Consider the following 57,671-nt stretch of genomic DNA (forward strand, 5'->3'; position numbering starts at 1 on the left):
CTACGTGCGCTGGGCTTTTGCCATGATGGCGGCCATGCTGGCCATTTTCGCCTACCTGAACCTGCCGCCCGGTCCCAACCAGCGCGTGGCCTACACCGCCGCGCTGGCCACGTTTCTTATCGGTATGGCCATGCAAAGCCAGGCGGTGCGCAAGCTGGCGCTGCTCTTCACCGGGGCCGCCTCGGTGCTCATTGGCCTCTACGAGCAGATGCTCTGGCTGAGCTTGCTCGGGGCCTTCGTAACGGCGGCCCCGTACACCTCGCACCGCTCGTATACCCACACCATCTGGGCCGCCGCGCTCTGGACCTACATCGGCCACCTGGCCAACAAGGACCTGGGCTGGCACGGGGTGGCCGCGTACGCCGGCGCGGGCTACCTGTCGCACCTGCTGGCCGACACGCTCACCAAGTCCGGGGTGCGCTACCTGCTGCCGCTTTCGGATAAAGCCCTGAAAGTGCCGCTGATTTCAACCGGCTCGACCACCGGCAACCTGCTGGAGCTGGGTATCTGCGCAGCCTACGCCCTGGTCGTGGCGCTGCTGTGGTGGCAGCGGTACAATTTGGGCTAAACTGGAATTTTTCCAAAAATGGGAATAACTCGGTAACAACCACCACGAAGGGGATAAGCATCAACAAATATTGGCCGACAGTGGTTGGGTATCGGCTGGGATTTGTAACATTGCAGCCTCAGACAAAACCATAAGGAGGGCCGCATCTCTGGCCATTACTGCTGCTACCGGGCGGCAGGCCACTGCTGCAACCTCACCCCTGAGTAGGGAGTCAGTAGCTGCAAAGGACACTAAACAGCTATTGTTTTTAGAACTATTTTAGGGTAAATTATGGTATTGTAATGAGAGTCTCTTGCACCCCTTACTCCATCCAAACTTCACTATGTCTTTGTACCTTTGGCACCTTCCGGCTACCGGGCCCGAAGCCTCCGCACCCTTCTCTTACCCTCTTGCACACCTCTCGCAATCATGAGTCACATCAATAGCCCGCTGATCCGGATAGGCGTCTTTTATGACGGCAACTATTTCCTCAAGATCAGTGATTACTACTACTTCCAGCATGATCGGAAAGCCCGTATCAGCCTGGAAGGCCTGCACGAGTTTATCCGCCATCAAGTGGCCGAAGACGAAGACGCCGACGTGCGCCTGTGCCAGATTACCGAACCCCACTTCTTCCGCGGCCGCCTCTCGGCCACCGAAGCCCGCGACAAGGACCGCCTGTTCCACGACCGGCTGCTCGACGATATTCTGATGAATATGTCGATTCAGACGCACTACATGCCCCTGAAGACGCGCGACGGCCGCCTGCAGGAAAAAGGCGTGGACGTGTGGCTGGCCCTCGAAGCGCTGGAACTCTCGATGACCAAGCACCTGGACGTGGTGGTGCTCATCGCCGGCGACTCCGACTACGTGCCGCTGATCAAGAAGCTCAACACCATCGGCACCCGCGTGATGCTGCTGAGCTGGGACTTCAAGTACACCGACTTTAAAGGCGAAAACCGCGTAACCCGCCCCTCGCAGCTGCTGCTCGAAACGGTGAACTACGCCGTGGCCATGAACGAGGTCATCGACAGCAACCGCGGCGGCGACCTGGTGGACAACCTGTTCGTGAGCCAGCCGGAGCCCTCGCCCTACCCCAACGTGGCCACGCCGAAGCCCTACGTGCCCTCGGCCGCCGGCCCGGAAGGCTCCATCGGCATCAGCACCATCAAGAACCTGAAGAACGGCTACGGCTTCGTGGTGATGCCGCCCAACAACCTGTTCTTCTCCTACGCTGATATGTCGGACGGGCAGGACTTCAACGAGCTGCACGAAGGCGACTGGGTGGAATTCACCGTTGGCCGCAACCACCGCAACGAAGACTGCGCCCGCAACGTGCGCAAAGTAGAGGCCCCCGCCGAAGGCGAGTACCAGCACGAGCCCGAAGGGGCCGAGTCGGAAAGCCTCTAGAATACCTGCATACCCTTACTTCGGCCCGGAGCCTTCCGCCGCCGGACCGGCCGCTTTCCTGCCGCAGGAAACGGCCGCGTCCGGCGGCGCTTCGTTTGGGGGCTATTCGTCGGCGGGCTTTTCCAGGCCGAGCTGCCCGGCCATGGCCTGCACAAACTCGCGCTTGGTGGCCGGGTAGCGGTTGAAGGTGCCCAGGCCGCGGGCCACCACCACGCCCCGCGCCGGGCACTCGATGCGGCCGCCCACCACCACCAGGCTTTTGCCGTGGTGCTCCACCTCGGCGTGGGCCACGAGGGCGTCGTGCAGGTACACGGGGTGCAGGAAGTTGAGCTTGAACTCGACGGTGGACACGAATTCCTGGTCGAGAAAGGCCTGGGTGAGGGCCGCCGCGCCGAGCACGGCGTCCATCAGGCCGGCAATGATGCCGCCGTGGGCGGTGCCGGGCGAGGAGAGGTGCTGCGCCTGCACCGTCATGGCGTAGCTGACGCGGCCGGGCGCGTGCACGCTGAGCTGCATGCCGTTGGCGCGGCCGTAGGCATTGATCTGGTCGTAGAGGGCCACCAGGGTGGCAACGTCGGGCAGGGCGGCCATAAGGCAGGTGGGGCTTAGGAACAGCCGAAAAGGTAGGTTTCTTTCCGCAGACCCCGCACCCGCGCCGCCGCTCGTTTGGGGGCTGGAGGCTTGCGCGGCGGCGCGCCGGTTTCGGCCGGGCCGCGGGCGGCTGCTAGCAACTCCAACGGCCAGGGCCGGCAAGCGTTTTGCGCCAATCGGCCGGCCGGACGCGGGCTAAAGCCCGCGCTACAGCGCCTTGCGCATCAGAAAGTGCGGAACGGAGCCGAAGAGCGTGTGCGACGGGGCCACCACAGCGTAGCCCAGCCGCTGGTAGAAGCCTACGGCCGCCTCGCGGGCGTGCAGCACGATTTCCGTCAGGCCCTGCTGACGGGCGGCGGCTTCGAGGTATTCCAGCAGCTGCCGCCCCACCTGGTGGCCCTGCCAGGCGGGGCTGACGGCCATGTAGCGCACCTGGCCCTGGCCGGGGGCGCTGGGGTGCAGGCGAGCCACGCCGGCCACCGTGCCATCGGGGGCGCGCCAGAGCACGTGGGTGGTGGTGGGCGCCTCGTCGTCGGGGGCGCGCTCCGAGCCCGGGGGCTGCTGCCAGGGCTGACGCAGCACCTGGTAGCGCAATTGGTAGTAGGCCGCCCAGTCGGCGGGGGTGCGGGGTGTATCGAGAGAGGCGCGCATGCGTAGAAGGCCGGAAGCGCGCCGGAGCGCGGGCAGTGACGAAGGGGCGAAGGTTGTGCTTCGGCCCAAATTAGCCAACTTTGGCGCCCCGAACGGCCCCGCGCCCCGCAGTATCCATCTCCCCTTTCGACCATGGCCTCCTTCGACATCGTCAGCAAAATCGATCCGCAAACCCTGGAAAATGCCGTCAACAACGCCAAAAAAGAGCTGCTGACGCGCTATGATTTCCGCGACACCAAGGGCGGCATCGAGCTGGACAAAGCCAACAACGTCATCACCGTGTCGTCGGAAAACTCCATGAAAGTCAAGTCCTTGGAGGATATTCTGATGACCCGCCTGGTGAAGCAGAACATCGACCCGACCAGCCTCGACTTCTCGGCCGAGGAAGAGCCCAGCGGGGCGCTGATCAAGAAAAAGCTGAAGGTGCGCGCCGGCATCGACAAGGACCTGAGCCGCAAGATCCAGAAGCTTATCAAGGACTCGAAGCTGAAGGTAGAGGCTCAGATTCAGGGCGAGCAGCTGCGCGTGACGGCCAAGAAAATCGACGAGCTGCAGGCCGTCATTGCCCTGCTGCGCCAGAACGCGGCCACCATCGGCCAGCCGCTGCAGTACGTGAACATGAAAAGCTAATTTAAATGTGGAAAATGTGGGGCAATGTGAATAAGGTGGAAATGGCTGCGGCTTTCCATTCTTCCTCATTTTCCACATTCCGCACATTCTGACACATTCCGCACATTCTCCTGTGTTCGACTTTTCCGTCTTTTCCTCCCCGCAGGCGTGGGTGAGCCTGCTGACCCTCACGTTCATGGAAATCGTGCTGGGCATCGACAACATCATCTTTATTTCCATCGTCGTCAACCGGCTCAACCCGGCGCAGCAGCAGCGGGGCCGCACCATCGGCCTGCTGCTGGCGCTGCTGATCCGCATCGGCCTGCTGATGAGCATTTCGTGGATTGTGGGGCTGAAAAACCCGCTGTTTCACGTGGATGTGCCCTGGGCTGAACACGATTTCGGCGTGACCGGGCGCGACATCATCCTCTTCATCGGCGGCCTGTTCCTGATCGGCAAGAGCACCACCGAAATCCACACCAAGCTGCAGGGCGAGGAAGACGCCGACGGCCCGGGCAAGACTTACAGCTCGATGGGGCGCATCATCATCCAGATCGTGCTCATCGACATCGTGTTCAGCTTCGACTCCATTCTGACGGCCGTGGGCCTGGTCGATAACGTGCTGATCATGATTCTGGCCGTGGTCCTGTCCATGGCCGTGATGCTGATTTTCTCGGGCGTGGTGGCCGGCTTCGTCAACCGCAACCCCACCATCAAGATGCTGGCCCTCTCGTTCCTGATTATGATCGGGGTGATGCTGGTGATGGAGTCTTTCCACAAGGAAATCGAGAAAGGCTACATCTACTTCGCCATGGCCTTCTCGCTGCTGGTGGAGCTGCTGAACATGCGCCTGCGCAAGCAGGCCGACCCGGTGCAGCTGCGCGACTCGCACTTCGACTAAGCGGCGCTGCCGCATCAAGCCCAACGCCCGGTTCTGCTGTCAGCGGAACCGGGCGTTGGGCTTTTTCAGGTCACGTTGAGCAGGTACACCACCACCAGGCTGGTCAGGGCGCTGGCAATGGCGAAGTCCACGGTTCGTTTGGCGGAATTGCGCGGCCAGACGCCCACCGCCGCGCAGGCACCCATGGCCAGCGGAAAGCAGAACAGCAGCCCGTAGGCCCGGCCCAGCGAATAATCGGTGAATGGCGCGTTGGTGCGGCTGCGGCGGTAGGCCCGCACCTGGTTGAACAGCCGGCTCTGCTGCACGTCGATGCGGGCCCCGGGTTCGTACCAGCCCTGAGCCCAGAAGCGGCTGTGCTGGGTGCGCACCAGGCTGGCCGCGTCCCCCGCGTTGCCCACGTGCATTTCCACCTCGGCCACCCGGGCCTCGGGGTGGGTGACGGTGAGGTTGCAGTCGAGCAGGAGAAGCAGGAAAAAGGCCAGCAACAGCCAGCAGCCAACCTGCGCCGCTCGGGCGTACCGCCCGTACAGCGCCGCGTAGGGCTGGGCGCGCCGGGGCGGGCGCTGCCCCCGCACGCGGGCGTCGTGGGGCTCCCGCAGGTGGGCGTCGCTGAGGGTCGCGTAGGCGTGCTCCAGGTGGCGGCGTTGCTGTTGCAGGGCCGGGTCGGCCGCGGGGCCCTGGCTCAGGTGCCGTCGCCAGTGCTGGTATGCCTGCTCAATCTGGGCCTCGGTGGCCGAGTAAGGCACGCGCAGCACCTGGTAGGCATTGCCGGCAAATGGCGCGGTGTAAGCGGGCCGGGCCGGTTGGCGCCGGGCCCGCAGCTGGGCGTCGTAGTGGGCGCGCAGGGCGGGCTGGCGCAGTGTGTCGTAGGCTTCGTTGATGAGCAGGTAGCGCCGGTGCGCGGCCGGGTCGGGCGTGCGGTCGGGGTGGGTGAGGCGCACCAGGCGCAGGTAGGCCCGGCGGACGTCGGCGGCGGTGGCCTGCTCGGGCAGTTCCAGAATCTGGTAATAGGTGGTCACGGGGCAGCTTCGGCGGCTAGGGCCACCACGGCCGGCACCTGCGTGGCTACGCGCTGCCGCAGCAGCTCCAGCAGGCGGCGGTTCACTTCGGCGCGGTGGTGGCGGTAGTACTCGTATTCGGGCATCGTCAGCAGGGCCGTGACCAAGCCCACGGCGGTGTGCTGCAGGCGCTGGTTGCGGCGCAGCAGCTCCTCGAGCAGGCGGGCCTGGTCGGCGGGGGCGGCGCCGGGCAGCGGCAGGCGGTAGTCGCGGGCAAAATCGGCCACCAGCCGCAGCAGGCGGGCGTTGTGCAGCTTCAGAATGGGACGCAGCGCCGCGTGCAGCAGGGTGTCGGCGGTCAGCTCGGGCGGGCTAGCGGGAGCAGCGTCCACGGCCGGGCGCAGGCCGCGCAGGGCCGCGTCGGCGGCGTCAGAATCGGGCGTAAGAAGCATAAGGCGGGGAATGTAAACAACAAACGCCCGGCCACCAGGGCCGGGCGTTTGCCTAACAGTACGGCGGGCCGATTAGTGGCGCACCACCAGCTTCTGGCTGGTGGTACCGGCCGAGCCGGTCAGGCGCACCACGTAGATGCCGGCGGGCAGCGCGGCCGTGCTCAGCTCCACACCTGCGCCCTGCAGCTGGGCGGCGGGCGCCGTCTGGCGCTGCACCACCTGGCCGAGGTTGTTGACCAGCTCCAGCTGCACCGGCCGCTGCGAGGCGGCGTACTGGCGCACCGTCACGCGGTCCTGGGCGGGGTTGGGGTACACGGCCAGGGTTTCGGCGGCCTTGGCGGCCTTGCTGGCCAGCACGCCGGCGGGCAGGTCGTAGGCGGCCGTCTGGTCGCTGATGTTGTTCGTGGAGCCCTGCACGGCGCTGGCGCCCATGCCGCGGCGGGCAAACACCTGCCAGATCAGGGCCGCGTTGGCCGCGCCGTTGTTGATGGAGTCGGCCTTCAGGATGCCGTTGCGGCCCGAGAGGAAGCCCGGGTTGCAGCCCTGGTACTTACAGCCGTCGATGACCAGCTTCAGGGCAATGTTGTTGCCGCCGGTGCTGCCGTAGAGGTCGGCGTTGTAGCCGTAGCGGTTGATCAGGGCCCAGTTCAGGTCCCAGAGGGCCGAGCACCAGATTTCCCCGTTGGCGTGCACGGCCGTGTAGGGCGACACGCCCAGGTTGGCGTAGGTCAGCGTGTTCACCGTCATGTCGGTGGAGTAGGGCTTGGTGCGGATGCCCCCGCCGGTAACCGGCTCGGAGGAGGCGTAGGTGCCGATGCCGCGCGGCGTGGTGCCCACGTCGGTCGGCTTGGTGGTCATCCACAGGGCGAAGAAGTCGCTCCAGCCTTCGCCCATCTGCTCCAGGTTGGTCAGGCAGCCCGCGCCGGTGCCGGTGAGGCGGTTGGTGATGCCGTGGCCGTATTCGTGGGCGATGATGCCGTTGTCGAGGTCCCCGTCGCGGTCGAGCACCGAGGCCGAGGCCGAAACGGTGCCCGCGGCCAGGGACTGCAGCAGCTGCTGGCCGTCGGCGCGGGTGATGAAGACGGCCGGGATGCGGATGCCGTTGGAATCAGGCGCGGCCCCGCTCATCGACACCAGCTGGGTGGTGTTCGGAATGCTGTCCATCACGATAACCAGGCGGGCGCCGGCCGCTTCGGCGGCTTTCACCTTGGCGGTGAAGTTGCAGCCGCCGCGCTTCATCAGCGCAATCTTGCCGCTCAGGGCCGCCGCGTTGGGCAGGGGCGTGGTGCAGCCCGGGCCGGCGTACACGACGGGCCCGTTCAGCGGCGACACCATGGCCAGGCGGCGGCCAAAGGCGGCCTGCGCGAAGGTGAACGGCCCGAGCGTGACGCCGCCCGGCAGCGCAAACGTGAGCGACTGTTGGGCGGTTTCCCACAGGTACATCTGCATGCGCGGCTGGTTGCCCTCGCGCGGGGCAGAGAAGTTGGCGTTGTTCAGCCCGCCGCCGTCCTGGGCTTCGGCCTGCACAAAGTCGTTGCCCAGGCCCACGCCCGAGTAGTTACGCAGCTGGAAGTTACGGGCGGCCTCGGTAAAGCCGTGGCGCTCCGTCACGTCGTGCATGATGTTGTTCCAGTAGAACAGGTTGGTGACGGCCGCGGCCTCGTTGGAGTTGGCCGAGCTGGTGGGCGTGTAGGGGAAGTCGAAGCTGAGCTGCGCGGTGCCGTCGGGGGTGAAGCCGGCCGTGTAGGTGTTCGACGTAACCGTGTTCAGCTTGCGGCGGTCCTCGTAGGCGTGGGTGTTGTTGCCGCGGGTGATGGTGTACTCGGCCCCGGTCACGCCGTTGGTGTCGTGCCAGCCGTAGGGCGAAGCCGTGGCGTTAGCCGGGTCCGTCACCAGCTGCCGGGCGCCGTGGTTGGGGCTTTCCACGGTCAGCGGCCACACGTTGTAGCTGTTGGGCACGTTGGTGCGGCCGGCCGTGGCGGGCGTGCTGGCGGCGGCGGCCGGGCGCTGCGCGGCGCTGGGCAGGGCCTGGCCCTGCCGGCGCCGTACCAGGGCCGCAAACGAAGCTTCCTCGCTTACCACGAAGTCGGTGCGGTCGAGCAGCGCGCCGGTGCTGGCGTCGATGCGGGCGTCCCAGTAGTGCTGAGCGTCGAGGGGGTAGAGCGTCACGTTCCACACCAGGGCCAGGCGGCCGTCGGGGCGCAGGGAGTACATGAGCTGCACCGGAATCTTCTCCAGCGAGATGCCGCCGGTCGAAAACGTCATGCCTTCCGCGGCGCTGCCTTCCTTTTCCAGGCGCAGGCCCTGCGGGGCGGGCATGTTCAGGGCGCGGGCCGCGGCGGCCACGGCCTGCACGGGCGAGAGGCCGGGCGTAGCCGCGTTGGCCACGGCGGCCGCGTTCGGCACAAACGAGTTGTGCGACTGCACCACCTTGCCGCCGCGGTCAAAGTGCACCTCAATGACGGCGCCGTACACCTCCACGCCCTGCACGCGCTGGCGCAGGTACAGGTGGGTCACGCCGTTGTCGGCGTCGGTGTATTCCGAGGCCACGGCCGGGTTGCGCAGGTCGGCTTCCGACAGGCCGAGCTTCACGCGGCGGGCATTGAGGTATTCCAGCCCGCGCGTGAGCGACGACGGGGCTGGTTGCTGCGCCTGGCTCAGGCCGGGCAAAGCCAGAAGGGAGGCCAGGGTCAGCACCCGGCCGTAGTGCGTAAACGTGTGTTTCATGCAGAGAAATGAAGGGTCAAGCGGGCCTCTTCTGCCCGGAGTCGGGGAAGAGGTCGTTAAAAATACAATTTTGCCGGGTGATTTTCGAATGAAGCGAGGATTAATCCGGCAAATCAGGGGGCCGACGTCGCGCCCCACTTCGTGAGCACGTCCCACACCAGCACCCCCACCGTCACCGACACGTTCAGGGAGTGTTTGGTGCCGAACTGCGGAATTTCCACCGCCGCGTCGCAGTGCGGCAAGACGGCGTCGTCCACGCCGAACACCTCGTTGCCGAACACCAGTGCCAGCGGGCGGTCGGGGGCGGGCTGAAACTGCGGCAGCGGCACCGAGCCGGTGGTCTGCTCCACGGCCACCACCTGCCAGCCCTCGGCCCGCAGCCGCGCTACCAGCGCGGGCACGTCGGGCGCGTGCTCCCAGGGCACCGACTCGTCCGAGCCCAGCGCGGTCTTGGTTATTTCGCGGTGCGGGGGGCGGCCGGTGATGCCGCCCAGCCACAGCTTGCTCACGGCAAAGGCGTCGCAGGTGCGGAAGGCTGCCCCCACGTTGTGCAGGCTGCGCACGTTGTCGAGCACCACGCACAAGGGGAATTTCTCCGTATTTTTGAAGTCCTCGACCGTGAGCCGGTTCAGCTCGTGGATGGTTAGTTTCCGCATAGAAGGGGGCATAAGCGCCGGCTGGTGCAGCCGACACAACAAGCCATCCGAACAAGCTGCTCACGAAACGCTTTGGCCCCGCTGCGCTGTTCAGATGAAGGCGCAAGCTACGGCCTCCCGCTCTTTTTTGCCCGATCCGCGGGCCGCCCGCCGGCCCGCTCCCTACCTATTGCCGCTCCGCTACTGTGAAGACAGCTACCGATAAGCCCGATAAGAAAGTCGTACGCACCCACGGCACCCTCGGCCCCGCCCCCGTGGCCGATACCCCGCTGATGAAGCAGTATCACCAGCTCAAGCAGCAGCACCCCGGCGCGCTGCTCTTGTTCCGGGTGGGCGACTTCTACGAAACCTTCGGCGAGGACGCCGTGACGGCCGCCCGCATCCTGGGCATCGTCGAAACCAAGCGCGGCGCGGGCACCTCCGCCGAAACCGCGCTGGCCGGCTTCCCCCACCACTCGCTCGATACCTACCTGCCCAAGCTGGTGCGCGCCGGCCAGCGCGTGGCCATCTGCGACCAGCTCGAAGACCCCAAGCAGGCCAAGGGCCTGGTCAAGCGCGGCATCACCGAGCTGGTCACGCCCGGCGTGAGCCTGCACGACAACGTGCTGGAGCGCCGCTCGAACAACTACCTGGCCGCCGTGCACTTCGGCCGCGGCCAGCAGGCCGGCATCAGCTTCCTCGACATCAGCACCGGCGAGTTTCTGGTGGCCCAGGGCGACCTGGGCTACCTCGGCAAGCTGCTGCAGAATTTCGCCCCCGCCGAGGTGCTGCTCTGCAAAAACAGCCGTCGCGACTTCGAAACCGCCTTCGGCCCCGATTTCTGCACCTACGCCCTGGACGAGTGGGTGTTCGGCAACGACTACGCCCACGAAACGCTGACGCGCCACTTCAAGACCACCAGCCTCAAGGGCTTCGGCGTCGATAACCTCACCGATGGCATCATCGCCGCCGGCTGCATCCTGCACTACCTGGCCGAAACCAAGCACAACGACATCGGCCACATCAACGGCATCGGGCGGCTGGAGGAGGACAAGTACGTGTGGCTGGACCGCTTCACCGTGCGCAACCTGGAGCTGCTGTCGGCCCAGCACGCTGGCGGCGTCCCGCTCATCGACGTACTCGACCAGACCCTCACGCCGATGGGCGCCCGCCTGCTGCGCAAGTGGGTGGTGCTGCCGCTGAAGGAGCCCGCCCAGATTCAGCGCCGCCTCGACACCGTGCAGGCCCTGCACGAGCAAGCCGACCTGCTGGAAGCCATCCGCGACCAGCTGCGCCAGATCAACGACCTGGAGCGCCTGATTTCCAAAGTCGCCGTGCGCCGCGTCAACCCGCGGGAGCTGCTGCAGCTCAGTCGCGCCCTCGAAGCCCTGGCCCCGATGCGCGAGCTGCTGCACGCCACTGACGTGCGCGCCCTGCAGAAGCTGGCCGACCAGCTCAACCCCTGCGACACCCTGCGCCGCGAAATCCAGAGCAAAATCCGCCCCGACGCCGGCGTGCTGACCAACCAGGGCAACCTGATCCTGGACGGCATCGATAAGGAGCTGGACGAGCTGCGCGCCATTGCCTACACCGGCAAGGATTACCTGCTGCAATTGCAGCAGCGGGAGCAGCGCAACACCGGCATTTCCTCACTGAAAGTGGCCTACAACAAGGTGTTTGGCTATTACCTCGAAGTCACCAACGCCCACAAGGACAAGGTGCCCACGGAGTGGATTCGCAAGCAGACGCTGGTAAATGCGGAGCGCTACATCACCGAGGAGCTGAAAACCTACGAGGAGAAAATCCTGCATGCCGAGGAGCGGCTGTTCGTCATCGAGCAGCGCATCTACGACGAGCTGGTGCTGACGGCCAACGAGTTCGTGAGTCAGGTGCAGCAGAACGCCCGCACCGTGGCCGTGCTCGACTGCCTCAGCTCCTTTGCCAGCACCGCCCGCCAGCACCGCTATGTACGCCCGACGGTGGACGACGGCAGCCTGCTCGACATCCGCCAGGGCCGCCACCCGGTCATCGAGCGGCAGCTGCCCCCCGGCGAGCAGTACATCCCCAACGACATCCGTCTCGACCGCGACGACCAGCAGATCGTCGTCATCACCGGTCCGAACATGGCCGGCAAATCGGCCCTGCTGCGCCAGACGGCCCTGATTGCCCTGCTGGCCCAGATCGGCTCCTTCGTGCCCGCCGAAGCCGCCCACGTCGGCGTCATCGACAAGATTTTCACCCGCGTCGGGGCCTCCGACAACCTCTCCAAGGGCGAGAGTACCTTCATGGTGGAAATGACCGAAACGGCCTCCATCCTGAACAACCTTTCCGACCGCAGCCTGGTGCTCATGGACGAAATCGGCCGCGGCACCAGCACCTACGACGGTATCAGCATTGCCTGGGCCATCGTGGAGCACCTGCATAACCACCCCAAGGCCCGGGCCAAGACGCTCTTCGCCACCCACTACCACGAGCTGAACGAGCTGGCCGAGCAGTGCCCGCGGGTGCGCAACTACAACGTGGCCGTGAAGGAAGCCGACGGCCGCATTCTGTTTCTGCGCAAGCTGCAGGAGGGCGGCTCGGAGCACTCGTTTGGCATCCACGTGGCCCGCATGGCCGGCATGCCGCCCGCCGTGGTGCTGCGCGCCAACGAAATCATGCACCACCTAGAGCAGGAGCGCACCAGCGTCGGCGCCGAAGATGGGACAGGGGAGGAGCTGGTAGAAACCGAAGCCACGCCGCAGTCAGCCACTAATGGTCAGGCCAAAGCCAAAACGGCTGCCCAACCCCACGCCCGTCCGGTAGCTACGGCCAGCGCCCCGCGCCCCACCCTGCAGCTCAGCATGTTCGAGCCCGCCGACCCAGTGTTGGAAAACATCCGCGACCTGCTGCAGCACCTCGATGTGAACACGCTCACGCCCATCGAGGCCCTGCTGAAACTGAACGAATTGAAGGTGGCCCTGAACCGCAAAAGCTGAGACTGGCCCGCGACGCTGCGCTTGCCCCAGTCAGCGGCTGACTGGGGCACTATTGTCAGCCGCTTGACTTTTAGGGCGGCTTCCATGCGGTTCAGCTTAAGGCAAATTCAGGCCGGTTTTGCGTGCTTCATCGAAAAAAAGTGCCTGAGAATGAAATGGAAGCGGTTTTGTAAGTGAAAAAATCAGCCCCGGCTCTTGACTTCAGAAATTCTTGCATTACCTTTGTGTCACCAATTCGCCAGTACGGCGAATGACCTCAAGCGAGAGTAGCTCAGTTGGTAGAGCGCGACCTTGCCAAGGTCGAGGTCGCGAGTTCGAACCTCGTCTCCCGCTCCAAAGAGGATGTTGCCCCGGCAGCATCCTCTTTTTCGTTTCCGGCCAGGCGGTGGCATAGATTTTTAGCCCGGCGCTTGACAACAAGAAAATTCTTGTTGTACCTTTGTGCCACCAAAAGCCACCCCGGTGGCCAAAACTCAAGCGAGAGTAGCTCAGTTGGTAGAGCGCGACCTTGCCAAGGTCGAGGTCGCGAGTTCGAACCTCGTCTCCCGCTCCAAGAAAGGATGCTGCTTCGGCAACATCCTTTTTTATTTTTGTGCAAGCTGATTGCACAGGCCAGAGTGGTGTAATGGTAGCCACGAGGGACTTAAAATCCCTTTTCCGCAAGGAAGTACGGGTTCGAGTCCCGTCTCTGGTACCAAACGGGCGAGGCCCTTCTGCCAGCAGCGGCAGAAGGGCCTCGCCCGTTTAGCTGGCTGCTCCTGCTGAAATGCAAGCCGGAGCAAGCCGCTAACAACTTAAGACTCGGTAACGGATGCCGGGCCGGGCTGGGCGTAGTGCCAGCGCAGCAGCGGCACCAAGGCAATGACGGGCAGCGGCGACACGATGAAGTCGATGAGGCGGCGGCCCAGCTGGTAGGCCCAGCGGACGTCGCCAGCGGCCTTGCCCCCGAGCAGCAGCAGCGCGCTCAGGGCAAAAACGCCGAGGTAAAGCCCGCCCGCGGTGCGCAGGGCCCGGCGCGGAATCAGCAGGGCCAGGATCAGCAGGCAGACGCCGGTGTAGGCGAGGCCGTAGGTGAGCATGGCCGGCAGGCTGCGGGTGGTGACGTCGCCGCTAATGCCCTGCTGAATGCGCTGGGCGAGGCCGCTCAGCCCCACCGCCGCCAGCAGGCGCTGCCAGCCGGCGGTCAGCCAGGCAAATACCGTGACGTCGTAGGTGCCGGCCCAGAACAGCAGGGCGGCCAGCAGAGCAGTCAGCGGCAGGCGCACGCGCCAGGGCAGGGCGCGGCGAGTGGGCTCAGGAGGCATGGGACAGCACGGCGTAGCGGCGCACCCACAGCATCCAGAGCAGGAAAATGCAGCCGTACACGACGAAGGTAAACGTGTAGTGGTGGTTGAAGTCGACGGTGCTGCGCGAGTACAGCTGATTCAGGGCCAGGGCCGCGACGCGCAGCACGTTGAGCAGGTAGATGACGCCGATGCCCAGGGCGATGTACAGTAGCTTGTGTCGCCAGTCGCCGCCCGGAAACGCCACGATAAACCCGGCAAACAGCGCGTAGAGCACCAGGCCGTTGCAGGCATCGAAGACCAGCACGGCGGGCTGGCTATCCACCGACACCAGGCGCCCGGCGGCGGAGCCGGCCCAGCCCAGCAGGCGCAGGGCCGCCGCGCTGGCGGTGGCAATGTTGAGCGACAGGGCTTCGTCGAGGCGGCCGAGGGGGTGCAGCCACTGCTCGTAGCCGAAAAACCAGAGCAGGTACAGACCGGCTGCCGTGAGCAGGAAGCGGCGCAGCAGCCGGGGATTGGTAGCGTAAGCTTGCATAGGGTAAAGCTAGCACCGGAACGGGGGCACTTGCTAGCGCCGCTGGCCACATAATCGTGGGAGCCGGCGCGAAACCGTCGGGGTGCGGCCGGTGCTGGTCGGGTGGAGTGGGGCTGTAGGCGAATTTCAATAGAAACTACGGGGGAAATACAAAACCATTGTGTAGCTTGCCGGGAAATTATCTGCGCCCAAAAAGGGTGCCTGGATAACCTCTTTTTCAGTGCTTTACACTACTGGCTAGCTGCCCGCCTGCTAAGTCGACCGTTACCCTGGCTCCGGCCCGGGCCGGCCTGCTTGCGGGCGGTGGGCTAGCCTTCGTTTTTCCCCACTTTTTTACCACCTAACTCTTTTTTCATGCACACACCTTTACGTGCAGCGCAGTCCACTGGGCTGCGCCGGTTCGCGGGGGCTGGCGCCGGAAATTGGTTTCCCAGGTTGTTGGCGGCGCTGCTGCTGACGTTGCTGGGCAGCTCTTCGGCGTGGGCCCAGCTCACGGGAACCAAAGCCATTCCCGGTGACTACGCCTCGCTGAGCGCGGCCATCACCGACCTGAACACGGCGGGCGTTGGCGCCGGCGGCGTGACGTTCAACGTGGCCGCGGGCTACACCGAAACGGCCGCCAACCTGACCATCACGGCCACCGGCACGGCGGCCAACCCCATCGTCTTCCAGAAATCGGGCTCGGGGGCCAACCCGCTGATTTCGGCCGGCGTGGGCGCCAGCACCAGCCTCGACGGCGTGATTCGCCTCTCGGGCGCGGACTACGTGACCTTCGACGGCATCGACGTGGCGGAAAACGCGGCCAACACCACCGCTACCACCCAGATGGAGTTCGGCTACGTGCTGATGCGCGCCTCGGCCACCGACGGCTGCCAGAACAACATCATCCGCAACAGCGTGGTGACGCTGCTCAAAACCAACACGGCCACCATCGGCATTGCGGGCGTGGCCTTCACCTCGGCCAGCAGCACGACCCTGGCCGCGACGAGCACGGCCGGCGCCAACTCCAACAACCTGGTGTACGGCAACGTGGTGACCAACGCCACGAAGGGCATCGACTTCAGCGCTTCGTCGTCGGCCACGACGGCCAACTACGACCAGAACAACCAGGTGGGTCTCACGCCGACCGGCGCCGCCGCGGGCAACACCGTGGGCAACTTCGGCAGCACGGCCTCGGGCTGGGGCATCGGCGCCAGCTACCAGAACGGCTTCAAGGTGTCGAACAACACCGTCAACAGCACGCTGAACTACACCTCGGCCACGGCTTCGACGCCGGTGGCGGCCTCGACGGTAACCACCACGCTGCGCGGCATCTACGGCAACACGGGCACCTCGGCCAACCTCGACATCGTGAACAACACGATTACGGTGGCCAGCGGCGCCACGACCTCGCTGCTGGCCGGCATCGACAACGGCATCGGCTCGACGGCGGCGTCGAACACGGTGAACATCACGGGCAACACCATCAGCGGCTGCAGCTACGCCACGGCCACCAGCGGCAGCTTCGCCGCCATCCAGAACACGGCCTCGGCCGCGACGGTGACCATTTCGGGCAACATCGTGACGGGCAACGTGATTCCGGGTACCGGCGACTTCAACGCCATTACGGGCGGCTCGCCCACGGCGCTGAACCTGACCAACAACCGCATCACCGACAACAGCAAGACCGGCAGCGCGACGGTGTACTGCCTGCGCGGCAGCTCCACCAACGTGACGGCCACCGGCAACACGGTGAGCAACTTCACCGTGACCACGTCGGGCTCGGCGGCGGGCACGCTCTACGGCTACTACAACGCCGGCTCGCCCACGGGCGAAACGCTGACGGGCAACACCTTCACGGGCCTGACGATTGGCGGCACGACCACCAGCACCAGCAGCGCCGTGTACGGCTTCTACAACAACGGCACCAGCAGCACCCCCAAGGCCTGGAATCAGAACGTCGTCGGCGGGCTCTCGTCTTCGGTGAGCGGCTCGGTGTACGGCATCTACCCCGGCCTGGGCGCCACCATCGGCGTGGCCGGCAACAAGGTGTACGACCTCGCGGCCACGGGCACGGGCGCGGCGGTATACGGGCTGTACATCAGCTCCGGCACCACCGTGACGGCCACCAACAACCTGATCGGGGACCTGCGCGCCCCGTCCGCGACGGGCGTTAACGCCATCAGCGGGGTGTACGTGGGCGGCGGCACGACGGTAAACCTGTACTACAACACGGTGTACCTGAACGCGACGAGCTCCTCGACGACCACCTTCGGCAGCTCGGGCGTGTACGTGGCTTCGGCCACCCCGGCCCTGACGCAGCGCAACAACATCGTGGTGAACAACTCGACGCCGGGCGCGACGGGGGGAGCTGCGGCCGCGTTCCGCTACACGGCCGCGCCGGCCACGACCAGCTTCCTGGCGGCTTCGAACAACAACCTGTACTACGCCGGCACGCCGGCCGCCAACCGCGTGATTTACGTGGAGGGCACCGCCACGCTGGCCAACGCCCAGCAGACGCTGGCCGCCTACAAGGGCTACATCGGCAGCCGCGACCAGCTGGCCGTGACGGAAAACCCGCCCTTCCTGAGCACGACCGGCACCGACGCCACCTTCCTGCACATCAACCCGGCCACGGCCACGCAGGTGGAAGCCGGCGGGGCCGCTATCAGCGGCGTGACCACCGACTTCGACGGGGACACGCGCAACACCACCACGCCCGATCTGGGCGCCGACGAAGGCACGTTTACCCCGCTTGATTTGAGCGGCCCGACCATCAGCTTCACGGCCCTGGGCAACACGCCCAGCACCACCAACCGCACGCTGGTGGTGACCATTTCGGACCCGAGCGGCGTGGCCACCGGCACCAACGCCCCGCGCCTGTACTTCCGCAAGGGCACCAGCGGCGCCTTCGTGTTCGTGAATGCCACCTCGGTGAGCGGCAACAGCTACACCTTCACCTTCGACTACTCGCTGGTGGGCGGCGTGACGGGCTTCGACCCCGTGCAGTACTACGTAGCGGCGCAGGACGTGCTGGGCAACGTATCGACCAACCCCGCGGGGGGTGGCGGCGCGACCCCGCCCGGCACCACCACGCCGAGCACGATTTACCAGTTCTTCGTTCAGGGGGCGCTGGCGGGCACCTACTACGTGGGCACGGGCACCTCGCCCGCCCCGGCCCGCACCTACCCCACGCTGACCGCGGCCATTTCGGCCTACAACAACAACACCCTGGGCGGCGCGGTAACCTTCCTGCTGCTCGACGCGACGTACTCGACGGCGGAGAGCTTCCCGCTGGTCATTGCGCCGAACGCCGACGCCAGCGCCGTGAACACGCTCACCATCAAGCCCAACACGGGCGTGACGAGCAGCATCACCGGCAGCAACGCCACGGCCATCCTGGCCCTGAACGGGGCTGATTACGTGACCATCGACGGCACGAACGGCGGTACCATCTCGGGCACCGACGCGCGCCCGAACCGCGCCCTGACCATTACCAACACCAACGCCGGCACCGGCAGCACCGGCATTCTGGTGACGGTGCCGACCTCGGGCACGGAGACGAGCAACAACAACTCGTTTCAAAACCTGACGCTGGTAGGCAGCGGCTCGGCGGCTACGCTGGCCGGTATTGCCATTACCACGGCTGCGACCAACACCGCCGGCAACGCCGGCAACACGGTGCAGAACGTGGCCGTGCAGGCCGCCCAGTACGGCATCTACTCGTTCGGCACCAGCGCGACGGTGAAAAACACCGGCACCATCATCACGCAGAACGACCTGAACGCCACCGGCACCGCCAAACTGGGCCGCGTGGGCATCATCGTGGGCTTCGAGAACAACATCCAGATTACCCGTAACACGGTAAGCGGCATCGACTTCTCGGGCACCGGCGACGTGGCCGGCATCAGCGTGGGCATGGGCCTGGCCTACTCCACCTCCACCTTTACCGGCAGCGAGGTAACCAACGCCACCATCAGCCGCAACTACATCGGCTCGGTGCGCCAGACGGGTACGTACTCGGCCGCGGGCATTGGCCTGGCCAGCGCCACCTCGGGCACCTCGACCATCGACAACAACTTCGTGGCCGGCGTCTCGTCGAACGGGACCAGCGGCGACTACGGCGTGGGCATCTTCGTCGGCGGCGGCACCGGCTCGACCACCCGCGTGGTGTTCAACTCGGTGTCGATGACCGGCACGCAAACCGGCGGCAACTACCCGGGCTTCGCGCTGGCCATCGGCGGCACGACCCCCACGGTGGAAATCCGCAACAACATCCTGCTGAACACGCAGACCACCGGCTCGGGCAAGGGCGTGGCCATTGGCCTCGCTTACAGCAGCACGGCCGGCGCCTACGCGGGCCTGACCTCGTCGAACAACGACTTCTTCGTGGGCACGGGCACGGGCTTCGCCCTGGGCCAGACCGGCGGCCTCTCGACCAGCGGCACCTCGCGCAATGACCTGGCGGCCTGGAACACCGAAACCGGCCAGGACGCCCCGGCTACCTCCAAGCAGGTAGACCCGCAGTTCGCCTCGGCCACCGACCTGCACACGCAGAGCGCCTCGCTGAACAACGCCGGCGTGCCCGTCAGCGGCATCACGGTGGACTTCGACGGCGAGACGCGCAACGCCTCGACCCCGGACATCGGCGGCGACGAGTTTACGCCCGCCTCCCTCGACATCGCGGCTTCCGAGCTCATCAGCCCGGCCACGAGCGGCTGCTACGGCGCTACCGAAGCCGTAACCGTGCGCATCACCAGCCAGGGCGTGGGCACGCTGAACTTCGCCACCAACCCTGTGACGGTGACGGTGGTGGTGACGCCCCCGAGCGGCACGGCCCAGACCTTCACCACCACGGTGAACACCGGTACCCTGGCCAGCGCCGCCTCGCAGAACGTAACGCTGCCCGGCACCCTGAACATGACGGCCGCCGGCACCTACTCGTTTGCCGTTTCGGCCACGGTAACCGGCGACGGCAACACGGCCAACGACCAGGTGACGGCCACGCGCACCGTGACGGCTCCGGTTGCACAGGGCCAGGTGGTCACCTTCACCGGCTTCACCGGCTCGAACCTGAGCACGGTGTTCCCGGGCTGGAGCGAAGCCGTCGGCGCCACCGCGCCCACCGGCACGACCTCGGCCTGGACCAACGGGACCATCCCGGCGGGCAACACCACGGCCAAGATCAACCTGTATGATCTGGGCAAAAACGACTGGATTGTGTCGCCGAAGTTCCTGGCTACCAGCTCGACGGTGCTGACCTTCGACGCGGGCCTGTCGGACTACAACTCTTCCAGCGCGGACCCGGCCGGCATGACCGGCACCGACGACTTCGCGGAGGTGCGCATCTCCACCGACTGCGGCCTGACCTTCACCCGCATTCCGGGCTTTGCCCAGTTCAACGCCGCCAACCAGCCCTCCAACGGCTCGCTGACCAGCTACAGCATCAACCTGGGCGGCTACGCCGGCCAGCAGATCATCGTGGCCATCTTCGCGTCGGAAGGTACCGTGAACGACACGCCGGACTACGACTTCCACGTCGATAACCTGCGCGTGAACAGCCCGGTGACCATCGACCTGGCGGCCACCGCCCTGGCGGCGCCCACCGCTACGCAGGGCTGCTACTCGGCGGCGGAAGCCGTGACGGTGACCGTGCGCAACGAAGGCACCCAGACGCTGGACTTCGCCGTGAACCCGGCGACGGTGACGGCCGTGGTGACTACGCCCTCGGGCCCGCAGACGCTGACCGGCACCGTTTCGACGGGCACGCTGGCCGCCGGCGCCACCCAGAACGTGACGCTGACCGGCACGCTGAACATGAGCACGACCGGTGCCTACGCCTTTGCCCTGACGGCAACGGTGACCGGGGACCTGAACACGAGCAACGACGCCCTGACGCCCGCCGTGACCCGCACGGTGGCCGCCCCGGTGGCAGGCACCGCTACGGCCTCCAGCCGCAACGTGTGCGTGAGCGGCACGGTAACGCTGACGCTGACCGGCGCTGCCAACGGCAGCATCCAGTGGCAGCAATCCACCGACAACACCACCTTCACGGACATCAGCGGGGCCACGGCGGCTACTTACACCACGCCGGTGCTGACCTCGGTGACGTACTACCGCGCCCAGGTGCGCTGCTCGGCCCAGACGGCCGCGACCAGCAACGTGTTGACCATTTCGGTGAGCAACCCGACGGTGACGACCACCAACACCCCGGTGGCCGTGTGCTCGGGCAATACGGCCACGCTGACGGCTACGGCCGCCACGGGCACCAGCCTGCGCTTCTTCGAGGCCGCTACCGGCGGCACGGCCCTGGCTACCGGCACTTCGTTCACCACGCCGGCCCTCACGGCTTCGCGTCAGTACTTCGTGGAAGCCTTCAGCGGCGTGAGCGAAACGGTGGGCAAAGCCAGCACCAACGGCGGTGACGGCACCAACACCAGCGGCGGCCTGTACTTCACCACCACCGACGGGCTGACCATCCGCCAGGTGACGGTGTACCGCGCCGCCAGCGCGGCAGCGGGCACGGCTACCATCCAGCTGCTCAGCGGCAGCAGCACGGCGGCCGCCAACGTCATCAGCTCGGTGACGGTGAACGTACCGGCCAACACGTCAACCAGCGTTTCGCCGACCGACCTGACCGTGAACCTGGCCGTACCGAGCGCCGGCACCTACACGCTCTACCTGAGCGCGTCGTCGCCGGGCCTGGTGCGGGACTACACCGCGGCCACGCCGGCCACGGCCTTCCCGTACAACTCGGCCAGCGGCCTGGTGAGCATCACCGGCGCCACGCTCAGCGGTTACTACTACTTCTTCTACAACTGGCAGGTGTCGAACGAGTGCACCAGCGCCACGCGCACGGCCATTCAGGTGAACGTGACGACCCCGGCTGTGGCCGCGTTTAGCTACCCGGCTACGGGCAGCAACTGCGCCGGCGCCACCGGGACCGTAGCCGCGACGCTCGGCACGGGCGCCACGGCTGGCACGTTCACCTCGACCACGGGCCTGAGCCTGAACGCCACGACGGGCGCCATCAACCTGACGGCTTCGACGGCGGGCACCTACACCGTGACCAACACGGTGGCGGCGGCCGGCGGCTGCGGCCCGGTAACGAGCACGGCCACGGTGACCATCAGCCCGCGCCCGGCCCAGCCGACGGTGACGGTGCAGTACACCACGCCCGGCACGGCCATTCTGACGGCCAGCGCTGCCCCCGCGGGCGGCACTTACCAGTGGTTCCTGGGCGGCACGGGCATTACGGGCGCCACCAGCCAGACCTACACGGCCAACGGCACGGCTCAGCCCGGCGCCTACACCGTGGTGGTAACCTCGGCCCAGGGCTGCGCTTCGCCGGCTTCGGCCGCGCTGACGGTAACGGCGGCCAGCAAGCCGCTGGCCGGCTCGTCGCTGACGCTGTTCCCGAACCCGACGCCGAACGGCCAGCTCACGCTGCAGCTGAGCGGCTACACCAAGGCCGTGGAGCTGACGGTGCTCGACGCCACCGGCCGCGTGGTGTACACCCACAAGGTGGCCGCCGGCCAGACCCAGCAGACCATCGACCTGGGCCAGGTGGCCCGGGGCGTGTACCTGCTGCGCGCCGTGACCGAGGGCGGCACCGATACCCGTCGCATTGTGCGCGAGTAACGGGCGCTGACGCCTGAGGCTAAAAGCCCCGCCGGTTCTGCCGGCGGGGCTTTTTGTTGGGCCCCTGCCGGGCCCGGGGCGGGCGGGGCCCGCCCCCCCAACGCCGCGCGCGGCGGAATCTTTGCGGCGGAAAAGGGGCGGGGCTCGGCCCGGACCTCGTATTTTAGCCGGCCGACCAGCTCTGTCCCATGCCCGAACCCCTCGCCCCGTCCGACCTTACCCAGCATTACCAGCAGAAAATCCGGCAGGTCACGGCCGAGGTGGGCAAGGTGGTGGTCGGGCAGCAGTACATGCTCAACCGCCTGCTCATCGGGCTCTTCACGGGCGGCCACATTCTGCTCGAAGGCGTGCCGGGCCTGGCCAAGACGCTCACCATCAGCACGCTGGCCCGGGTGCTGCACCTGCACTTCCAGCGCGTGCAGTTCACCCCCGACCTGCTGCCCTCCGACCTGGTGGGCACCATGATTTACAACCAGGCGAATTCCGCGTTCGAAGTGAAGAAGGGCCCCATCTTCGCCAACCTGGTGCTGGCCGACGAGGTGAACCGCTCCCCGGCCAAGGTGCAGTCGGCGCTGCTGGAGGCCATGCAGGAAAAGCAGATTACCATCGGCGACACGACGTTTCCGCTGGATCTGCCCTTTCTGGTGCTGGCCACCCAGAACCCGGTGGAGCAGGAAGGCACCTACCCGCTGCCCGAAGCTCAGGTCGACCGGTTTATGATGAAGGTGTTCGTCGACTACCTCAAGAAGGCCGAGGAGCTGGAGGTGATGCGCCGCATGGCCAACCTCTCCTACGCCAGCGACGTGCAGGCCGTGCTCACCAAGGACGACATCTTCGGCATCCGCGGGCTGATCAACCAGGTGCAGATATCCGACACGCTGGAGAAATACATCATCGAGCTGGTCTTCGCCACGCGCAAGCCCGCCGAGTACGACCTGGCCGAGTTTGCCCAGTATGTGCAGTACGGCGTGAGCCCGCGCGCCAGCATTGCCCTGCACCGCGCCGCCCGGGCCGTGGCCTTCTTCGACGAGCGGGACTACGTGCTGCCCGAAGACATCAAGGACGTGGCCGCCGACGTGCTCAACCACCGCATCATGCTCACCTACGAGGCCGAAGCCGACGGCATCCGCACCCAGGATCTGATCGAGGCCATGCTGCGCAAGGTGCCGATCAGCTAAGGCGCTGACTTCTGAACGGCACGGCCTCGACTGCCCACAAAAAAGCCCGCGCCATACCGGTGGCGCGGGCTTTTGGCATTGGATAAGAACAGCGCGAAAAAAATAAACCGGGTAGGTAAAAGCGGCGGTTATCGACTACTGGCGCACCACGGACCGGGACGTGGACAGGCCCTGCGGGGTGCGCAGGCGCAGCAGGTACAGGCCGGCGGGCAGGTCACGCACGTCCAGCGTGTGGCGCAGCGCCCCGCCGGGCAGGGCCACCGGCTGCTGCCGCACCGGGCGACCCAGGGCGTCGAGCAGCTCCACGGTGACACGGCTCCCCGCGGGCAGGTCGGCGCTGATGGTCAGGGCATCGGCTACGGGGTTGGGGTAGGCGTCCCAGGCCAAGGCCAGCTGGCCCGGGCGGGCGGCCGTGGGCAGCAGCACGGTGGTGGTGGCGGTATTGGTGCGCACCGGGGCGTTGTAGTCGAAGAGGATGCGGGCCGAATTGGGAATGATGGCTCCTGCGGTCAGCGAGGCCTGGGGCCGCACCCGGAAGCGCACGAAGCCCTGCGAGGCAATGACGTTGGTCGCGCGCGGCGGCAGCTTGATGTTGGCGAAGCGCACCGTCAGCACGCCGCGGCCGCCCAGCGTCCACTGGCAGTTGTGCGACTGGGCCAGGAGCTGCACCGAGCCGGGCATGAGGTGCGAAGCCAGCAGGGTGTCTTCCAGCACGGCGGTGAAAGCCGTATCGGTGCCCATGTTCTGGAAGCGGATGGTGTAGTCGAGCGGCTGGCCGGCGGCAATCTGCTGGGCCGTCAGCTGGGTGAAGTTGACGGCAATGTCGTTCGGATCAAACGAGCTGGTAACCGTCTGCGGGGTCGTAGCCGCGTTGTCGGCCGGGGTCAGGTCGCCGGTGAGCGGGGCTTCGGCCGAGCTGCTGAGCACGGTACCGGCCGCTACGTTCACGGCCAGGCTGAACTGCACGTCGAAGGTTTGCCGGCCAAACGGGAGCAGGCTGGCGTAGGTCCAGCTGAGCGTGCGGCCCGCCACGGCGGCGGCCGGGCTGCTGCCCACGTAGCTGGCGCGGGCATCGAGCGTGACCGTGGCCGTACCCGCCGCCACGGTGGTGGTGCCCACGTTTTCCACCGTCAGGCGGTACTTGGTCAGGAAGCCGGGCCGGGCGTTGCCGTAGGGGGTCAGGCTCACGCGCACATCGGGGTGGTTGGCCAGCGGGCGCAGGCCGAAGTCCAGGTTGCTGACCACCTGCCCGCCCGTCGGGAACGTGCCGCTGTGGGTGGTGGCCCCGGGCTGGCTCACGGCGTAGTGCGGCGAGAAGCCGCTCAGCGCCAGCGAGTAGGCGCCGGGCTGCCCGAAGGCGTAGTACTGCCCGGTGGCGGCGTTGGTGTTGTAGTGCAGCTGCTGGCCGGTTTCGCTCACCACCACGCTCTGCGGAAACGGCCCTTCGCCCGCGTCGCGCACGCCGTTGCCGTTCTGGTCCAGGTACACGGTGCCGCTCACGCTGGCCTGCGTCGGGTCGATGCGGATGAGGTGCTGCCCGGCCAGCAGGGCCGTTTGCTGATCGAACGTAGCGTTGGCCTGGGCAATACCCAGCACGTACAGGGCACCGCTGCTGCTCAGCGACATGGGCTGAATGCCGTAGCCATTGGTCACGGCCGGGCGCATGTTGAGCCGCCGCGCCCAGCGTAGCGTGCCGGCCGCGTCAAAGCTGGCCGCGTATTGGGTGCCGGTGCCGGGCACGAGCGTGCTGCCAATCGTCAGCGAGGTGGCGGGGCTGGAGCCGTTGAGGTAGCAGTTGCCCGCCGCGTCGACGGCCAGGCCATACTGGGCGCCCGAGCACCCGCCCGCACCGCAGTTGCCACTCACGCTCCGCGCCCACTGGGGCTGGCCCGCCGCCGATATCTTGGCCACGAAGGCAGTGGTGGCCCCCGTCAGACTAATGCTGCCGAGCTGGACGGCATTGGCCTGGGAGAAAGCCGAAGCCATGATGTAGGCGTCGCCGGCGGTATTGACGCCGATGGCCATACCTATGTGCCCCGCCGTGGCGGTGGTTACAGCCCAGCGCACGGTGCCGGTGGGGCTCATGCGAAAGACCAGGACCGAGGGCGCGCTCGTGGAAAGCTGCCCCGAAATCGGGACGCTGGTCGTTCCGTTATCAATGGTCATATTGCCCGATAGCCGCCCCACGCCATACAGGTCGCCCTGGGGCCCAATGGTCGTGTTGTAAACGGTTACGTAGGTGAACGGGCCGGAGCTCAGGTTGGTGCCCCGAAACGTGGCCAGGGTGCTCATCGCCCCGGAGGGGGCCATCTTGACGATAAGCGAATCCTCGGCGAAATAGTACTTGTTGAACTGCGCGTCGACGGCCGGTGAGCCCATGAGCCCACTGGGGTAGGTCTGGGCGGGCAAGGGGCGGCTGGCTACCGACAGCACCCGGCCGGCGGGGCTGATTTCGAGCAGGTAGCGGCCAAAACCCGGCAGCACGTGCCCGTCCAGGGTGAGGCCCACGCCCGCAGTGGGCCCGTTGTTGCTCTGCTGCAGGGTCAGCACGGCCGTCAGGTTGCCGGCCGCGTTCAGGGCCAGCTCGCTGAAGTCTTCGTTGGCCGTGCCATTGGACGGCAGCACCCAGGCCACGTCACCGTTGACGTCGAAGCGCGTCAGCAAGGCGTCGTAGTCGCTCTGATTGGCCGGGCTGCCGTCGCAGTGGTGCCCCCAGAAGTGCACCGTATTTTCGTACTGGGTGGTGGTGTACACGTTGCCGTTGGCGTCGGACACAATGCCCTGGCCGTAATTGAAGTAGGAAGGAATCTGCCGGACCCAGTTGACCTGCTGGGCGCGGCCCGGCTGGCTGCCTCCCGCCAGCAGCAGGAGGGCCAATGCAAGGCGCAGTAGTAGTTTCATCACGAATGAGAAAAGAAAGGAATGCGTGGTGGCAGAAGCTGCCGCGTAAAGCCCCGGACGCCGGGCCGGCCGGTACCGGCGTCCGTTTCTGCTAGCCAGACCGGGCCCGTGGTTAAAAGGCTTCCCGGCCCGGCAAAAAAAGTGTTAGAACTGCCAGCGCGCCCCGATCTGCAGCCCCGTGGCCGTGCTGCGCTGAATCAGCCCGGTGCCCGGCTTGTACACCGACAGCGCCTGCCAGCGCAGCGAAGGCGCCAGGCTCATGCTCAGGCGCGGCGTCAGGGCGTAGTTCACCCCGATGCTGCCGCTCAGCGCCAGGTTTAGCGGCCGGAACGGCCCTTCGGCAATGCGCACGCGCTCGGTGCGGAAGGTGCGGCCGTCCTCCGTCACCAGCTGCGAGCCGCCCAGAAACAGCTGCAGCTGCGCCCCGGCGGCCACGTCGGCCCACCAGCGGGTGTTGTCGGCCAGGGTGAGGCGGTAGCGCAGCAGCACCGGCACGGTGAAGAAGTGGTAAGTGGGCGTGAGGGTCTTGTAAGTGGTGGTGGTGCGCCGGTCAAGCAGCGGCGTCACGGTTTTGTTGGTGGTGCGCACGGTGTCGTTTTGCACGATGGTGGTGTACACCGTGTCGGGGCGGGTGATGAACACCGTGTCGTAGCGAATCACCTGCCCGCTCGGGTTGAACACCGGATTCAGCTGCGGAATCTGCTCCAGGCGGATGGAATAGGTCTGGTGGGTGCTGGTGTACACGTTCAGCGTGTGGGTAAGGGTCGTGTCGTAGCGCACCGCTACGTCGGTGCGGCGCTCGGCCACGCGCAGCTCGGTGCCCGTGCGCTGGTAGCCCAGCCCGAAGCCCACGCTCAGGCGCTTATCGAGGCGGTACTCGGCCATGATGGCGGCGTTCAGGCCCCGCCGGCCGCGCTCCTGGTTGCGGCGCAGCAGCTGCAGGGTGTCGGTACTGGCGGTTTGCAGCTGCTGGTGGTTTTGCTCGGGCGTGGCCGTCAGCAGCAGGCTCCAGCGGCGCAGCGGGCGGCTGCGGGCGGTATCCACGGCCGGGGCGGGCGGCGCAGCGGCCAGCCCGGCCGGCGCATTGGCCAGCGGCACGGCGCCCAGGGCCAGCAGCAGGCTGTCGACGCGACGCTGCAGCCGCAGCAGCTCGCTTTTTTCGGCCCGCAAGGCGCGCACCAGCACCACCTGCCGCGCCTCGGCCGGCGCGGCCGAATCCCGCAGCTGCACCAGCGAAGCGCGCGTCAGCTGTACCAGCGGCCGCACCACGCCCGGTACCGAATCGGCGGCGCTGCGCACCAAGACGGCCGGCTCGTCCGTGCGGGTTGCCGGCTGGGGCGTCCGTACCGAATCCGGGCCGCCGAGGAGCGGGAGCGGGGTTATGCCCGCCGGGCGAATGGGCGCCCCGCCACCGGCCGGGGCCATTGCCAGGCGCCGGGTCGCAGGCGTTGCCGTTGGTTGGGGAGCCCGGGATTGAGCCAATGCTGCTGAAGAAGCCGACAACAGCGGCGCCCGCAGTCCGCGGCGCGGCCGCGCCGCGGCCGACGTAGCGGTCCGCGAGCCGGCATGCTGCGCGCTGGCTACCGGGCGCGCCAAGCGGGCCGGGGCAGCGGAGTGCTGCCCGCCGGGCCGCGGCAGCAGCCAGCCGCCCACCAGGCCCAGCAGCAGGGCCAGTGGTAGCAGCAAGGGCAGGGGCAAGGGGCGGCGGCGTTTGCGCGGCGGCTCCGCGGGCCCGTCGCCCAGGCGCTGCTCGATGCGGCCCCACACGCCCTGGGCGGGCGGCAGGTGAAAGTCGCTGAACACGTTGCGCAGCGACTCGTCCAGGTGGCTGTTTTCCTCTTCCTCGATCATGGCCGGATGTAGTTGATCTGCCGCTGGTGCAGCAGCAGCAGTTGTTTGCGCGCCTTGCTGAGCTGCGCTTTGGACGTGCTTTCCTGAATGCCGAGCATTTCCCCGATTTCGGCGTGCGTGTACCCGTCGACGGCGTAGAGCATGAGCACCAGCCGGCAGCCGTCGGGCAGCTGCTCCATCAGGGCCAGCACCTCGGCCACGCTCAGGCGGTCGAGCGAGCTGGCGTCGGGGGCGGCGGGCTCGGCCACGTCGTCGAGCAGCAGGTGCTGGCGGCGCAGCCGGCCGCTCTGCCAGTGGTTGATGGCCGTGGTCACGACGATGCGCCGGATCCAGCCCTCCAGCGACCCTTCGCCCCGAAACTCGGCCAGCCGCGTGAACACCTTCACGAAGCTGTCCTGCAGAATGTCCTCGGCCTCGGCTACCGAGCGGGCGTAGCGGCGCGCCACGCCCAGCATCTTGCTGGCGTAGCGGGCATACAGCGCCCGTTGGGCCGCCGGCTCGTGCCGCTGGCAGCGCAAAAGCAGGTCGTCGAGGGTGTCGGGGGAAACCGGCATGGGCAAGCGCGCCCCGGGCGGGGCGTCCGAGGCGCAGACAAGGCCCGACGGCAAAAGGCTGCCGGCGTCGGCCACAAATTTTAAAAATAGCGCGGCGGGCTGTCTTCGGGGCCCCGGGCCGAATACTTCTGCCGGGGCCGTGCCCGAAAATGCCCGGCCTCGTTAGCTTTGCAGTTCGTCACCAGCTGAATCCGAAGCGTGTCCCGCCTTTCCAAAACCCTGCGTGCGCTCGGCAGCCTCGTGCGCAACCCCTGGCTGCTCAACGTGGTGCTCACCGCCGACGAAGCCCAGTGGCAGCAGCGCGCCCTGCGCCACGCCGCCCGCTGGCAGCTCACGCCCGCGGGCGGCCTGCCCGTCACGCCGCTGCGCCCGCTGCTGCCGCCCGCCGGCGACGTGCTGCGCCCCTTTGCCTTCGGCGAAGGCGGCTCCTTGCCCACCGACCTGCTGCTGCTGCGCGCCCTGGTGCGCCGCGCCGGGGCCGCGGCCCGGTACTTCGAAATCGGCACCTGGCGGGGCGAAAGCGCGGCGGCCGTGGCCGAAGTAGCCGCGTCGGTGCACACGCTCAACCTTTCCGACGAGGAGCTGCGGCGCCTGCGCCTGCCCGAGGAGTACATTGCCCTGCACGGCCACTTCTCGCGCCCCTTGCCCAACGTGACGCACCTGCACGGCAACTCCGCCACCTTCGATTACCGCGGGCTCGGGCCCTTCGACGTGGTGTTTATCGACGGCGACCATAGCTACGAGGCCGTGCGCGAAGACACCGCCCGCGTGTTCCGCGAGCTGCTGCACCCGCACTCGGTGGTGGTGTGGCACGACGCGGCCCGGCAGCCCGGCGTGCCCCGCTGGGAGGTGCTCAGCGGCATTCTGGATGGCCTGCCCGCCGCGGTGCCCGGGCAGCTGTACGCCGTTGGCAATACGCTCTGCGCCCTCTACAGCCCCGCCCCGCTGCCGGCCGCGGCCCCCAGCCGCTTTGCCGCGCCCGGGGCCTTTGAAGTCAGCGTGCGCCCGCTCGGGGAAGGCTGACCACGCCCACCGCGGGCCGATGCCGCCGGGAAGCGTGCCAGCTCCAGGTTCAGGGCTGCGCCGGATTGCGCCCCGCCGCTTCGCCGGGCGGGGCCGGCCGGGCGCCTTCCTCGTCGGCGGGCAGCGCCCCGCTTTTCAGCAGGCGGGGCAGGCCCGCCACGTCGGCCCGGCCGGGCAGCAGCTGGCCCAGGCCGATGCCGGTGTGGCGCCGGAACGCCAGCAGCAGCCAGGCGGTGGAGGTGACGTAGGAGAGGGAGGCGCTGAGGGCCGCCCCCGCCGCCCCGAAGCGCGGAATGAGCAGGGCGCTGGCCAGCAGCGTCATCACCAGGCCGGCCCCGGTGGCCAGGTTGTTGGTGCGGTAGGCGGCCAGCCCGGCGAAGTAGCTGCTCAGCAGCATGTTCAGGCTAAACGTCAGCACGCCCGGGGCCAGCAGGGCCAGCAGCGGCCGGGCCGCGCCAAACTCCGGGCCGAACACGGCCACCAGCAGGGCGGTGGGCAGCAAGGCCAGCCCCAGCACCGCCGCCCCGGTGGCCAGCAGCGTGAGCCGGGCCGTGCGCGCCAGGGCCCGGGCCTGCGCCTGCTTGTCGGCGGCGTGCACTACGTCGACGTACTGCAGCTGCGCCGCCGAGCGCGGAATCAGCCAGATGGCCTCGGCCAGCGCCACGCTCACCGACAGCACGCCCACGGCTTTGGCCCCGGCCAGGGCGGCCAGGAAATAGTAGCTCAGGCGGTAGTTCAGAAAGGAAAGAATATTGGCCAGATGAGCCCCGCGGCTGTTTTCGGCCAGCTCCCGCGTCACCGCGCGCAGCTCGCCGGGCTGGCGCTGCCACCGGTCGGGTAGGCGCCTGAGCAGCAGCAGGGCGGCCAGCAGCGGCAGGCCGTAGGCCAGGTAGCTGGCCCACCAGTACACCGCCACCAGGCGCAGCTGCAGGCCCAGAAACACGGCGGCCAGACTTGCCGTCAGCAGCCCGGCCTGGGCCAGGTTCAGGTAGTTGAAGCTCTGCTCCCGGCGGCGCCCCAGCAGCAGCAGCGTGACGATGGAAAACCCCGCTTGCAGCCACGACACGCCGAACAGGTGCGCGGCGTAGGCCCAGCCGGTGCCGCGCCACAGCCAGATGCCCGCGCTGCCCGCCGCGCACACCACCGTGGCCCAGGCCAGGGCCGGCAGCAACAAATGCCACACGCTGCGGCGCGGCGCGAGGTAAATCAGCGAGGAGCCGCCGAGCAGGCCGATGAAGAGCAGGCTCAGGGCCATATCCGTCACGAACAGGCTGACCTGCCCGCGCCCGGCCGCGCCGAGGTAGCGCGCCGTCAGCCACACCACGCCGAAGTTGAGCAGCGCCACGCCCAGCCGGGCCACGAACGTATGCAGCAGGCGGGGCAGCGTCATTGGGCAGCTCGGGGGGCGTTCAGCACGGCGGCGTACAGGTCGAGGAAGGCCCGGCCCACGGCGGCGGGACTGCAGCGGTGGGCGGCGTCGGCACGCAGCACGGCCGGGTTCAGCGGCAGCTGCCCGGTCAGCACCCGGCGCAGGGCAGCGGCCAGGGCGGCCTCGTCGTCGGGGGCCACCAGCAGGCCGAAGGCGCCGGCGGGCTCGAACAGCTCGGGTACGCCGCCGGTGCGGGTGGCCACCACCGGGCAGCCGCAGGCCCGGGCCTCCAGCAGCACGCAGCCGAAGGTTTCGGCCCGGCTGAACGACACCAGCGCGGCGGCCTGCTGCATTTCGCGGGCCACGGCGGGGTGCGGCAGCTTGCCCAGAAACGCCACGGTGCCATCGGCCAGCAGCCCCAGCTCGGCGGCGTAGGCGCGCAGCCGGGCCTCGTCGGGGCCGTAGCCGGCCACGCGCAGGCGCAGGCCGGGCAGCTCCGGCCGCAGCCCGGCCACCACGCGCAGCACGCCCGAAAGGTTCTTTACCGCGTCGTGAAAGGCCGAAACGTGCAGCAGCGGCCGGGGCCGCGGCGGCGCTGCCCCGGCGTCAGCGGCGGGCCGAAACAGCGCCGTATCCACCACGTTGGCAATGACGACTTCGCGCCGGTTGGTGAAGCCCAGCCGCGTCATGGCCGCGCCCAGGCCCTGCGACACGGTGTGGCGCGCCGCGGCCCCGCGCACCACCAGCCGCGTCAGCCAGCGTCGCGCCGGGCCGATGAGGTGGCTGCGCTCGGGCAGATACAGCGTCCAGTGCTCGGTGACGAGGTAGGGAATGCCCGTCAGCTGCCGCAGCAGCCAGGCCGCCACGCCGGTGCGCAGCAGCACGTGCACGTGCACCAGCGCGGGGCGGCCCCAGCGGCGGCGCAGCTGCCCGTAGCCGTGCCCCACGCAGGCGAAGTAGAGCAGCAGCTTCAGCAGCTTATCCAGCGCGGGCAGGCCGGTGATGCGGGCGCGGTAGTAGTAGCGCAGGGTGGGCCAGGGCCCGTCCCAGTCGGCTTCGCACACGGCCAGGCGGGGCAGCGGGCCGCGGGCCACGGTGGCCAGCAGCACGGCCACCTCGGCGCGCCCGGCAATGGCCGCCACGTGCCGCGCCACGAAGTCACCGTCCTGGTCGTCGTAGCGGTGGGGGTACCACTTGGGCAGCATGAGCACGCGGGGCAGCGGCGGGTGGGGCATGGGGCAGGCACGGCCCCGAGAAGGCCGACAAGGGGCAAGTTCGGCAATCAGCGGCGGAATCGGCGCACGGGTGGGGCCGCCGTCAACACGACGGCGGCCCGCCTCCTTTCGGAAACGGACCGCCGCGCTGGTGGATAAGGATAACAGGTAAGCTAAAAGCTGCAGGGGTAATTACTGCGTCACCACGAAGCGCACGGCCTCCACCGATTCGCCGGTTTGCACGGTGGCCGTGTACAGGCCAGCCCGCAGGGTGCCGGGCAGGGCCAGCTGCTGTTCGCCGCTGGTCAGGGTGCGGTCCTGGGTCACGGTGGCCACGGTGCGGCCGGTCACGTCGAGCACGCGCACCGTCACGGCGGCGGGGCGGGCCAGCGTGAAGCTCAGCTGGCTGGCGCCGGCCGTGGGGTTGGGGTACACGCTCAGGCCCTGCACGGCGGCCGCCTTGGCCTTGGCCGAAGTCACGCCGGCCACGTTGTAGCAGGTGTTTTGCGGGTTGTAGTTGGTCCAGCCGGCCGTCCAGTTGCCCGCAGGGCCGAAGGCACCGCGGTAGGCCACGTTGTCGAAGAAGCCCCCGGCCAGCTTGGCGTCGGTGAAGGCGGCGCCCGAGGCCAGCGGCGAGGCGGCCGGCAGCGTGAAGTTCGGCGCGGCCGACGGCGCGGTGCTGGCCGCGGCCGAGTTGATGGTGAAGTTGTCCGCGTTCAGGGCCAGGCTGCTGATGCTGGCGTAGGTGGTGTTGCTGCGGGTGGCGTCGTTCCAGAAGCCGTTCACGTTGTAGGTGGTGGGCGAAGCCGACTGGAAGTCGGTCGTCATGCCGGCCATTACGTTGTTTTTCAGCACCAGCGCCCCGCTCGTGGCGTTGGCCTGGGTGGTCGAGCCGTCCAGGGTCAGGCCCACGGGCCAGCCCGTCAGCACCGAGTTGAAGATGGAAATCTGCGAGTTGCGGCGCAGGTGCATGGCGCGGGTGAAGTTGGCCGCCACCGAGGGGTTGGTCAGGAAGGCGCTGACGTTGGAGAAAACCGGGGCGGTAATCGGCGTCAGGGCCGAGCTGTTGGCGTCGTTGTCCGACTCAAACGCCGTCGAGCCCGATACGTCGGCCTGGTTGGGGTCGCGCACCGTCACGGCGTACTGCACCTTGCCGGTGAAGCCGAAGTCCGTGTCAAAATCGTCGTCGGTGGCGGCAATGGCCACCAGGTGCTTGGCATTCACCGTGCCCCCGAACCACTCGAAGGAGTCGTCGCCCGAGGCGTACACCGATACGTAATCGATGGTGGTGCCCGCGCCCACGCCGGCCAGCGTCAGGCCGTTGATTTCGTTGTTTTGCGAGAGGGCCACGCCGGGGTACTCGATGCGCACGTAGCGCAGCACGCCGGAGTTGTCGTTCGGGTCGGTGCCGCCGAAGGTGGCGCTGGGCACGCCCTCCACGGCCGGGCTGCCGGGCTGGTTGATGGGCGCGCGGCCGCAAATCACGATGCCGCCCCAGTCGCCGCGGTTGCGGCTGCCGGCGGGCTGGTTGGAGGTGAACACGATGGGCCGGGCGGCGGTGCCGTCGGCAAGGAGCTTGCCGCCCTGCAGCACCACCAGCACGCCGCCCGGCGAGGGCGTCTTGTCGGCCTTGATGATGGTGCCCGGCTGAATGGTCAGCGTGGCGCCGTTGGCCACGTACACGTAGCCGCTCAGCAGGTAGATGTTATTGCTGGTCCAGGTGGTGTTGGTCGTGATAGTGCCCGTGACGGTGATGGGGGCCGGCGCGGCCGGGCAGGTGCTCTGGGCCAGGGCGGTGGTGGGCAGCGTGGCGGCCGCAGCCAGGGCCAGGAACAGCGGGAGTACAAGCTTTTTCATAGAGGCGAACCTGAGTTGTCGATTGCGCGACAAAGGTCCAAAACGCCAACGCCCGCGGGCTACCGCGGGCGTTATCGTTTCGTTAGGGGCGTATTACGATATTGTGTAGCCCGCGCCCGGCGGCCCGGGTATTCACCACAAAACGGTCGTGCGAAGCAGCTTCGCACGACCGTTTTGTTCGGGCCGTTTCGGGCCTTTAGAAGTTGTAGACCAGGCCCAGCATGGTGTAGCGGCCCCGGCGGTAGCGGGCAAATGGCAGCTGCTCGCCCGCGTCGATTTTGCTGTTGTAGTTGAAGTCGTAGAACTGGCGGATGGGCTGGTTCAGCAAATCCTGCACCCCGGCCTTCAGCTGCAGGTGCGGGCCCACGCCCTTGGTCACGGCCAGGTCAATCACCTGGCGCGGCATCTCAATGACCGAGAAGTTCTGGGTGTAGTCGCCGATAAAGGAGAAGCGCTGGCCAATCACGTTGTACTGCGCCGACACCTGCCACTTTCGGTCGTCGTCCTGGTAAAACACCCCGGCGTTGACCACGTAGGGCGACTGGCCCTGCAGCGGGCGGTCCTGCAGCGCGAAGCCGTCGGTGTCCTGGCCCTTGGGCAGCTGCACCCGGCTGTGAATCACCGAGGCGTTCAAAATCAGCGAGAGGCGCTGCAGAAACACGCTTTCCGTCAAGCCCAGCAGGCTCTTGCGCACTTCCAGCTCGGCGCCCACGTCGTAGGCGTTCTGCGCGTTCTGGTAGCCGATCCACAGCTGGCTGCCGGTCACGTTCACCGTCGTCTGCTCGATGGCGTTGCGGAACTTCTTGTAGAACACGCCCACCGACACCATTTCCGACTTGGTGGGGTAGAACTCGTAGCGCAGGTCGGCGTTGTAGATGGTGGCCGTTTTCAGCGTCGAGTCGCCCACGATCATGGCGTTGTTGGCCACGTCGTAGTACTGGTTCGGCGAGATTTCGCGGAACTCCGGCCGGTTCACCGTCACGCTGCCGCCCAGGCGCAGCGCCGACCGCTCGTTGAAGTTAAAGCTCGCGTTCAGCGAGGGCAGCGGAATGGTGCGGTTTTCCTGGTAAGTGCGGCGGCCGGAGCTGTGCAGCTGGCGGCGGTTGTGCTCCACGCGCACCCCGCCCGAGAGGTTGAGCTTGTCGGTCAGCGGGGCCACGGCGCCCACGTAGCCGGCCAGCAGCACGTTTTCGGCCTCGTAGCTGTCCTCCGGCTTGGTGCCTTCGGCCACGGTGTAGCCCTTCACCGGGTCCAGGTTCGCCGGGGCGAAAATCTGGTCGATGGGCAGCAGCTGCACCTCGTTGGGCAGGTTGAAGCCCGAGCCGCGCACGAAGGAGAAGTAGCGCTGCTGGTAGTCGCGCACCTTGCGCTCGGTGTAGAAGCCGGCGCGCAGCTTGTACTGGTTCACGCTGGTCGTGTCGCGGCCCATGATGCGCCGTTCCCACTGCCCGCTGCCCATCACCGTGTTTTCGTGCAGGTTGGAGAAGAAGCGGCTGGCCTCGGTGATGTTGCCTTCCAGGGGCACATTCACGAAGAAGGGCCGTTCCACGCCCGGCAGCAGCTGTTTCTGGTAGCGGTAGCGGCTGTAGTCGGGCTCGTCGCGGTACACGTAGTTGTAGCCCGCGGCCCAGGTCACGGTGGTGTGCTCGGTGGCGCCCAGGTCGTGGCTGCCCTGCAGCTGGCCCGAGTAGATGCTGCGGCTCTGGTAGTGCAGGGCGTAGTCGTCGCGCTGCCGGTCTTCCTCCAGCCCGGTGCGGTGAATCACCTCGTCGGTGCCGTACTGGTTGAAGAAGTTGCGCAGCTCCAGGCGGTTGCGGCCGTTCAGGCGCACCTGCCAGTTATGAATCACGCCCAGGCGCACGCCCGTCACGGCGCGGGTGTCCTTGAACTCAAATTGCGTGGCGCGCTGGCCCGTCTCCGGGTCTACGTCCTTGGTGTAGCGGTTGCGCTCCACCCCGTACTGCTCGCGGGTGTTGGAGTACGAAATCGAGGTGACGTTGCTCAGGTAGGCCGAGCCGATTTCAAACTTGCGCGTCAAGCCCAGCGAGGCGCGAATGTCGGGCAGCGCCCGGCCCAGCGAGGGCAGCCAGGTGGTGCCGCGCAGCCCGTTGGCGGCGCTGGCCAGCTGCGCCGGCGTCGACTGGTCCGAGCGAATCACGCCCTGCTCGGCCACCGCGCCCGGCAGCTGGCGCTGCCCGCCGTCGAAGCCCAGCCAGTCGGTGCTGCCGCGGCGGCTCTGCATGTAGTTCTGCCCGAAGGTGGTACCGTTGCGGTGCCAGCCCGACACGCTCAGCGAGGTTGTGTTGTCGAGCACCGAGTTCTTGGTGTACACTTTCACCACGCCGCCGCCGAACTCGCCCGGCAGCTCCGGCGACCCGGACTTGAAAATCAGCACCCGGTCGATAACCGACGAGGGCAGCACGTCGAACGAAAAGGAGCGGGTGTCCACCTCGGCCGACGGCGTCAGCGCGTCGTTCAGCAGCACCGTGTTGTAGCGTTCGGCCAGGCCGCGCACCACGATGAAGTTGTTGCTCTGAATCGTGACGCCCGGAATGCGCTTCACCACTTCGGCCGCGTCGCGGTCCAGGGTTTTCACAATCTGGTCGTTCGACATGCCGCTGACCACCACCTCGCTCTTGCGCAGGTCCTGGAGCAGCGCCACCTCGGTGCCGGTCTGGCGCTGCCCGGTCACGGTAACCTCTTTCAGCGCCTGTACGTTTTCCTCGAGCGTGCTGTTGAGGGTGGTTTTCTTGCCCTCCGTCACCACAATGCCCGTGTAGTTCACGGGCTTGTAGCCGAGGTTTTGAATGGTAATGCCGTAAGTACCCGGCTTCAGGCGCAGCTCGTAATTGCCCTCCACGTCCACCGGCGCGGCCTGCGTGGTGCCGGTCACAATCACGGTGGCGCCGATAACGGCTTCGCCGGTTTTTTTATCGAGGACCTTCCCGACGATGGAGCCTTGTTGAGCAACGGCCAAAGTGCTGATTGTCAGCATTGGCGCGAGTAATAAAGAACGGCGCATAAGCATGTGCTGGTTGGCGCCGCAAAAGTATTTTGACCCTGTTACGCCAGTGTGACGCCCCCGTTATGCTTATGTTATTCACCATGTAACTAGCTGAATATCTGAATTAGCAGTACTTTTGTCGCCCCGTTCACCAATCTGCCCGCATGCTGCTGTCCATGACCGGCTACGGCGTCGCCCAGCGCGAAACCGAGCACTATACCGTCGTTGTTGAAATCAAGTCGCTGAATTCCAAGGGCTTGGATTTGAGCCTGCGCATGCCCCGCTCGCTGGCGGGCAGCGAGTTGGAACTGCGCAACCTTATCGGCCGGCACCTGGTGCGCGGCAAGGTCAACGTTAGCATCGACCTGAACCGGCCGGCGGCCGTTCGCTCGCGCGCCACGCTGCACCGCGAAACGCTCACCGCCGCCTACCACGAGCTGCTGAGCCTGGCGCAGGAGCTGGGCGCCCCCACCGACAACATCCTGGAGCTGGCCCTGCGCCTGCCCGGCGTGGTGCAGTCGCCCAACGAAGGCAGCGCCCCCGCCGACGACGAGCCCGCGCTGACCTGGGCCGAGTTGCAGCCCATCGTGCAGGAAGCCCTCGATCGGGCCGGCGAATTCCGCCGCACCGAGGGACAGGCGCTGACCACCGAAATCCTGAGCTACATCGACCGCATCCGCATCCAGCTCTCCGACGTGGACCGCCACGACCCGACGCGCCTGGAGAACGTGCGCCGCCGTATGCACGACGGCTTGGCCGAACTGGCCCAGAGCGACCAGTTCAACCCCAGCCGCTTCGAGCAGGAGCTGCTGTACTACATCGAGAAACTTGACATCGCCGAGGAAAAGGTGCGGTTGGTCAGCCATCTGCACTACTTCACCGAAACGGTGCACCTGCCCGAGTACAGCGGGAAGAAATTAGCCTTTATTTCGCAGGAAATTGGTCGGGAAATCAATACCATTGGCTCCAAAGCCAACGACTCGACCATTCAACACCTGGTGGTGGGCATGAAGGAGGAGCTGGAAAAAATCAAGGAACAGCTCAATAATATTCTTTAAGCCCAAAACCGTGTTTCTACATCGTTCGTAAATGCAATTGAACATTCTCAATACAATTCTGCATAGCGCTATGTGGATGCTTGTCGGGCCGCCGAATGCACTGCGGCTAGGCTGGTGAGAAGGTTCAAATTCGCTTTGCGTATGCGCTAAGGCCGTTTTCTTCCCGTGTTCAGTCGCTTTTACTTTTGTACTAAATTATTTTTGTATAAAGTTCTTGTACTGACGGCTTTTCTTCCTAAATTGTGTTATCCAAACAGACTGCCCTTGCGCTGTTCGGTAGTTTACCCAGAAAGAATGTTCACCGTTTTTTGGTCCTTGTCATGAAGAAAGTTCTACTCGCCCCGTTGCTCTGCCTCGCAGTGCTGCTCATGGCCGCCCGGCCGTTTGCCGAAGTGGAGCTGATTAAGAAGCGCGTTCTGAGCGAACGGGTGGAAATCCTGATTCCGAAAGGATTCGAGGTGATGAGCGAGCAGCAGATGGACTTCCTCTACGCCAAAGCGCAGAGCCGTCCGAGCGTCATCTACACCAACACCTCGCACGCCAGCCTTTCCTTCTCGTACACCGACAACACGGCCGACCAGGATATGGTCGACATGTACGCGGCCAACTTCATGAAGACCTACCGCAAGCAGTACTCTGATGCGCAGTTCTTCTCGGACGGCGTCAAGGAAATCAACGGCCGCAAGGTGGGCTACATCGAAATGATGAAGCCGGAGTTGGGCCACCAGGTCTACCAGCTGATTTTCTTCACCGACATCGAAGGCCGTCTGCTGATGTGCACCTTCTCCTGCCCCGACCGTCAGAAGCCGGAGTGGGAATCGGTAGCCAAGCAAGTGATGAGCTCCTTGCGCAGCAACAGCTAAACAGCGCGGCGCCACCCGCCTGTTTTTATTCCATCCCGGAATCATCCGCCTCCACCGCGGATGATTCCGGGATGCTTGCTTTTAAAGCAAACTGAACGCACCAACCGGCCTCTTGGCAGATCGGCCACACCTTATTATATACCATCGGGGTAAATCAGCCCGCCAGGAGACTACGGCCGGGGTTAACGAGCCGGGCTCACAGCGGATGCTCCAGCCGCTGGCAGTAGGCCCGCAGCAGCCCGAACAGGCCCGCAAAGCCCGAGAGGGGGAGGGTCTCGGCTTGGTCGTGCACGTCGTGGTAATGGGTAGGCGTACCGCGTAGGTACAGGAAAAACGCGGGCACCCCGGCCTCCGCAAAGGGGTAATGGTCGGAGTTGGCGGCCCGGCCCCGCGGAGCCAGACCGGGCAGGTAATGGCCGGTGGAATTAAGGTTCTCCAGCAGCTGGTATTCGCGCTCGTGCACTTTGCCGTTGACCACGGTAGCGCCCGCCTGCCCCGTGCCTTCCAGGTCGAGGTTGAGCAGAAACCGGATGCGGTCGAGCGGCAGCAGGGGGTGAGCCACGAAGTAGCGGGAGCCGACGAGCCCGGCTTCCTCGGCGCCGAACGCCAAAAACGCCACCGAGTAGCGCGGGCGGTGGGCCGGCTGGGCGTAGTGAGCGGCCAGCTCCAGCAGCAGAGCGGTGCCGCTGGCGTTGTCGTTGGCGCCCGGGAAGTAGGCCTGCCGGCCCATGCGGCCCAGGTGGTCGTAGTGCGCCGTGACGACGATAAACGAGTCGGGCTGCACGGCGCCGCGCACCATCCCCACGACGTTCTGCGTGGGGTAGCTTGTGCGCAGCCGGGCCTCCACGGCCAGGCGGACCGGGCTGGGGCCCGCAGGCCAGCGCGAAGCCAGTACCTGCAGCTGTACCTGCCCGGCCTGCGCCGGCGCCAGCGAAGCGGTGAGCTTGCCGGGCACCAGCTCGATGCGGGCGGCGGCCTCGGCTACGTGCTGGGCAAACACTTCGGGCAGGATGCGCAGGCGCTCGGCGTCGCGCTGCCGGAGCACCAGGATGCGCCCCCGCAACGGCTCGTGCAGGAAACGCTGCCCGGCGGCTTCATCCGAGAAAATCAGCGAATCGAGGCGAATGGGCCGCCCCTGCAACTGGCCGCCGCCGGAGCTCGGGGCGGCAATGAAATCAGCGCCCGGCGTCAGCTGTTGCGCGCCGACGCGCAAACTGAGCCGCCCGGGAAAGGTATTGACGTCGAAGGTAAACGGCTGGTAGTAGTCCGGGGCCAGGGGCTGCAGGCCCAGGGCCTGGAAGCGCCGGCGCAGGTAGTCGGCAGCCCGCCGCTCCCCCTGTTGCACGTAGCCGCGGCCGTGCAGGCGCGGGCTGGCCAGGGTGGCAATGGTTTGCCGGGCGCGGGCCATGTCCTGGGCCTGCGCCGAAGCCAGCGGCAGCAGCGCACCCAGCGCCAGCGCGGCAACACGACGAGCGGGGAGCGGCATACGGGGCAGCGTGAAAGGAATAGGGTAAGTAATTGACCGCGGCCGCGGCTCAGGCCGCGGCGGGCAGCACGTCCCACCAGCGGCGGGTGAGGTGCATCAGGCCGAGGCCGGCCACCGCCCCCAGGGCGTCACTGAGCATGTCGGTCCATTCGCCCAGGCGGCCCAGGTCCATGAAGGTTTGCGTCAGCTCGATGAAGGCGCCCAGCAGCAGGCACATCACCAGCGTCCACGGGAAAGCCCGGTGGCGCAGGCTCGGGAAGAGCCGTTGCCACCGGGCCGTCAGAATGTAGAGGACCGCGGTTACGACGAAGATGCCGGCGTGGGCGGCCGTGTCGAACGAGAGCAGCTCCCAGTGGGGCAGGGGCGGCAGCTGATCGAGCGGGCTGAGCGTGCCCCAGAGCATGAAGGCCGTCCAGGCCAGGGCGACCAGCGCCGTCAGCACGCGGAGCATGGCCGGCCCGGCAATTAGGCGCCTACCAGCTCGCCGTAGGCCTCCGCCGACAGCAACCCTTCGAGCTCGGCCTGGTCGCCGATGCTCATCTTGATCATCCACCCGTCGCCGTAGGGGTCGGAGTTGACGGTTTCGGGCGCGTCGTTGAGCTTGGGGTTGACTTCCAGCACGGTGCCGCTGAGGGGGCTGAACAGGTCCGAAACGGTCTTTACGGCTTCCACCGTGCCGAACACCTCGTCCTTGCTGACGTCCTTGTCGGCCGAATCAATGTCCACGTACACGATGTCGCCCAGCTCTTTCTGCGCGAAATCGGTGATACCCACGTAGGCGGTGTCGCCTTCGATGCGGACCCACTCGTGTTCTTTGGTGTACTTCAGGTTAGCCGGGAGGTTCATATTGGGCAAACAGGGAAATGGAGTGTACGCCCGCCACCGCGGGCGGCCAAAGGTAAGAAAAGGTGAAGTGGTGAGATAGGGAAATGGTGAGTTTGACGCGCAAGTAATCAGCACGTCAAACTCACCATTTCCCTAGCTCACCACTTTATGGCTACTGCGACAGGCTGTAGCGCAGCTGAAGGCCGCCTTCGGTGGCCGCGTTCTTGAAGGAGGTAGTGCCGCCGCGGGGCTGCGACACGTTGCGGGTGAAGAAGAACTGCAGATTCAGGCGCTGGTTGATGACGTAGTCGATGGTGGGGCGCAGCTGTACCTGGCGGTTGCCGTTGGTGACCTGCTGGGTGGCCGTGCCGGGCGAGCCGGCGTCCGGGGCCTGGGTGTCGGGCGCCACCACGTCCACGATGCTGCGCTGAATGGTCACGTTGTCGCGGATGGAGAGGTCGAGGCGCATGTTCAGCTCGTTGCGCAGGATGCGCTGCTCGCCCCCGATGCGGAACGGAATGCGGAAGCGGTTGGTGGTGTAGCCGAAGCCGATGGTCAGGGTCTTGTTGCGCAATTCCGTAACCTGGGCGTTGGTGGTGTTCAGGGCCAGCATGCGGTCGAGGCCGTAATCCACGCTGCCGTTGATTTTCTCCAGCGTCTGGAAGTTCACCCCGATCAGCGGCGAGAGACGCTCCGACATGGTCACCTGGTTGATGATGTAGTACGGAATGTACTGGTTCTGCTCGTTGACCTTTTCGGCCAGGCCCTCGGGCTCGGCGTTGTACTGGGTGGAGGTGGTGTAGCCCAGCACCTGGTAATCGGCGGCGTAGGAGTGGCGGATGGCCACCGAGCGGAAGTACTTCTGCACCAGCGGCAGGTTGGAGAGGCCGTTGTAGTCGACGCGCCAGTTGGGCAGCGGAATCATCTTGAACGGGTCGAACTTCTTGGTCGACACGTCGTCCGACGACTTGCCGCGGTACGCGTCGAGGAAGGCCGGCAGCAGCACGTCCTGCGAGTTGTAGCCGTAGAGGCCGCCTCTGGCCGTGTTGGCGCTTTGCAGGCGGTTGCGGGCCTGGCGGCGGTTTTCCACGAACCGCTCAAACGCGGCCGAGGTATTGTTGCTGCGCAAGTCGCCAAACAGCGTGTTGATGGCAATGAAGGTGGTGCTGAACGAGCCCGAACCCAGCGGAATCAGCGACTCGAAGTCCACCACGTCCGAAATCGGCCGCAGCGTGGCCGTGTCCACCGGCACGCGGTAGAAGGTTTCGCGGTTGCGCACCTTCTGCTGGCGGGCTTCCACCTGGATGTTGAAGTCGCGGATGGGCTCCAGCGAGGTGCGCAGCTGCAGGTTTTCGGTGCTCAGCGAGCTAAGCGGCGTGTTCAGCAGGTCGCTGCGCCGGGTGTACCACTCGTTGCGGCTGGCCATGTCGTAGAGCTCGGGCAGCTCGTACTGCTGGCCCAGGATAAAGGGCACGCCCGGGGCCGTAAAGTCGCTGCTCAGGCCGAACAGGCGGGTTTTGGGCAGGTAGCCCGGCAGCAGCATGCCGGCCGTACGGGTGTAGGTGAAGTTCAGCGAGCGGGCCGTCATCAACGAGCGGAGCACCGCCTTGAGCACGCGCAGCTCCGGGCCCTTGGCCGAGTCGGCTGCGGCCTTGTCTTCGGGCAGGCCTTTGGCATCGGGGGCGCCGCGGCGCAGGCGGTCCATGGTGCTCTGGCCGGCGGCCTTGCCGGCGGTGCCCCCGGCCGGGGCGTTGTTGATGATGTTGAGGAACTTAACCTTGTTGTAGAGCTTCACCAGGTCGATGCGGCCGTTCAAGCTCACGTCGCGGCTGTTCTGAATGGTATTGCCGATGTTGACTGCTTCGGTGAGGGTGTCGCCCAGCGCGTTCAGCGGGGCCCGGATGGCCGTGGAGGCTGCCTGCCAGCTGTAGTTGGCCGCGTAGCGCGCATCGGCCGACAGCCAGTCGGTGAGCGGGAACTTGTCGAGCGGCAGGCGGTAGGTCAGCGCCACGGTCTGGTTGAAGTTCGTGGTGCGGCCGCCCTTCTGCAGGTTGCGCTTGATCAGGTCGCGGTTGTCCTGCGCGGTCTGCGAGTTGCCGAGGGTGGTGCCCGGATTCTCGTCGACGCTGCTGCGGTTGGTGGCGGTGTAGTCCAGAATCAGGCTGCGCGTCAAATCCCACTTCAGGTCGTAGATGCGGTTGATGAAGAAGCTTTTCTGGAACACGCCCGGAATGCCCTCGGACGACGGAATCTGGCCCTGGGCCTGGGTGCGCTGCAAAAACCGCTCGTTGTAGCGGCGGTCCAGGTCGGCGCGGAAGGCAAAGCGCGAAGGCAGGGGCGTGAAGTTCAGCTCCTTCAGCAGCTTCAGGTAGGGCGAGTCGAACAGCTTCACCTTGCTCAGCGGCTCGAAGGCCTTGGGCGTGGGCTGGTAGGTGTAAGCCAGCGCCCCGGTGTAGGTGCGGGTGAAGTCGCGGTCGGTCTGGATATCGGTGTGGGTGCGCTCGGTCAGCGAGTAGCTCAGCGCCAGGTTCTCGATGTCGTAGGGCTTGGGCTTGCGCTCCGGGTTGGTGCGCTCCTTCCGCACGTTGAGCAGACTGATGGACTTGCTCTTGGTCTGGTCGGTCACTTCCCGTCGATAAGCGGCGCGGTCCTGGTCGTTGGCAAACTTGCTGCTCAGCGACTGGGTCAGCTTCATGTCCGGGTCGAGCGGGTCGTACTGGGGGGAGCGAATTTCGGCGCCCGCCTGCAGCAGCACCGGCACGCGCAGGCCCAGCTTCTCGGGCAGAAACTTCTCGGCGGCCACGGCGGCATTCACGTCGCCGCGGGCCACGTTGTCGAGCGAGCGTTGGGAGGGGCGGTCCTGCAGCGAGCCGAAGCCCACCGAGGTGAAGGCCCCGGTGGCGGTGATGTTGGCCACGTCGGCCAGGCGGGTGTTGAAGCGCGCCGTGGCGGCCCAGCCGTCCGACTGGTCGAAGTCCTTCACCCGCAGCTCGTCGGCCCAGAGGCACAGCGACTGGTCGACGCCGTTGTCGGCGGGGTTTTGCACCCCGATCATCAGGCCCTGCAGGGCGCTCAGGTCGGGGTTGCCGAGCACGGTGATTTCGCCGATGGCCGTTTCCCCGTTGGTCAGCTTCATCTCGTACTTCACCGTGAAGGGCACCAGCAGGCTGAACCCGGCCTCGGCGCGGCGGGCCTTGGCGTCGATGAAGGCCTGCAGCGGAATGTCCACGCGGTTGGCCACCGGCCAGATGTTGTCCACGCTGCTGTCGGTGCTCTTGGTAATGGTCAGCGGCAGCGTGTACTGGTAGTAGTTCTGGGTGTAGTCGGTGCCGAAGCGGATAAAGCTTTCCACCTGCCCGTCCTGCAGGTTGCGGTTGTCCGACTCGGCGTGCAGAAACAGCTTCAGGCGCTTGTAGCGCAGCAGGTTCAGGCTCACGTTCTTGTAGGCCGCCTTGGCGTAGCCGTCGCGCAGGCCCTCCACGCACAGGCGCAGCGACTGTTCGTTCTGGTCGCGCACGCTCGTGGTCGAGCCGTACTCCCGGTCGCGGCGGATATCGGGCGGGGTCACGTACGGGATGGCCGTGCCCTGGCCGTTGGAGGCACCGTTTTCCTCGATGCCCACCGTCGAAATGGCGAAGGCATCGGCGTCGGTGGCGCAGTTGAGGCACGGCGGCGCGCCGGGCTCGGAAATGACGCTGAGGTAGCGGCGCCACTGGTTGGCCACGAACTGCATCTGCACGAAGCGCAGCACCGCCGGCTGGCTCCAGCCGGTCATGTACATGCGCAGGAAGCGGATGGACTTGAAGCCGAAGTCCTGCTGCGCGCCCTGAATGCCGGTGTACTGGCGAATCGGAATGCGGAACTGGTACCACGACACGTCGTCGCCGTTGACGCGGTTGGTCACCTTGTCCACGATGAAGTTGCGGCCCACCTCCAGCTGCCCGGCCCCGGTGGGGGTGAGCGGAATGCGGTACTCGTAGTACTGCTCCGTGTCGCTGATGACGTTGTCGCGGTTCAGGTCTTCCTTGTCGGGGAAGGCCGTGGAGCTCTGCGTGCCGCTGGTGGCGCGCGAGTTGCCCTCCATGCCGTTGTAGTACTTGTAGCGGCCCAGCACCTTGGTGTCGTTCTGGTCGTAGAACGCGTCGAGGTGGTGGCGGAAGTTGTCGGCCGAGGGGTCCTCGAAGCCCGCGTAGCCGGGAATGGCGCGGAAGAAGTTCTGCTCGTCGCTCGAGGTCAGGCCGTCAAGGCCGATGTCCTGCCGGTCGCGGCCGTTGGGCGCGTTGCTGAACGCGTCGGTGAGGAACTGCAGGCGCGTGACGCGGCCCCAGATGCTCTCCTGCAGGTTGGTCTGCGCGTCGGTATCGGGCAGGCCGTTCTCAAACTCGTACACCCCGTCGTTCAGCAGGTCCTCCGACACGGTGCCGAGGTTGAAGAACAGCTCGCCGCCGGTGGAGTTGGGCGTTTTCGGCGTCGCCGGGTCCGAGTCGTCGATGGTGTTGTGCTGGTTGTTCTGGCTGGCGATGAACGGGTCCATCAGCCAGAACTCCAGGTACTCCACGTTGGCGTTGTCGAAGTCGGTGTCGAAGGTGATTTCGCGCGAAATGCCGCCGTAGTTCTGCCGGTTGCGCTGCGGGTTGTTCGGGTTCAGGAAGCGCCCGTCGCCCGATACGTTGGGGTTGTAGTTGTACTGGCCGCGCTCCGAGGGGAAGTAGGCCAGGTCGAAGGTGTTTTCGTAGGTGTTGCCCAGCGGCCCGTTGTCGCGGTTCGGGAATACCTCCGAGCGCGGTACGCCCCGCACGTAGTGGTTGCGCAAATCCTCGGCCGACACGTTGTTGGGCTTCGAGGGCCCGTTGGTGTAGTAGGTCTGATCGATGGTGTACCAGGCCAGGCGGGCGCGCGAACTGGACACGCCCAGGCTGCGCTCGGGCAGCTGCTGCTCGCTGATGATGCGCCGCGGCGTGGTGGCCAGGCGCCAGGGGTTGGTCGTGTTGTTGTTGCCGAGCGTGTAGGGCGTGCGGGCGTTTTCGAAGTCGTCGAGGTACGACACGCCGTTTTCGCCGTTGCCCAGCTGCGAGCGGCCCGGCACAAACTGCGCAAACTCCGCGCTCAGCGCCACCGACGACGGCGCCTTCGTGTTCACGAAGGGGAGCATGTCGATGTACTTGGTAAGCACCCGCGACTCGCGGCGCAGGCTCATGTCCAGGCCATAAATTGTATTGTTGCTTGGCTCGTCGCCCACGTTCACGCGGTTGATGCCCGCGGCCTGGTTTTCGAGCAGGTGCATGATGGTGCCCCCGAAGTTCAGGTCCTCCGACACCCGGTAGTCGAGGCGGGTGCCCAGCAGCTTGCGGGGCAGCACCTGCACCACGGCGTCGCGCTCAAACTCCACCCGCAGCTCGTTGGCCGAGTTCAGGTAGCTGGCGTTGAGGATTTTCACCTTGGCCTGGTCGTAGAACACCTGGTAGTCGGCGCCCTCGGTCAGCAGCGTCGAGCCCGAGTACACCCGCACCGAGCCTTCCGGAATGCGAATGCCGGGCAGCGTGATTTCGTCGGTGGCGGTGGCCGAATAGCGGCCTTTCAGGTAGAACTTGTCCTTTTCCTGCTTCTGCTGCGCGTCGCTCTGCACCTGCACGTACAGCTCCGGGTACACGTACTTCTGAATCAGCGCCGCCTCGGTGGTCGGGTCGAACTGCTTCTGCAGGTGGTTGCCGAAGGGCTCCACCACCGGGAAGATGATCTTGCCCAGCTCCGGGTCGATGGTCAGGCCCTGCAGAAAGTCGAAGTTGCCGTCGGACGGCCGGTCGTTGTTGGGGTTGACGTTGTCCAGGTTCAGCACCTGGGTCAGCGGCCGGTTGGCCACCCGCTCGCCTTCCTTCAGCGAAATAATGTCGACCCCGGTCGCATCGTCCTTGTAAATCACATCCAGCCGGAACTGGTCGCGGCTGAGCTGCGAGGCGTTCAGGGCGTAGATGTTCTTCATCATCAAGTCGAACACCGGCAGGTTGCCGGTGCGCAGCCGGTCGTTGCGCAGGTTCTGGTTGAAGTCGGCCCGGCCCACGCCGGGGTTGGTGGCGCGCAGCAGCTTCAGGAACACCGCCCCGTCGTCGGGCACGTTGGAGTAGTCATCCTGCAGTTCGCCCACTTTGTAGGACCTGCCGTTGAAAAAGTACTCAAACGATACGGCCAGCACCTGCTCCGGCAGCAGCGGCGTGTTCAACGACACGTAGCCCAGCTGCGAGTTGAAGGTGTACTCGCGCGGGTCGAGCTTGCGGGCCCGCACCCGTTCGTAGTCCACCGTCTTTTCCAGCTGCAGCGAGTTCTGCAGGAAGCCGTCGATGCCCTGCGCGTCGCGGGTGGCCCCGGCGCCGGTGCGCACCTGGTTAAACAGGGTGTTGATGTCGTTGGCGGCCGGGCGGTCCTGGCGGCCGTTCAGCAGAAAGCCGCCCCGGTAGGTGCGCAGCGGCTCGCCCACGTCCTGCAGGGCCACCACGTTGCGCAGCGTCTCGGTGGTGCGGTTGTCGTTGGTGACGTACACTTCCAGGCGGCGGATTTCCACCCCGCTCTGCACCGTGGGCAGGTTGCGGAGCACGGCGTCGTATCGGTCGCGGAAAAAGTGCGCGAGGAAGAAGTGGCGGTTGGCCTCGTACTGCGAGGCCTTGATTTCAAAGTTGCGCGACTGCGCCCCGTTCTGCACCGTCACCTCGTCGGCGGTGCCGCGCAGCTGGGCGGCCACGCTGGTCACGCTCAGGCGCCCGAACTGCATCTGGGTTTTCACCCCGAACAGGTTCTGCCCGCCCTGCACCAGCGTGTTGTTCAGGGGCAACGACACGTTGCCCATCTCCACCTTGCGGATGATGTCGGTGTCGTAGCCCGTGAAGTCGGCCTTGATCTGGTTTTCGAAGTCGAAGGCCGCCCGCGTGTCGTAGTTGAAGAGGATCTTCAGCTTGTCCCCGATCTGACCGCTCAGGTTCAGGTTGAAGTTCTGCTGGAAGTTGAAGTCGCCGTTGTGGCGCTGGCGCAGCGTCAGCGAGGGGTTGTCGTTGAAGTTCTGCCGCCAGCCCAGCGAAATGGTGGCCGAGCCGTTGGGGCGGATGTCGATAAAGTCGCCGCCGAAGATGCGGCCCAGCGTCGGGGCCAGGTAAATCTTCGGAATCAGGCGCTTGGCCGCCGTCGGGTTGCCGGGGCCACCGGCCACGCCGCCCTCCGCCTTGTTGCGGAAGTAGTTGCGGATGGCCTGCTGCTCCTGCAGCTTCTGGAACTCGGCGTAGCTCAGGCGGGCCGGGTCGCGGTAGTCGATGTCCGGCCCAACATTTTCCTCCACGTCCACGTAATCCAGGGAGTCGCCCAGCGTCACCTGCGGCTTCACGTTGGCCGGCAGCGGCAGAATCAGCGGTGAGCGGCGCTGCCGCTCCGTGAGGAAGTTGCCCGAGCGGTCCTCCGGGGCCACGCGCGGGCGGCGGCTGCCGCGGTAGCGCACGGTGTCGCCGGGCACCGGCCGGGTGGTATCCGGCAGGGCCTGGAGCAAGGGTGCGTGCAGGCGCGACGTTTGCAGCCAGCTCCAGAGCTGGGAAAACGCGAACGAGCGGCCACCCGCCGGCTCGGCCTGTGACCACCAGGTCAGCAGCGACGCAGCAACGACGGAAGAGAGGGTGGTGAGAGACTTAGTACGGGTGGTCAAGCAAGGGCGAAACAAAAGGGCCCGAAGGCCCGCGAAAACCTAATTCGACTTAAGAGCAAATTTAATTAATTCCTCCACGCTCAGGTCGTTGCCGTGCTTCTGCTGAATGCTATCCAACGTCTTCTCGGCCACGGCCCGCGCAAAGCCCAGCGTCACTAGCGCGGCTAACGCTTCCGAGCGGTTTGTATTGTGCTGCCGCGCCAGCGGCACGGTATCCACGCCCGCTTTGGCCAGCAGCTCGTCCTTGCGCAGCTTGTCGCGCAAGTCCAGCACGATGCGCTGGGCCGTTTTCGGCCCCACGCCCTTGATGGCCTGAATCGAGCGCACATCTTCCTGCACAATGGCCTGCCGGATTTCGCCCACCGACATCGAAGATACGATAACAATGCCCGTACCCGGCCCAATACCCGACACCGAAATCAGGTGCATGAACAGCGCCTTCTCGTTCGGGTCGAGAAACCCGTAGAGCGCGTGCGCGTCTTCCTTGATGTGCTGGTAGGTGTAGAGCTTGGCCTTTTCGCCCTCGGCGGGCAGCTTGGAGTAGGTGGCCAGCGAAATCTTCACTTCGTAGCCCACGCCCTGCACATCGACGATGGCCAGGGTAGGGTCTTTGTAAGCAAGTTTACCGTCGAGGTAGGCAATCATTGGTTTGCTAAAGAAGTTAGGAGGTGGAAGCTGGGAGGTAGAAGCCCGCAACTTCAGTTAAACCGGTTTTTTGCAACGCAAAAAGCGCAGTTGGAAATTCCCGGCTCCTGAGCTTTTGCGATGCTAAAAATATTGGATTACGACTGCGAAATTGTTCTGATTCCCAACTCCTGACTCCTAGCTTGTTCCTTACAGCGGCTGATTATAAGTCTGCGCGTCCGACACGGCAATGGCGGTGATGTTGACGATGTCGCGCACCGAAGCGCCGAGCTGCAGGATGTGCACCGGCTTGCGCATGCCCATCAGCACCGGCCCGATGACCTCGGCGCCGCCAATTTCCTGCAGCACCTTGTAGGCGATGTTGCCGGACGTCAGGCCGGGGAAAATCAGCGTGTTGGCGCCTTTTTCGGCCAGCTCCGAGAAGGGGTAGTGCTCCTGCAGCAGGTGGCGGTTCAGGGCCGTGTTGGCCTGCATCTCGCCGTCCAGGATCAAATCGGGGAAGCGGCGCTTGGCCAGCTCGGTGGCCCGGCGCATCTTGTCGGGCAGCGGGCCGGTATTCGAGCCGAAGTTGGAGTAGCTCAGCACGGCAATGCGCGGCTCGGTGTCGAAGAAGCGCACGGCCCGGGCCGTCAGGCCGATGATGTCGACCAGCTGCTCGGCCGTGGGGTCGATGTTGACGGTGGTATCGGCGAAGAAGAACGGGCCCTTGCGGTGCAGCACGATGTACATGCCCGCGGCCCGCTGCACGCCGTCTTCCACCCCGATGATCTGGAAGGCGGGCAGAATGCTCTTGCCGTAGTCCTTGGTCAGGCCGGTGATGTAGGCGTCGGCCTCGCCGGTGTCCAGCATCATGGCGCCGAAGTAGTTCCGCTCGCGCATCAGGCGCTTGGCTTCGTAGAGCGTCATGCCCTTGCGCTGCCGCTTGCGGAACAGCAGGTCGGCGTACTCGTCGCGCTTGGCCTCGTGCTCCTGCAGGATGTCGATGATCTGGCAGCCTTCCAGGTCGAGGTTGTTTTCGCGGGCAATCTTCTCAATCCGCTCCCGGCGGCCCAGCAGGATGGGCAGGGCAATGCCCTCATCGTGGGCAATCTGGGCGGCTTTGAGGATTTTGTAGTTGTCGGCCTCGGGGTACACCACGCGCTTGGGGGCCGAGCGGGCCCGCGAAGTGATGCGGTTCATCAGCTTCTGGTTGACGCCGAGGCGGGCGCGCAGCTCGTCCTCGTAGGCCGTCCAGTCGGTAATCTGGATGCGCGCCACGCCGCTTTCCATGGCCGCCTTGGCTACGGCCGGGCTTAGCGTGGTAATCAGGCGCGGGTCGAGGGGCTTGGGAATCAGGTAGGTGCGGCCGAAGGTGAGCGTATTGTCGCCGTAGGCCTTGTTCACCATGTCGGGCACGGGCTCCTTGGCCAGCTCCGTCAGGGCGTGCACGGCGGCCAGCTTCATGGCCTCGTTGATTTCCGTGGCGCGCACGTCGAGGGCCCCGCGGAAGATGTAAGGGAAGCCCAGCACGTTGTTGACCTGGTTCGGATGGTCCGAGCGGCCGGTGGCCATGATGATGTCCTCGCGGGTGCTCAGGGCCAGCTCGTAGGCAATTTCCGGGTCGGGGTTGGCCAGGGCGAAAACGATGGGGTCGTTGGCCATCTTCAGCAGCAGCTCCGGGGCCAGCACGTTGGCCGCCGAGAGGCCCAGGAAGAAGTCGGCGCCTTCCATGGCCTCGGCCAGCGAGGTGACGGGCCGGTCGGTGGCAAACTGCATCTGCAGGGGCGCCAGGTCGGTGCGGCCGGGGTGAATCACGCCGTCCTTGTCGAACACCACCACGTTTTCGCGCTTCATACCCAGTTCCAGGTACAGGCGCAGGCAGCTCACGGCGGCGGCACCGGCCCCACTGACCACCACCTGAATTTCGTCGATTTTCTTGCCGACGACTTCCAGGGCGCTCAGCAGCGCGGCCGACGAAATGATGGCCGTGCCGTGCTGGTCGTCGTGCATCAGCGGAATGTTCATCTGCTCGCGCAGGGCCGTTTCGATGGCGAAGCACTCCGGGGCCTTGATGTCCTCCAGGTTGATGCCGCCGAAGGTGGGCTCCAGGGCCTTCACCACGCGGATAAACTCGTCGGGGTCGGTGGCGTCGATTTCAATGTCGAAGCAGTCGATACCGGCGAACTTCTTGAACAGCACGCCTTTGCCTTCCATTACGGGCTTGGAAGCGGCCGGGCCGATGTTGCCCAGGCCCAGTACGGCGGTGCCGTTGCTGATAACGGCTACCAGGTTGCCCTTGGCCGTGTACTTGTAGACGTCGTCGGGGTTGGCGGCAATTTCCTTGCAGGGTTCGGCCACGCCCGGCGAGTACGCCAGGGCCAGGTCGAGCTGGGTGCTGACGGGCTTGGTGGGCACCACCTCGATTTTGCCGGCGGGGTTTTGCTGGTGGTAGTTAAGCGCGTCTTCCTTGTTTATCTTCAGCATGCGGGGGGAATTCAAATGCAAAACGGCGCCGCCCGCTGAAGGCAGCGCCGTTGGGCAAGTTCGGGCGAAATTAAGCGGAATCAAAACCCCGGGGGTACTTAGCCCGGCCGCATCGGGGCCACCGCCGCCGCGTTATTCCACCCGCAGGTTTGCAAAGCTGCCGCCGAGCGTCACGCGGCAGCGCAGCTGGTTGGCCCGCGCGCGCACCGAGTCGGTCGGGTCGCTCACGTCGGGCAGGCGCACCTCGTAGCTGCCGCTGATCAGGTGCCGGGCGGCATCGTATGCGCTGATGCGCACTTGCCCTTCCAGCTCGGAAAAGCTGCTGGCGTAGTAGCTGCCGGCGGTGCCGCCGTCCGTTACCCGGTAGTTGTAGCCGTAGCCGGCCAGGGCCGGGTTGCGGCTGTTGGTGGCCGAGCGCAGCGCGTACGTGCCCAGCAGGTCGGGCCCCAGGGCCGAGCGGTCCACCGTCAGGTACACACCCTCGCGCCGGTCGTGGGTGACGAACTGCAGGTGCAGGCCGGCCGGGTTCTGGTGGCCGTGGGCGCGCACGTCCGCCGTGGGGTAGCTCACGCCGCTGAAAACGGTGGTGCCGGGGTAGTAAAAGGAGCGGGCTAAGGTGAACGTGGCGGCCGGGGCAGGGGCGGGCTGGGGCGCCACGTCGGGCTGGTCGGCGCAGGAAGTGGCGGTGAGGCTGAGGGCGGCGCCGAGCAGCAGCAGGGAAGGGGTTTTCATAGCGGGAAAGGGTTAGGTCGCAACCGTTGCCAACAGGATGCCAAGGAGTGTCCCGGGTTGGTTTGACGCGGTTATTAAGCAGCAAGCTGCTGACTGCCAGAATTTTCAAAAGATGTGATTGATTTTGCGGCCGCTGATGGGTATGAGGCGCGCCGCCGCCCGAAACCGGCCGGTGCGACTACGCCGCCGCCCGCTTACCTTTAACCGGTTATTGCCGGCCGACCGGTTTATGCTACTGCCTTACCGAATGCGCAAACCTCTACTATTGCTTTGTCTGCTGACAGCCTGGAACGCGGCTTCCGCCCAGCTCCGCAGCTTCCGGCTCGACCGGGTAGTCAACACCCCGCTGGACTTCCCGCAGGATATCGAAATGAGCCCGGCCGGCGTGCTGCACGTGCTCGACCGTACCGGCTTGGTACAGCTCGATGCCCGCGGCGGCTTTCTGCGCGAAATCCGCCTGCCCTCGGCCCAGAGCAGCACTTCCGACTACAGCGCCGTGGTGCCGAGCGGGTCGCACGTGTACGTGCTGAACCGCCGGCTAGGCTTCGTGCGCCAGTACAGCCTCAGCGGCGACTCGCTGCGGCAGTGGGGCTCGACGGGCGCGGCTGCCGGGCAGTTTGCCCAGCCCGAGGGCGCTACCGCCGACGCGGCGGGCAGCCTCTACGTGGCCGACACCGGCAACAACCGCGTGCAGAAGCTCGACGCCAGCGGGCAGCCGCAGTGGGCCTATTCCACCGGCACGACCACCGCCAGCCAGCCCACCGACGTGAAGGTGGGCGCCGACGGCAACGTGTACGTGCTTTGCAAGGGCTACCAGGCCGTCAAGCTCAGCCCCGGCGGGCAGCTGCTGGCCACGTTCTCGCTGCGCTACACCGGTTCCATCACCTACGACGAAACCAACACCCTGGCGCTGGACGCGGCCGGCAATCTGTACGTGACCAGCACCCGAATGAGCGCCGTGCAGAAGTACAGCGCGCAGGGGGCGCACCTCGGGGCCTTCGGGGCCGGCACCGGCAGCTACATCGGCCAGCGCCCGGCCCAGACCTTCGACGCGGCCGGCAACCTGTACGTGACCGATGGCACCAACCAGAACCCGAGCTACAGCACCATCCGCGTTTTGAGCCCGGCCGGGACGCTGGTGCGCAAGTGGGGCAACGACCGGCTGTTCGGCCAGCGCATGCGCATGGACGAAGCCGGCAACGTCTACTACATCGACTACGACTACGCCCAACCGCGCATCACCAAGCTGAACGCCGCCGGGCAGCCGGTGGCTACCATCGGCGGGGGACTGGGAACGGGCGATGGGCAGTTTGGCTACCTGACCAGCTTTGCCGTCGATGTGCGCGGCAACATCATCACGATGGAAAACAACGGCTACACCTTCCCGATGCGGGTGCAGAAATTTGACGCGCAGGGTCGTTTCCTGAGCAAATTCACCGTGCCGGCGCAGGTGTTCAACAGCTACCAGCCCTCGGACGTGGCGGTGGATGCGGCCGGCAACGTGTACGTGCTGGACTTTTACGGTTTCGTGCGCAAATACAGTGAGCAGGGGCAGCTGCTGCTGACCTTTGGGGCGCGCGGGTACGGAGTGGGGCAGTTGGGGGAGCCGCGGGCCATCGTGCTGGACTACCGCGGCAACATCTTCGTGTCGGACATGGGCGGCAGCCGCGTGCAGCAATTCAGCCCGGGCGGGCAGCTGCTGCGCGCCGTTACCTCGACGTTTCCGCCGAGTGGCTCCGGCGGCACGAGCGGCCCGAACGACTCCGGGCTGGCCATCGATGGCTTCGGCAACATCTACGCCAGCATCACCGGCAGCGACTTTGTGACCATGTTCGAGGCGGGCACCAACCGGCAGGTGAAGCTGCCGGTGCGGGCCAATCTGCTTTGCAGCAACCAGGTCGGTACCCGGCTGGTCTGCGCCAAGGCGGGCAACGACGTGCTGCGCTACTACGTGCCCACGACCCAGCTGCCGAGCAACCTGATCAGCGGCAAGGTCTTTCAGGACGCCAACAACGACTGCCAGCAGCAGCCCGCCGAGCCGGGCCTGGCCAATATGGTGCTGGTAGCCGAGCCCGGCCCTTACTACGCCCTCACCGACAACGACGGCTTCTATAGCCTGCCCGTCGACACGGGGCGCTACACGGTGCGGCAGCTGCTGGCCACGCCCGAGCCCGGCCGCGACGTGAGCCAGCTCTGCGCCACCAGCACCGGCCCCATCGGCCTGAGCAGCTACGGCAACGCGGTCAGCGGCCCGGACTTCGGCAACGCGGTCAGCACCGCGCCCATCCTGCGGGTGAGCGTGACGGCCAACCGCCGCCGCCGCTGCTTCCGCAACGTTACCACCGTCAGCTACGCCAATACCGGCTACGCCCCGGCGCCGGGGGCCGTGGTCACGGTGGCGCTGCCGCCGCAGCTGGTGTTTCTTTCCGCCTCGGTGCCGCACACCGTCGACGGCCAGGGGCGCTACGTATTTCAGGTGGGCAACCTGCAGCCGCTGCAGAGCGGCACCATCGTTATTCAGGACTCCGTGCGCTGCGGCGACCCGACTATGCGCGGCCTGACCGTGTGTACCCGGGCCTGGATTTCGCCCATTGCCTCGCGCCCCGCCCCGGCGGGTTGGAACCGCGCCTCCCTGGCCGTGAGCGGGGCCGCCACGGCGGGCAACCAGGTGCGCTTTGTGGTGCGCAACGCGGGCAGCGCCGCCACCACCGACAGCCTGGGGCTGCGCATCTACCAGGATGCCCAACTGGCCCTGACGCGCCGGCTGGCCCTGGCGGCCGGCGACAGTATCGTGCTGCGCTGGCCCGCCACCGGGCCGGTGGTGCGCGTCGAAACCGACCAGCCGGCCCAGCACCCCGGCGGCCGGCTGAGCAGCGCCACCGTGGAGGTGCCCGGCCTGCGGGTGCCCGGGCAAGCCAGCCCGGCCGTGGCCGCCATGCCGCCGGCCACCCACGAGCCCGAAGCCGCCGAAGACTGCCAGCCCATCCTCGATTCGTACGACCCCAACGACAAGCAGGTGCTGCCGACGGGCGTAACGGCCCAGCACTACACGCCCACCAATACGCCGCTGCACTACAAGGTGCGCTTCCAGAACACCGGCAACGACGTGGCCTACCGCGTGGCCGTGGTGGATACGCTGGCCGCCGGGCTGGACCTGAGTACCCTGCAGCTCGAAGGCGCCTCGCACCCGTACCGGCTCACGGTGGCGGGCAGGCAGCGGCCGGTGCTCACCTTCACCTTCGACAACATTCTGCTGCCCGATAGCGCCTCCGACCCGGTGCGCAGCAACGGCTTCGTGCAGTTCAGCCTCCGGCCACTGGCCTCGTTGCCCGCCCGCGTCCGCATCGACAACTACGCCGACATCTTCTTTGATTACAACGAACCGGTGCGCACCAACACCACCACCAACCGCATCTACGACCTGCCGCTGGTGGTGGAGCCCGGCGTGGCCCTGAGCTACCCCGCGGTGCTGGCTTCGCCCACCGTTACCGGCTTTGCGCCCGCCCAGGGCCGCTTCGGCACGCTGGTGACGCTGACGGGGCGCCGGTTCGCACCCGCCGCGGCTGGCAACCAGGTGAAATTCAACGGTGTGCCGGCCACCGTGCTGAGCGCCACCGCCACCAGCCTCACCGTGCGGGTGCCCGCCGGGGCCACGTCGGGCCTGCTCAGCCTCGCCACCACCGACGGCGCCACCCGCAGCACCACGGCCTTCACCGTGTACCAGCCGCCCACGCTGACGGCCGTGGCGCCCGCCGAAGGTCGTCCCGGCACCCTCGTGACGCTCAGCGGCGCGCACTACGCCGGCGTGGCCGCGCAGGACACGGTGCTGTTCGACGGCGTGCCCGCCCGGGTGCTCCAGTCCTCGGCTACCGGCCTGCAGGTGGAAGTGCCGGCCACGGCCCAGTCGGGTAAAATCAGGGTGCAGACGCTGGGCGGGCAGGTGGAAAGTGCCCAGCCCTTCGTGGTGTGGCACCCGCCGGTGGTGAGTGGCCTGGCGCCCGGCCGCGCCCGCCTCGGGGCCACCGTCACGCTCACGGGCACCAACTTCGCCGCCGCGGCCGCGCGCGACGTGGTGACGTTCAGCGGCGGTAGCACGGCGCCGGTGCTCCAGGCCTCGACCACCAGCCTGCTGGTGCGGGTGCCCGCCGGCGCGCAGTCGGGCCCGGTGCAGGTGCTCACGCCGGGCGGGCAGGCCAGCAGCCCCACGGGCTTCGTGCTGATTCCGGCCCCCGTTGTCAGTGCCTTCGCGCCGCAGCAGGGCAGTGTGGGCACGGTGGTGAAGATTACGGGCTTGCACTTCAACGCCGAAAACCGGCCGGATACGGTGTATTTCAACGGCGTGGCGGCCCAGGTGCTGCGCACTTCGGCCACCGAGCTGGAGGCAGTGGTGCCGCGCGGCGCCGGCAGCGGGGCCATTCTGGCGGCCGGCGCCGGCGGGCAGGGTCGTTCACTCACCAGCTTCACCGTCAGCGCCCTGCCGCCCGCCGAAGCCGTGCGCGTCTACCCCAACCCCAGCCGCGGCGACGTAGGCGTCAACTGGCAGCTGGCGGATTTCGTGGTGCAGCAGGTACGCGTGTACGACGCGGTGGGCCGCCTCATCAGCAGCCAGCCGGTGCCGGCCACCGGCGCCGATGAAGTGGTAGTGCCCCTGGCCGGTCGGCGGCAGGGCCTGTATCTGGTAGTGCTCCAAACCTCGCAGGGCCCGCTGGTGAAGCGCGTCACGCTGCTGTAAGGGCTGCTCCGGGGCAGCTTGCCGAAATGCCCACGCAAAAGGGCGTCATCCTCCGCGGAGGATGACGCCCTTTTGCGTGGCTTACAGCCTTGATTTTCAGCTGGCCACGATAAGCTTCTGCCCGGGCTTCACCTCGTCGGACTGCAGGTGATTGAGCTTGCGCAGCTGTTCCACCGTCAGGCCCTGGTAGCGGCGCGAAATGTTGTAGAGCGTGTCGCCGGGCTGCACCACGTGCACCCGCTGCTGCAGGGGCAGGGGCGCCACTTTGCCGGCTTTGGGGGCTGATTTGGGCGCCGCCGCC

General features: G+C 66.5%; 34 protein-coding genes and 3 tRNA genes (2 of these 37 running past the window's edge). 14 read left to right on the forward strand and 23 right to left on the reverse strand.

Going from position 1 to position 57,671, the window contains the following annotated elements; translation table 11 throughout:
- Together DLM85_RS09925 and DLM85_RS09930 are read left to right on the forward strand one after the other, a co-directional pair.
- A protein-coding gene (locus tag DLM85_RS09925; protein ID WP_165822084.1) for a metal-dependent hydrolase crosses the window boundary here: on the forward strand, positions 1-568 show its 3' portion. 176 nt of this gene lie to the left of the window's left edge; 568 of the gene's 744 nt are visible here — the last part of the coding sequence; its start codon lies beyond the left edge, outside the window; it ends in the stop codon at positions 566-568.
- Positions 569-976: 408 nt separating this feature from the next.
- Complete coding sequence (locus tag DLM85_RS09930; RefSeq protein WP_111477949.1) at positions 977-1,957, forward strand: NYN domain-containing protein; 981 nt, start codon at positions 977-979, stop codon at positions 1,955-1,957.
- Positions 1,958-2,059: 102 nt separating this feature from the next.
- Here the strand turns inward: DLM85_RS09930 and DLM85_RS09935 are convergent, their stop codons facing one another.
- Positions 2,060-2,548, reverse strand: a complete 489-nt coding sequence (locus tag DLM85_RS09935; protein WP_111477950.1) for a PaaI family thioesterase — start codon at positions 2,546-2,548, stop codon at positions 2,060-2,062.
- Positions 2,549-2,755: 207 nt separating this feature from the next.
- Positions 2,756-3,199 (reverse strand): GNAT family N-acetyltransferase, encoded by a 444-nt coding sequence (locus DLM85_RS09940; RefSeq protein ID WP_111477951.1) that lies wholly within the window; start codon positions 3,197-3,199, stop codon positions 2,756-2,758.
- A 132-nt stretch (positions 3,200-3,331) separates the two neighbouring features.
- Between DLM85_RS09940 and DLM85_RS09945 the strand changes: the two genes are divergently transcribed.
- Together DLM85_RS09945 and DLM85_RS09950 are read left to right on the forward strand one after the other, a co-directional pair.
- A complete protein-coding gene (locus DLM85_RS09945) occupies positions 3,332-3,829 on the forward strand; it encodes a YajQ family cyclic di-GMP-binding protein (RefSeq protein WP_111477952.1) in 498 nt (165 codons plus the stop codon).
- 112 nt (positions 3,830-3,941) lie between these two features.
- On the forward strand, positions 3,942-4,709 hold the full coding sequence (locus DLM85_RS09950) for a TerC family protein (RefSeq protein ID WP_243635914.1): 768 nt from the start codon (positions 3,942-3,944) through the stop codon (positions 4,707-4,709).
- Positions 4,710-4,774: 65 nt separating this feature from the next.
- On the opposite strand, the gene DLM85_RS09955 is transcribed toward DLM85_RS09950, so the two are convergent.
- The 4 genes from DLM85_RS09955 to DLM85_RS09965 form a co-directional block, all read right to left on the reverse strand.
- Positions 4,775-5,728, reverse strand: coding sequence for a J domain-containing protein (locus DLM85_RS09955; protein WP_165822085.1), 954 nt, complete (start codon positions 5,726-5,728; stop codon positions 4,775-4,777).
- Positions 5,725-6,159: a hypothetical protein gene (locus DLM85_RS25445; RefSeq protein WP_165822086.1), complete on the reverse strand. Its 435-nt coding sequence runs from the start codon at positions 6,157-6,159 to the stop codon at positions 5,725-5,727. The genes DLM85_RS09955 and DLM85_RS25445 overlap by 4 nt, the downstream gene beginning before the upstream one ends.
- Before the next feature lie 72 nt (positions 6,160-6,231).
- The gene (locus DLM85_RS09960; protein WP_111477954.1) at positions 6,232-8,886 is read right to left on the reverse strand and encodes a M36 family metallopeptidase; all 2,655 of its coding nucleotides are present in this window, start codon (positions 8,884-8,886) and stop codon (positions 6,232-6,234) included.
- A 113-nt stretch (positions 8,887-8,999) separates the two neighbouring features.
- Positions 9,000-9,542: an RNA methyltransferase gene (locus DLM85_RS09965; RefSeq protein ID WP_111477955.1), complete on the reverse strand. Its 543-nt coding sequence runs from the start codon at positions 9,540-9,542 to the stop codon at positions 9,000-9,002.
- Positions 9,543-9,814: 272 nt separating this feature from the next.
- On the opposite strand from DLM85_RS09965, the gene mutS reads away from it, so the two are divergent.
- From mutS to DLM85_RS09985, 4 genes are all read left to right on the forward strand, one after another.
- Positions 9,815-12,499 (forward strand): DNA mismatch repair protein MutS, encoded by a 2,685-nt coding sequence (mutS, locus tag DLM85_RS09970; RefSeq protein WP_111478057.1) that lies wholly within the window; start codon positions 9,815-9,817, stop codon positions 12,497-12,499.
- 260 nt (positions 12,500-12,759) lie between these two features.
- Positions 12,760-12,835: transfer RNA gene (locus tag DLM85_RS09975), tRNA-Gly, on the forward strand.
- Between the two features lie 141 nt (positions 12,836-12,976).
- Positions 12,977-13,052: transfer RNA gene (locus DLM85_RS09980), tRNA-Gly, on the forward strand.
- Positions 13,053-13,110: 58 nt separating this feature from the next.
- Positions 13,111-13,196: transfer RNA gene (locus DLM85_RS09985), tRNA-Leu, on the forward strand.
- A 97-nt stretch (positions 13,197-13,293) separates the two neighbouring features.
- On the opposite strand, the gene DLM85_RS09990 is transcribed toward DLM85_RS09985, so the two are convergent.
- The gene (locus DLM85_RS09990; RefSeq protein ID WP_133256999.1) at positions 13,294-13,803 is read right to left on the reverse strand and encodes an XrtX-associated membrane protein; all 510 of its coding nucleotides are present in this window, start codon (positions 13,801-13,803) and stop codon (positions 13,294-13,296) included.
- Positions 13,793-14,317 (reverse strand): exosortase X, encoded by a 525-nt coding sequence (gene xrtX / locus DLM85_RS09995; protein WP_111477957.1) that lies wholly within the window; start codon positions 14,315-14,317, stop codon positions 13,793-13,795. Before xrtX ends, DLM85_RS09990 begins: the two co-directional genes overlap by 11 nt.
- 438 nt (positions 14,318-14,755) lie before the next feature.
- Here xrtX and DLM85_RS10000 point away from each other — a divergent pair, with 438 nt between their 5' ends.
- Both DLM85_RS10000 and DLM85_RS10005 read left to right on the forward strand, forming a co-directional pair.
- On the forward strand, positions 14,756-21,937 hold the full coding sequence (locus tag DLM85_RS10000; protein WP_165822087.1) for an Ig-like domain-containing protein: 7,182 nt from the start codon (positions 14,756-14,758) through the stop codon (positions 21,935-21,937).
- A 188-nt stretch (positions 21,938-22,125) separates the two neighbouring features.
- Complete coding sequence (locus DLM85_RS10005) at positions 22,126-23,115, forward strand: AAA family ATPase (protein ID WP_111477959.1); 990 nt, start codon at positions 22,126-22,128, stop codon at positions 23,113-23,115.
- Between the two features lie 135 nt (positions 23,116-23,250).
- Here DLM85_RS10005 and DLM85_RS10010 read toward each other — a convergent pair whose 3' ends face one another.
- The 3 genes from DLM85_RS10010 to DLM85_RS10020 form a co-directional block, all read right to left on the reverse strand.
- Entirely contained in the window at positions 23,251-26,016 is a 2,766-nt protein-coding gene (locus DLM85_RS10010) for a T9SS type A sorting domain-containing protein (RefSeq protein ID WP_111477960.1), read from the reverse strand.
- 144 nt (positions 26,017-26,160) lie between these two features.
- Positions 26,161-27,867 (reverse strand): hypothetical protein, encoded by a 1,707-nt coding sequence (locus DLM85_RS10015; RefSeq protein WP_111477961.1) that lies wholly within the window; start codon positions 27,865-27,867, stop codon positions 26,161-26,163.
- Positions 27,864-28,421, reverse strand: coding sequence for an RNA polymerase sigma factor (locus tag DLM85_RS10020; protein ID WP_133257000.1), 558 nt, complete (start codon positions 28,419-28,421; stop codon positions 27,864-27,866). Before DLM85_RS10020 ends, DLM85_RS10015 begins: the two co-directional genes overlap by 4 nt.
- Before the next feature lie 198 nt (positions 28,422-28,619).
- Here DLM85_RS10020 and DLM85_RS10025 point away from each other — a divergent pair, with 198 nt between their 5' ends.
- The gene (locus DLM85_RS10025) at positions 28,620-29,444 is read left to right on the forward strand and encodes a class I SAM-dependent methyltransferase (protein WP_165822088.1); all 825 of its coding nucleotides are present in this window, start codon (positions 28,620-28,622) and stop codon (positions 29,442-29,444) included.
- A gap of 49 nt (positions 29,445-29,493) precedes the next feature.
- Here DLM85_RS10025 and DLM85_RS10030 read toward each other — a convergent pair whose 3' ends face one another.
- The 4 genes from DLM85_RS10030 to DLM85_RS10045 form a co-directional block, all read right to left on the reverse strand.
- Entirely contained in the window at positions 29,494-30,834 is a 1,341-nt protein-coding gene (locus DLM85_RS10030; RefSeq protein WP_111477964.1) for a lipopolysaccharide biosynthesis protein, read from the reverse strand.
- A complete protein-coding gene (locus DLM85_RS10035; protein ID WP_111477965.1) occupies positions 30,831-32,048 on the reverse strand; it encodes a glycosyltransferase in 1,218 nt (405 codons plus the stop codon). Before DLM85_RS10035 ends, DLM85_RS10030 begins: the two co-directional genes overlap by 4 nt.
- Before the next feature lie 171 nt (positions 32,049-32,219).
- Complete coding sequence (locus DLM85_RS10040) at positions 32,220-33,884, reverse strand: T9SS type A sorting domain-containing protein (RefSeq protein ID WP_111477966.1); 1,665 nt, start codon at positions 33,882-33,884, stop codon at positions 32,220-32,222.
- Positions 33,885-34,080: 196 nt separating this feature from the next.
- On the reverse strand, positions 34,081-36,879 hold the full coding sequence (locus DLM85_RS10045; RefSeq protein WP_165822089.1) for a TonB-dependent receptor: 2,799 nt from the start codon (positions 36,877-36,879) through the stop codon (positions 34,081-34,083).
- A 173-nt stretch (positions 36,880-37,052) separates the two neighbouring features.
- Between DLM85_RS10045 and DLM85_RS10050 the strand changes: the two genes are divergently transcribed.
- A complete protein-coding gene (locus DLM85_RS10050) occupies positions 37,053-37,946 on the forward strand; it encodes a YicC/YloC family endoribonuclease (protein WP_111477968.1) in 894 nt (297 codons plus the stop codon).
- 320 nt (positions 37,947-38,266) lie between these two features.
- Positions 38,267-38,809, forward strand: a complete 543-nt coding sequence (locus tag DLM85_RS10055; protein ID WP_111477969.1) for a DcrB-related protein — start codon at positions 38,267-38,269, stop codon at positions 38,807-38,809.
- Positions 38,810-39,005: 196 nt separating this feature from the next.
- Here the strand turns inward: DLM85_RS10055 and DLM85_RS10060 are convergent, their stop codons facing one another.
- The 7 genes from DLM85_RS10060 to DLM85_RS10090 all read right to left on the reverse strand — a co-directional run bounded on the left by DLM85_RS10060 (position 39,006) and on the right by DLM85_RS10090 (position 52,638).
- The gene (locus DLM85_RS10060; RefSeq protein WP_111477970.1) at positions 39,006-40,295 is read right to left on the reverse strand and encodes a M28 family metallopeptidase; all 1,290 of its coding nucleotides are present in this window, start codon (positions 40,293-40,295) and stop codon (positions 39,006-39,008) included.
- A gap of 49 nt (positions 40,296-40,344) precedes the next feature.
- Positions 40,345-40,746: a VanZ family protein gene (locus DLM85_RS10065; RefSeq protein WP_111477971.1), complete on the reverse strand. Its 402-nt coding sequence runs from the start codon at positions 40,744-40,746 to the stop codon at positions 40,345-40,347.
- Between the two features lie 14 nt (positions 40,747-40,760).
- On the reverse strand, positions 40,761-41,141 hold the full coding sequence (gcvH, locus tag DLM85_RS10070) for a glycine cleavage system protein GcvH (protein WP_111477972.1): 381 nt from the start codon (positions 41,139-41,141) through the stop codon (positions 40,761-40,763).
- A 151-nt stretch (positions 41,142-41,292) separates the two neighbouring features.
- Positions 41,293-48,798 carry a T9SS outer membrane translocon Sov/SprA gene (gene sov / locus DLM85_RS10075; protein ID WP_243635915.1) on the reverse strand — a complete coding sequence of 2,502 codons (7,506 nt, stop codon included), beginning with the start codon at positions 48,796-48,798 and terminating at the stop codon, positions 41,293-41,295.
- A gap of 39 nt (positions 48,799-48,837) precedes the next feature.
- The gene (ruvA, locus tag DLM85_RS10080) at positions 48,838-49,443 is read right to left on the reverse strand and encodes a Holliday junction branch migration protein RuvA (RefSeq protein ID WP_111477973.1); all 606 of its coding nucleotides are present in this window, start codon (positions 49,441-49,443) and stop codon (positions 48,838-48,840) included.
- A gap of 189 nt (positions 49,444-49,632) precedes the next feature.
- Positions 49,633-51,906, reverse strand: a complete 2,274-nt coding sequence (locus DLM85_RS10085) for an NADP-dependent malic enzyme (protein ID WP_207891001.1) — start codon at positions 51,904-51,906, stop codon at positions 49,633-49,635.
- A gap of 132 nt (positions 51,907-52,038) precedes the next feature.
- A complete protein-coding gene (locus DLM85_RS10090) occupies positions 52,039-52,638 on the reverse strand; it encodes a hypothetical protein (RefSeq protein ID WP_111477974.1) in 600 nt (199 codons plus the stop codon).
- A gap of 247 nt (positions 52,639-52,885) precedes the next feature.
- Between DLM85_RS10090 and DLM85_RS10095 the strand changes: the two genes are divergently transcribed.
- Positions 52,886-57,370 (forward strand): DUF7619 domain-containing protein, encoded by a 4,485-nt coding sequence (locus DLM85_RS10095; RefSeq protein WP_165822090.1) that lies wholly within the window; start codon positions 52,886-52,888, stop codon positions 57,368-57,370.
- A gap of 96 nt (positions 57,371-57,466) precedes the next feature.
- Here DLM85_RS10095 and DLM85_RS10100 read toward each other — a convergent pair whose 3' ends face one another.
- Positions 57,467-57,671: the 3' end of a LysM peptidoglycan-binding domain-containing protein gene (locus DLM85_RS10100; protein ID WP_111477976.1), read on the reverse strand. Its footprint extends 1,886 nt past the window's final position; only the last 205 of its 2,091 coding nucleotides appear in the window; its start codon lies beyond the right edge, outside the window — the gene reads right to left on this strand; its stop codon occupies positions 57,467-57,469.

Origin of the sequence: Hymenobacter edaphi, assembly GCF_003258365.1 — a bacterium.
GTDB lineage: Bacteria > Bacteroidota > Bacteroidia > Cytophagales > Hymenobacteraceae > Solirubrum > Solirubrum edaphi.

Excerpts from the sequence above, each read along its gene's own strand:
- DLM85_RS09930 (WP_111477949.1), top strand. The coding sequence starts at position 977 with ATGAGTCACATCAATAGCCCGCTGATCCGGATAGGCGTCTTTTATGAC.
- DLM85_RS09935 (WP_111477950.1), bottom strand. The coding sequence starts at position 2,548 with ATGGCCGCCCTGCCCGACGTTGCCACCCTGGTGGCCCTCTACGACCAG.
- DLM85_RS09940 (WP_111477951.1), bottom strand. The coding sequence starts at position 3,199 with ATGCGCGCCTCTCTCGATACACCCCGCACCCCCGCCGACTGGGCGGCC.
- DLM85_RS09945 (WP_111477952.1), top strand. The coding sequence starts at position 3,332 with ATGGCCTCCTTCGACATCGTCAGCAAAATCGATCCGCAAACCCTGGAA.
- DLM85_RS25445 (WP_165822086.1), bottom strand. The coding sequence starts at position 6,159 with ATGCTTCTTACGCCCGATTCTGACGCCGCCGACGCGGCCCTGCGCGGC.
- DLM85_RS09960 (WP_111477954.1), bottom strand. The coding sequence starts at position 8,886 with ATGAAACACACGTTTACGCACTACGGCCGGGTGCTGACCCTGGCCTCC.
- DLM85_RS09965 (WP_111477955.1), bottom strand. The coding sequence starts at position 9,542 with ATGCGGAAACTAACCATCCACGAGCTGAACCGGCTCACGGTCGAGGAC.
- mutS (WP_111478057.1), top strand. The coding sequence starts at position 9,815 with ATGAAGCAGTATCACCAGCTCAAGCAGCAGCACCCCGGCGCGCTGCTC.
- DLM85_RS09990 (WP_133256999.1), bottom strand. The coding sequence starts at position 13,803 with ATGCCTCCTGAGCCCACTCGCCGCGCCCTGCCCTGGCGCGTGCGCCTG.
- xrtX (WP_111477957.1), bottom strand. The coding sequence starts at position 14,317 with ATGCAAGCTTACGCTACCAATCCCCGGCTGCTGCGCCGCTTCCTGCTC.
- DLM85_RS10005 (WP_111477959.1), top strand. The coding sequence starts at position 22,126 with ATGCCCGAACCCCTCGCCCCGTCCGACCTTACCCAGCATTACCAGCAG.
- DLM85_RS10010 (WP_111477960.1), bottom strand. The coding sequence starts at position 26,016 with ATGAAACTACTACTGCGCCTTGCATTGGCCCTCCTGCTGCTGGCGGGA.
- DLM85_RS10015 (WP_111477961.1), bottom strand. The coding sequence starts at position 27,867 with ATGATCGAGGAAGAGGAAAACAGCCACCTGGACGAGTCGCTGCGCAAC.
- DLM85_RS10020 (WP_133257000.1), bottom strand. The coding sequence starts at position 28,421 with ATGCCGGTTTCCCCCGACACCCTCGACGACCTGCTTTTGCGCTGCCAG.
- DLM85_RS10030 (WP_111477964.1), bottom strand. The coding sequence starts at position 30,834 with ATGACGCTGCCCCGCCTGCTGCATACGTTCGTGGCCCGGCTGGGCGTG.
- DLM85_RS10035 (WP_111477965.1), bottom strand. The coding sequence starts at position 32,048 with ATGCCCCACCCGCCGCTGCCCCGCGTGCTCATGCTGCCCAAGTGGTAC.
- DLM85_RS10040 (WP_111477966.1), bottom strand. The coding sequence starts at position 33,884 with ATGAAAAAGCTTGTACTCCCGCTGTTCCTGGCCCTGGCTGCGGCCGCC.
- DLM85_RS10045 (WP_165822089.1), bottom strand. The coding sequence starts at position 36,879 with ATGCTGACAATCAGCACTTTGGCCGTTGCTCAACAAGGCTCCATCGTC.
- DLM85_RS10050 (WP_111477968.1), top strand. The coding sequence starts at position 37,053 with ATGCTGCTGTCCATGACCGGCTACGGCGTCGCCCAGCGCGAAACCGAG.
- DLM85_RS10055 (WP_111477969.1), top strand. The coding sequence starts at position 38,267 with ATGAAGAAAGTTCTACTCGCCCCGTTGCTCTGCCTCGCAGTGCTGCTC.
- DLM85_RS10060 (WP_111477970.1), bottom strand. The coding sequence starts at position 40,295 with ATGCCGCTCCCCGCTCGTCGTGTTGCCGCGCTGGCGCTGGGTGCGCTG.
- DLM85_RS10065 (WP_111477971.1), bottom strand. The coding sequence starts at position 40,746 with ATGCTCCGCGTGCTGACGGCGCTGGTCGCCCTGGCCTGGACGGCCTTC.
- gcvH (WP_111477972.1), bottom strand. The coding sequence starts at position 41,141 with ATGAACCTCCCGGCTAACCTGAAGTACACCAAAGAACACGAGTGGGTC.
- ruvA (WP_111477973.1), bottom strand. The coding sequence starts at position 49,443 with ATGATTGCCTACCTCGACGGTAAACTTGCTTACAAAGACCCTACCCTG.
- DLM85_RS10085 (WP_207891001.1), bottom strand. The coding sequence starts at position 51,906 with ATGCTGAAGATAAACAAGGAAGACGCGCTTAACTACCACCAGCAAAAC.
- DLM85_RS10090 (WP_111477974.1), bottom strand. The coding sequence starts at position 52,638 with ATGAAAACCCCTTCCCTGCTGCTGCTCGGCGCCGCCCTCAGCCTCACC.
- DLM85_RS10095 (WP_165822090.1), top strand. The coding sequence starts at position 52,886 with ATGCGCAAACCTCTACTATTGCTTTGTCTGCTGACAGCCTGGAACGCG.